The sequence below is a fragment of the Sneathiella sedimenti genome, assembly GCF_017313765.1.
In the GTDB taxonomy this organism is placed as follows: Bacteria; Pseudomonadota; Alphaproteobacteria; order Sneathiellales; family Sneathiellaceae; genus Sneathiella; species Sneathiella sedimenti.
Genome location: NZ_JAFLNC010000003.1, coordinates 115,343 through 173,013, shown reverse-complemented (window position 1 = coordinate 173,013; position 57,671 = coordinate 115,343). Strand labels below are relative to the sequence as shown.

Annotated in this window: 48 protein-coding genes (2 of these 48 running past the window's edge); 19 read left to right on the top strand and 29 right to left on the bottom strand. The window is 50.5% G+C overall.

The genetic code is table 11. The annotated features are described in order from the left end of the window. The 8 genes from J0X12_RS10115 to J0X12_RS10080 form a co-directional block, all read left to right on the top strand. Positions 1-296 carry the end of a hypothetical protein gene (locus J0X12_RS10115; protein ID WP_207045157.1) on the top strand. Its footprint begins 1,273 nt before the window's first position, so only the last 296 of its 1,569 coding nucleotides appear in the window; the start codon falls outside the window, past its left edge; its stop codon occupies positions 294-296. An 82-nt stretch (positions 297-378) separates the two neighbouring features. Further along, the gene (locus tag J0X12_RS10110; RefSeq protein WP_207045155.1) at positions 379-762 is read left to right on the top strand and encodes an allophanate hydrolase-related protein; all 384 of its coding nucleotides are present in this window, start codon (positions 379-381) and stop codon (positions 760-762) included. A 23-nt stretch (positions 763-785) separates the two neighbouring features. Next, the gene (locus J0X12_RS10105; RefSeq protein WP_207045143.1) at positions 786-1,457 is read left to right on the top strand and encodes a cysteine hydrolase family protein; all 672 of its coding nucleotides are present in this window, start codon (positions 786-788) and stop codon (positions 1,455-1,457) included. A gap of 60 nt (positions 1,458-1,517) precedes the next feature. Next, on the top strand, positions 1,518-2,393 hold the full coding sequence (locus tag J0X12_RS10100) for an oxamate carbamoyltransferase subunit AllH family protein (protein ID WP_207045141.1): 876 nt from the start codon (positions 1,518-1,520) through the stop codon (positions 2,391-2,393). 8 nt (positions 2,394-2,401) lie between these two features. Further along, positions 2,402-3,958 (top strand): acyl-CoA synthetase FdrA, encoded by a 1,557-nt coding sequence (fdrA, locus tag J0X12_RS10095; protein WP_207045140.1) that lies wholly within the window; start codon positions 2,402-2,404, stop codon positions 3,956-3,958. Continuing rightward, positions 3,955-5,361, top strand: a complete 1,407-nt coding sequence (locus J0X12_RS10090; RefSeq protein WP_207045138.1) for a YlbE family protein — start codon at positions 3,955-3,957, stop codon at positions 5,359-5,361. The genes fdrA and J0X12_RS10090 overlap by 4 nt, the downstream gene beginning before the upstream one ends. A 16-nt stretch (positions 5,362-5,377) precedes the next feature. After that, the gene (locus tag J0X12_RS10085; protein ID WP_207045136.1) at positions 5,378-6,328 is read left to right on the top strand and encodes a carbamate kinase; all 951 of its coding nucleotides are present in this window, start codon (positions 5,378-5,380) and stop codon (positions 6,326-6,328) included. 42 nt (positions 6,329-6,370) lie between these two features. Further along, positions 6,371-7,090, top strand: a complete 720-nt coding sequence (locus tag J0X12_RS10080) for a GntR family transcriptional regulator (RefSeq protein ID WP_337925151.1) — start codon at positions 6,371-6,373, stop codon at positions 7,088-7,090. A gap of 109 nt (positions 7,091-7,199) precedes the next feature. Here the strand turns inward: J0X12_RS10080 and J0X12_RS10075 are convergent, their stop codons facing one another. After that, positions 7,200-8,117 (bottom strand): calcium/sodium antiporter, encoded by a 918-nt coding sequence (locus tag J0X12_RS10075; protein WP_207045122.1) that lies wholly within the window; start codon positions 8,115-8,117, stop codon positions 7,200-7,202. 348 nt (positions 8,118-8,465) lie between these two features. On the opposite strand from J0X12_RS10075, the gene J0X12_RS10070 reads away from it, so the two are divergent. Next, the gene (locus J0X12_RS10070; RefSeq protein ID WP_207045111.1) at positions 8,466-9,491 is read left to right on the top strand and encodes an amidohydrolase family protein; all 1,026 of its coding nucleotides are present in this window, start codon (positions 8,466-8,468) and stop codon (positions 9,489-9,491) included. Positions 9,492-9,569: 78 nt separating this feature from the next. Here the strand turns inward: J0X12_RS10070 and J0X12_RS10065 are convergent, their stop codons facing one another. The 14 genes from J0X12_RS10065 to rnk all read right to left on the bottom strand — a co-directional run bounded on the left by J0X12_RS10065 (position 9,570) and on the right by rnk (position 28,542). Beyond that, positions 9,570-10,430, bottom strand: coding sequence for an alpha/beta fold hydrolase (locus J0X12_RS10065; protein ID WP_207045106.1), 861 nt, complete (start codon positions 10,428-10,430; stop codon positions 9,570-9,572). A gap of 256 nt (positions 10,431-10,686) precedes the next feature. Beyond that, complete coding sequence (locus tag J0X12_RS10060; RefSeq protein WP_207045102.1) at positions 10,687-12,459, bottom strand: adenylate/guanylate cyclase domain-containing protein; 1,773 nt, start codon at positions 12,457-12,459, stop codon at positions 10,687-10,689. 83 nt (positions 12,460-12,542) lie between these two features. After that, positions 12,543-13,772 carry an NAD(P)-binding protein gene (locus tag J0X12_RS10055; protein ID WP_207045099.1) on the bottom strand — a complete coding sequence of 410 codons (1,230 nt, stop codon included), beginning with the start codon at positions 13,770-13,772 and terminating at the stop codon, positions 12,543-12,545. 554 nt (positions 13,773-14,326) lie between these two features. Beyond that, positions 14,327-16,594: a GNAT family N-acetyltransferase gene (locus J0X12_RS10050; RefSeq protein WP_207045096.1), complete on the bottom strand. Its 2,268-nt coding sequence runs from the start codon at positions 16,592-16,594 to the stop codon at positions 14,327-14,329. Continuing rightward, the gene (locus J0X12_RS10045) at positions 16,594-17,559 is read right to left on the bottom strand and encodes a D-alanine--D-alanine ligase family protein (RefSeq protein ID WP_207045093.1); all 966 of its coding nucleotides are present in this window, start codon (positions 17,557-17,559) and stop codon (positions 16,594-16,596) included. Before J0X12_RS10045 ends, J0X12_RS10050 begins: the two co-directional genes overlap by 1 nt. Before the next feature lie 7 nt (positions 17,560-17,566). Further along, on the bottom strand, positions 17,567-18,571 hold the full coding sequence (locus J0X12_RS10040; RefSeq protein ID WP_207045090.1) for a D-alanine--D-alanine ligase family protein: 1,005 nt from the start codon (positions 18,569-18,571) through the stop codon (positions 17,567-17,569). Beyond that, positions 18,568-19,866, bottom strand: coding sequence for a KamA family radical SAM protein (locus tag J0X12_RS10035; protein WP_207045087.1), 1,299 nt, complete (start codon positions 19,864-19,866; stop codon positions 18,568-18,570). Before J0X12_RS10035 ends, J0X12_RS10040 begins: the two co-directional genes overlap by 4 nt. A 431-nt stretch (positions 19,867-20,297) precedes the next feature. Next, positions 20,298-20,741 (bottom strand): nuclear transport factor 2 family protein, encoded by a 444-nt coding sequence (locus tag J0X12_RS10030; RefSeq protein ID WP_207045084.1) that lies wholly within the window; start codon positions 20,739-20,741, stop codon positions 20,298-20,300. 244 nt (positions 20,742-20,985) lie between these two features. Beyond that, positions 20,986-21,414, bottom strand: coding sequence for a universal stress protein (locus tag J0X12_RS10025; protein ID WP_207045082.1), 429 nt, complete (start codon positions 21,412-21,414; stop codon positions 20,986-20,988). A gap of 16 nt (positions 21,415-21,430) precedes the next feature. After that, positions 21,431-24,250 (bottom strand): TRAP transporter permease, encoded by a 2,820-nt coding sequence (locus tag J0X12_RS10020; protein WP_207045080.1) that lies wholly within the window; start codon positions 24,248-24,250, stop codon positions 21,431-21,433. 108 nt (positions 24,251-24,358) lie between these two features. Further along, positions 24,359-25,333 carry a TAXI family TRAP transporter solute-binding subunit gene (locus J0X12_RS10015; protein ID WP_207045078.1) on the bottom strand — a complete coding sequence of 325 codons (975 nt, stop codon included), beginning with the start codon at positions 25,331-25,333 and terminating at the stop codon, positions 24,359-24,361. Between the two features lie 357 nt (positions 25,334-25,690). After that, positions 25,691-27,034, bottom strand: a complete 1,344-nt coding sequence (locus J0X12_RS10010; RefSeq protein ID WP_207045076.1) for an aspartate aminotransferase family protein — start codon at positions 27,032-27,034, stop codon at positions 25,691-25,693. Then, positions 27,031-27,918, bottom strand: a complete 888-nt coding sequence (locus J0X12_RS10005; protein WP_207045074.1) for a MurR/RpiR family transcriptional regulator — start codon at positions 27,916-27,918, stop codon at positions 27,031-27,033. The genes J0X12_RS10010 and J0X12_RS10005 overlap by 4 nt, the downstream gene beginning before the upstream one ends. A 189-nt stretch (positions 27,919-28,107) precedes the next feature. Continuing rightward, positions 28,108-28,542, bottom strand: coding sequence for a nucleoside diphosphate kinase regulator (gene rnk, locus J0X12_RS10000; RefSeq protein ID WP_207045072.1), 435 nt, complete (start codon positions 28,540-28,542; stop codon positions 28,108-28,110). 643 nt (positions 28,543-29,185) lie between these two features. On the opposite strand from rnk, the gene J0X12_RS09995 reads away from it, so the two are divergent. From J0X12_RS09995 to J0X12_RS09980, 4 genes are all read left to right on the top strand, one after another. After that, entirely contained in the window at positions 29,186-30,310 is a 1,125-nt protein-coding gene (locus tag J0X12_RS09995; RefSeq protein WP_207045070.1) for an aromatic ring-hydroxylating oxygenase subunit alpha, read from the top strand. 474 nt (positions 30,311-30,784) lie between these two features. Beyond that, positions 30,785-31,861: a C4-dicarboxylate TRAP transporter substrate-binding protein gene (locus J0X12_RS09990; RefSeq protein WP_207045068.1), complete on the top strand. Its 1,077-nt coding sequence runs from the start codon at positions 30,785-30,787 to the stop codon at positions 31,859-31,861. Positions 31,862-31,896: 35 nt separating this feature from the next. After that, positions 31,897-32,382 (top strand): TRAP transporter small permease, encoded by a 486-nt coding sequence (locus J0X12_RS09985; RefSeq protein WP_207045066.1) that lies wholly within the window; start codon positions 31,897-31,899, stop codon positions 32,380-32,382. Positions 32,383-32,388: 6 nt separating this feature from the next. Beyond that, positions 32,389-33,729 carry a TRAP transporter large permease gene (locus J0X12_RS09980; RefSeq protein WP_207045064.1) on the top strand — a complete coding sequence of 447 codons (1,341 nt, stop codon included), beginning with the start codon at positions 32,389-32,391 and terminating at the stop codon, positions 33,727-33,729. Between the two features lie 173 nt (positions 33,730-33,902). Here the strand turns inward: J0X12_RS09980 and J0X12_RS09975 are convergent, their stop codons facing one another. The 7 genes from J0X12_RS09975 to J0X12_RS09945 form a co-directional block, all read right to left on the bottom strand. Continuing rightward, a complete protein-coding gene (locus tag J0X12_RS09975) occupies positions 33,903-34,847 on the bottom strand; it encodes a TauD/TfdA dioxygenase family protein (RefSeq protein ID WP_207045062.1) in 945 nt (314 codons plus the stop codon). A gap of 256 nt (positions 34,848-35,103) precedes the next feature. Then, entirely contained in the window at positions 35,104-36,714 is a 1,611-nt protein-coding gene (locus J0X12_RS09970) for an AMP-binding protein (protein WP_207045060.1), read from the bottom strand. Beyond that, positions 36,714-37,430 carry an ABC transporter ATP-binding protein gene (locus J0X12_RS09965; RefSeq protein WP_207045057.1) on the bottom strand — a complete coding sequence of 239 codons (717 nt, stop codon included), beginning with the start codon at positions 37,428-37,430 and terminating at the stop codon, positions 36,714-36,716. The genes J0X12_RS09970 and J0X12_RS09965 overlap by 1 nt, the downstream gene beginning before the upstream one ends. Then, entirely contained in the window at positions 37,427-38,191 is a 765-nt protein-coding gene (locus tag J0X12_RS09960; RefSeq protein ID WP_207045055.1) for an ABC transporter ATP-binding protein, read from the bottom strand. Before J0X12_RS09960 ends, J0X12_RS09965 begins: the two co-directional genes overlap by 4 nt. Beyond that, the gene (locus tag J0X12_RS09955) at positions 38,191-39,081 is read right to left on the bottom strand and encodes an ABC transporter permease subunit (RefSeq protein ID WP_207045052.1); all 891 of its coding nucleotides are present in this window, start codon (positions 39,079-39,081) and stop codon (positions 38,191-38,193) included. The genes J0X12_RS09960 and J0X12_RS09955 overlap by 1 nt, the downstream gene beginning before the upstream one ends. A gap of 13 nt (positions 39,082-39,094) precedes the next feature. Then, positions 39,095-39,964, bottom strand: a complete 870-nt coding sequence (locus J0X12_RS09950; RefSeq protein ID WP_207045048.1) for a branched-chain amino acid ABC transporter permease — start codon at positions 39,962-39,964, stop codon at positions 39,095-39,097. 18 nt (positions 39,965-39,982) lie between these two features. Further along, the gene (locus J0X12_RS09945; RefSeq protein WP_207045045.1) at positions 39,983-41,077 is read right to left on the bottom strand and encodes an ABC transporter substrate-binding protein; all 1,095 of its coding nucleotides are present in this window, start codon (positions 41,075-41,077) and stop codon (positions 39,983-39,985) included. A gap of 772 nt (positions 41,078-41,849) precedes the next feature. Between J0X12_RS09945 and J0X12_RS09940 the strand changes: the two genes are divergently transcribed. Continuing rightward, the gene (locus J0X12_RS09940) at positions 41,850-45,098 is read left to right on the top strand and encodes a cache domain-containing protein (RefSeq protein ID WP_207045042.1); all 3,249 of its coding nucleotides are present in this window, start codon (positions 41,850-41,852) and stop codon (positions 45,096-45,098) included. A gap of 203 nt (positions 45,099-45,301) precedes the next feature. On the opposite strand, the gene J0X12_RS09935 is transcribed toward J0X12_RS09940, so the two are convergent. From J0X12_RS09935 to J0X12_RS09905, 7 genes are all read right to left on the bottom strand, one after another. Beyond that, positions 45,302-46,015, bottom strand: a complete 714-nt coding sequence (locus J0X12_RS09935; protein ID WP_207045040.1) for an ABC transporter ATP-binding protein — start codon at positions 46,013-46,015, stop codon at positions 45,302-45,304. Positions 46,016-46,017: 2 nt separating this feature from the next. Then, on the bottom strand, positions 46,018-46,734 hold the full coding sequence (locus J0X12_RS09930; protein ID WP_207045038.1) for an ABC transporter ATP-binding protein: 717 nt from the start codon (positions 46,732-46,734) through the stop codon (positions 46,018-46,020). Next, positions 46,731-47,717 (bottom strand): ABC transporter permease subunit, encoded by a 987-nt coding sequence (locus tag J0X12_RS09925; RefSeq protein WP_207045035.1) that lies wholly within the window; start codon positions 47,715-47,717, stop codon positions 46,731-46,733. The genes J0X12_RS09930 and J0X12_RS09925 overlap by 4 nt, the downstream gene beginning before the upstream one ends. Further along, positions 47,718-48,590: a branched-chain amino acid ABC transporter permease gene (locus J0X12_RS09920; RefSeq protein ID WP_207045032.1), complete on the bottom strand. Its 873-nt coding sequence runs from the start codon at positions 48,588-48,590 to the stop codon at positions 47,718-47,720. A gap of 73 nt (positions 48,591-48,663) precedes the next feature. Further along, on the bottom strand, positions 48,664-49,923 hold the full coding sequence (locus J0X12_RS09915) for an ABC transporter substrate-binding protein (protein ID WP_207045030.1): 1,260 nt from the start codon (positions 49,921-49,923) through the stop codon (positions 48,664-48,666). Positions 49,924-50,025: 102 nt separating this feature from the next. Then, on the bottom strand, positions 50,026-51,075 hold the full coding sequence (locus tag J0X12_RS09910) for a phenylacetaldoxime dehydratase family protein (RefSeq protein ID WP_207045028.1): 1,050 nt from the start codon (positions 51,073-51,075) through the stop codon (positions 50,026-50,028). Beyond that, complete coding sequence (locus tag J0X12_RS09905) at positions 51,062-52,093, bottom strand: carbon-nitrogen hydrolase family protein (RefSeq protein WP_207045026.1); 1,032 nt, start codon at positions 52,091-52,093, stop codon at positions 51,062-51,064. Before J0X12_RS09905 ends, J0X12_RS09910 begins: the two co-directional genes overlap by 14 nt. A gap of 179 nt (positions 52,094-52,272) precedes the next feature. On the opposite strand from J0X12_RS09905, the gene J0X12_RS09900 reads away from it, so the two are divergent. The 5 genes from J0X12_RS09900 to J0X12_RS09880 all read left to right on the top strand — a co-directional run. After that, the gene (locus tag J0X12_RS09900) at positions 52,273-53,232 is read left to right on the top strand and encodes an AraC-like ligand-binding domain-containing protein (RefSeq protein ID WP_207045023.1); all 960 of its coding nucleotides are present in this window, start codon (positions 52,273-52,275) and stop codon (positions 53,230-53,232) included. A 207-nt stretch (positions 53,233-53,439) separates the two neighbouring features. Next, positions 53,440-53,880, top strand: coding sequence for a sugar 3,4-ketoisomerase (locus tag J0X12_RS09895; protein WP_207045021.1), 441 nt, complete (start codon positions 53,440-53,442; stop codon positions 53,878-53,880). A 2-nt stretch (positions 53,881-53,882) separates the two neighbouring features. Next, positions 53,883-55,097, top strand: coding sequence for an FAD-dependent oxidoreductase (locus tag J0X12_RS09890; protein WP_273543411.1), 1,215 nt, complete (start codon positions 53,883-53,885; stop codon positions 55,095-55,097). Between the two features lie 40 nt (positions 55,098-55,137). After that, positions 55,138-56,013 carry a glycosyltransferase family 2 protein gene (locus J0X12_RS09885; protein WP_207045016.1) on the top strand — a complete coding sequence of 292 codons (876 nt, stop codon included), beginning with the start codon at positions 55,138-55,140 and terminating at the stop codon, positions 56,011-56,013. A 923-nt stretch (positions 56,014-56,936) separates the two neighbouring features. Beyond that, positions 56,937-57,671: the 5' portion of a FecR domain-containing protein gene (locus J0X12_RS09880; protein ID WP_207045013.1), read on the top strand. Its footprint extends 75 nt past the window's final position; the window shows 735 of its 810 coding nt (coding positions 1-735); the start codon lies at positions 56,937-56,939; its stop codon lies off the right edge, out of view.

The window sequence follows — 57,671 nt, the reverse complement described above, 5'->3', positions numbered from 1 at the left end:
CCAATGTGCTTTATCATGGTGTCGAAACCCTCGGCGGCGGCTCCATCCTCGCCGGCTTGATGCTCGGCGCGATTGGTGTGTTCATAATTGAGCGCAAGTTCAATTGGGCCGCTGTTTATGCCGGTATTGCGGCCGTTCTGTCCTTCTTAGGCTTTATCCACGGATCACAACTGGCCATAAATGCCAGCCCGTCCGTCAGTCTAGGTTATGCTCTGCTCGCTCTGATGCTGGCGTACGTGAGCTTGCGACAGGAGGAAGGTGTTGACTGGACGCCCGTCGATGATGACGCACCTTGATCAGTGGTGTCCTGATAAACTGGGGAGGGAAAGAGACATTCTCTCCCCCAACCTTTAGTCAAAATAAAAGAAAGGACGTCTTGTGAAGGAACTTTTTGTCAATGGCACATTGATGCGTGGGCTAGGCTTGCACTCCAACCTGGAGGGTGCTGAGTTTCTCGGTGAATTCCGAACCCAGCCTTGTTATCGGTTATTTTCCATCGGTGATGTCCACCCGGGCATGTTTGAAGTAGATCCTGAAAAAGAAAACGGCGTCTCGGTTACCGGTGAATATTATCGTATGAGTGATGAGATCTGGGCCAGAGTTGAGGCAGGCGAACCACCGCATCTCTATTGCGGTCCTGTGAAACTTGAAGATGGTCGTACTGTGGACGGCATTCTTTTTCCGCGCGAGCACGCAGAAGGAATCCACAAGGAAATTTCTAGTTTTGGTGACTGGCGAGCTTACATGGATTCCAAAAAATAACTCACCGCACAAGAGAGAAGATTATGACTCGAAAAATTCAGGCTGAGCCTTATGAACTGGTATTTGACCCAAAGCACACCGCGTTATTAATCATTGACATGCAACGCGATTTTGTCGAACCCGGCGGCTTCGGCGAAGCCTTGGGTAATGACGTAACGCTTGTGCGCACAGCCATTGAACCAACAAAAAAGCTGCTGGATATGGCGCGTCACCAAGGATTGTGTGTCATTCACACCAGAGAGGGTCACGCCCCCCATTTGGGCGATCTCCCGCCAACAAAGGCTGAACGTGGTCGCCCGGGACCTGATGGCGGCATTGGTTCCGTTGGCCCCATGGGCCGTATCCTGGTTCGCGGCGAAAAAGGTCACGATATTATACCGGAACTCTATCCACTTAATGATGAACCCGTAGTTGATAAGCCTGGCAAGGGCGCCTTCTGGGCTACGGACCTCCATTTAATTTTGCAGAACCGGGGCATCAAAACCCTGATTGTCTGCGGTGTAACAACAGAAGTGTGCGTCACGACTACTGTCCGCGAAGCCAATGATCGTGGATATGAATGTGTTGTTGTCTCGGATGCAACCGGCTCATATTTCCCGGAATTTCATAAAATGTCCCTTGAGATGATCAAGGCTCAGGGCGGAATCTTCGGCTGGGTTACGGACAGCAGCGAGGTTATTAGAGCGTTCAGGTAAAACCGTTAAAGCAAGAGATTGAAATCATCCTCTTGCTTTTCTCAAACAAGAGGATCGTTGATGATTATCAGAGCAGGCATAGGTTTTGAGGGTAATTGGCAGGGTGAAATTCATAGCACCTACGCTGAGGCCGTTAACGTTTGCGTACGTGACTCTGATGAGGAAACCCTGAAAACTTTAATAGCTGGAGAGGAGAACATTGGAGAACGCTGTCTTGCTCTAGAGAAACGGTCTGCGCGCCACCTCTTTGCCCGGCTAAAACCGGGTATGATGGTCCGCTGTGATCAACTCGGTCTCCATTTTCCAAAGACGGGGATCTCATCCCTTCGGTTAACAGAGAGCCAGAAGGATAGTTGGAGCAGCCCTCCTCCTCCCGAAAGTATTTTAATTAATGATCTATCCTGCAAGTTCGTGCGAGACGCCCTGCAGAAAGAGAAGACAAATTTAAATGCCCTCCCGCTCCGAATCGCCGCTCAAACCCGCTTCGACGCTTTTGTTGAAGATTTGCACAGTCACAATAAACCGGATGACAAACTACTGGCCGGCGTGATTGGTGCCGGCCCAGGCCTGACACCGAGTGGCGATGATATGCTGGTAGGTCTCTGTTGCGCCTTGCACGGCCTAAAGAGTTCCCTATTAGAGTCATTGGCAGTCGCTTTACGGCCCCACCTGGGAAACACCACTTTGGTCAGTCGCCTATTGCTGAAGGATGCTTTGAGGGGCTCATTTCACAACCCGCTAATTCAGCTACGCAACGTACTGATGCATGATGCCGAGCCCGCCAAGGTTTGCGCGATCTTTCACCAGGCGACAAGCATTGGCGCCAGTTCAGGCTGCGATGGAGCCTGGGGATTACTTAACGGCCTACTAGTTTTCCATCAACCCCATCCGTCATCGATGTTCAGACTCGAAGATACGAACAACTGTTACCACTAGGAGTATCCATGGAAACGAGGACGAAAATTTACCAAAACATCTATCAGGATTCCGTGGCACTTATGCGCATTTCGGCAACCATCTCCGACATGCCCGGCATCGAGCAGGCATCGGGGCTGATGGGAACAACCACCAATCTGGATTTGCTGTTGGAAAGCGGCTTATTGGATGCCCGCCCCAACACGAAACCCAGTGATTTGCTATTTGTCATAAAGGGCAAGCCAGAGGCATTGGATGACGCCTTCACTGCTGCCGAGATTGCACTCGCGCCCAAGGAGTCCTCAGAGTCGAGTGGCGGCGTTAAGCGTCTCGCGCCAACCTCCTTGCTTGGTGCACTGGAAGAAGCTCCGATGGCCAACCTGGCATTGATTTCCACCCCTGGGGAATTTGCCGCGGCGGAGGCCATGAAAGCCTTGCGGGCCGGACTGAATGTGTTGCTTTTTTCCGATAACATCTCAGTCGAACAGGAAATTATATTAAAGAAATACGCCGCCGAAAAAAGTCTCTTATTCATGGGGCCTGATTGCGGCACCGCCATTATTAGCGGTGTCCCACTGGCTTTCGCAAATGTGGTCCGCCAGGGGAATATAGGTATTATCGGGGCTTCGGGCACCGGCATCCAGCAGGTTTCAAGCCTGATTGATCAACTCGGCTCGGGTGTCAGCCACGCCATTGGGACAGGCGGGCATGATCTGTCCAAAGAGGTCGGTGGCCTGACTATGTTGGCAGGCATTCATGCGCTGGCAAATGATCCTCAAACCAAGGTCATAACCTTGATTTCAAAACCTCCGGCGAAAGAAGTTGCGGATAAAGTTCTTGCCGCTGCCAGTAAAACCGGAAAGCCTATTGTCGTAAACTTCCTGGGCGCTGACGCAAGCCAAATCAAGGGCCCGCACATCACAGCCGCCAGTACCCTGGAAGAAGCCGCCCACCGGGCTGTCGCTCTTGATAAAGGAGAAGCAGCAGATTTTACCAGCGCCGGACCTGACGATCTCGGGATAAATGAACGCAGCAAAATTATTGCCCGAACCATCAAGTCACCACAACGCTATTTGCGTGGACTATATACCGGCGGCACCTTTTGCTATGAGGCGCAATTGCTTTTACAGAACCATCTATCGGATATTTGTTCCAATGGCCCCGTCGGCAATGCCCAGAAAATGACGTCGCCCTTCCGAAGCGAAGGGCACACTGTGATTGACCTGGGAGATGATGTATTTACACGCGGCAAACCCCATCCGATGATTGACCCGACTCCCCGCAATGAACGCATCCTGCAGGAAGCGAATGACCCGGAGACTGCCGTCATTCTTTTGGATGTTGTCCTGGGGTATGGGTCGCACGATGATCCCGCCGGGGAATTGGCAAAAACCATCGGAGCCGCCAGAACCTCCCTAAAGGGATCCGGGCCAGCCTATATTGCCTCAATTTGCGGCACTGTTAACGATCCACAAAATCTTGCCGATCAGAAGGCAAAGCTGGAAGCCGAGGGTGTAACGCTTTGCGCAAGTAATGCGGAAGCGGTCATTCTTGCCCTGCAAGTTGTTAAGCGGAGTCAACAATGAAAAACATTATTAGTGATCCATTGAACGTGATCAACGTGGGACTAGCAAAATTTGCTGATCCATTTGTTGCCCATTCCGTTCCTGTTATTTCCTGCCAATGGCAACCGCCCGCGGGGGGTGTCGCTGAAACTGCCTGGCAGTTGGCTCAAATAACCAATAACCCGATTGTTGAAGCCGCCAACGAGATTGCCTTTTCACGCTACCTTGAAGCCAACCCAATCTTGACAGGGGTTGGGACGGCCGTTGACTCCATACCCGGTATGGGTTCCAAACAAATTCTTCATTCCGGCCCCCCCGTGGCTTGGCGTGATATGTGTGGCCCACAGCAAGGAGCTATCATAGGAGCGATCTTGTTTGAAGGCTGGTCCAGCACCGCCGAAGACGCACAAAAACTTGCCAAGAATGGTGATATTGAGCTGACACCCGCGCAGCATTTAAACGCCGTCGGGCCAATGGCCGGGATAATCAGCCCATCTATGCCGGTATGGATTGTTAAGAACGAGATGTTAGGGAATTTAACCTACTGCAACTTCAACGAAGGACTTGGCAAGGTACTTCGTTTTGGTGCCTATAGTGATGATGTACTGAACCGCTTGCGCTGGATGGCCGACGTTCTAGCTCCGGTGCTGCAGGAAGCCGTTGAGATCATGGGCGGCCTCGAACTCAAGCCCTTGATGGCTTCGGCCCTGCACATGGGGGATGAGGTCCACAACCGCAATGCGGCGGCGACATCGCTATTTTTTCGCAAACTCGCCCCCGCCGCGCTGCAAGGCAGTGCCGATAAGGCCCAAATTAGCGAAGCCCTCAGTTTTATTGCCGGCAACGATCACTTCTTCCTAAACCTCTCCATGGCGGCGTGTAAATCCATGCTTGATGCTGCAAGCGGTGTCGAGAATTCGAGCATGGTTACGGTTATGGCGCGAAATGGCGTTCAATTCGGCATCCGTATTTCGGCATTTCCCGACCGCTGGTTTGTGACAGAGGCCCCGCTGGTGGAAGGATTGTTCTTTCCCGGATATACGGGCGCTGATGCAGCTCCCGATCTAGGTGATAGTGCGATTACCGAAACTGCCGGTGTTGGCGGGTTTGCTATGGCTGCGTCCCCGGCTATCGTCCAGTTCGTGGGCGGAGATGTGGCCCAAGCGGTTGAGAACTCTCGAAAGATGCAGCGCATTACCCTTGGCCGCAATTCCGCGTTCACCTTGCCCATGCTGGATTTTGCAGGAACGGCCGCGGGCATTGATATTCGTAAAGTTGTTGATACCGGGATCCTGCCAATTATCAACACGGGGATTGCTCATAAAGATGCAGGCGTCGGACAAATCGGTGCCGGGCTGACAGCGGCGCCCCTTGAGTGTTTTACCCAGGCACTAAGAGCACTTTATTACAATCTGAATACGTAATAGTGAGGATCATCTGATGACCAATAATCTTGCTGTTGTTGCTATCGGTGGAAACGCTCTGATTCCAGATGCTAAAAATGTATCCCTGAATGATCAATTTGCGGTCGTTCAGAAGATAGCCATCAACATCGCCGATATGATCGAACAGGGCTGGAATGTGCTCTTAACACATGGGAACGGTCCTCAAGTGGGCTTCATCATGCGGCGTTCAGAACTGAGCGAGAAATATGTTTCAAAAGTGAGCATGGACTATGCGGGCGCGGATATTCAAGGGGCAGTCGGTTACATGTTTTGTAAGGCCCTGCGTAACGAATTCAAGCGACGGGGCATCAAGCGCGATCCTATCGCCATTGTTACCCAGACATTGGTTGATCGAAATGATCCAGCCTTTTCTAATCCCACCAAGCCCATCGGATCATGGTATAGTAAAAAGGAAGCCGAAGCGCTCGCTAAAAAAAATGGCTGGAGTATTATTGAGGACTCAGGTCGGGGATGGCGACGTGTGGTGCCCTCGCCAAAGCCCATCGATATTATTGAGGTCAATTCCATCCGCAAACTGATCGCTGACGATTTTTTGGTAATTACCCTTGGCGGTGGCGGCATACCGGTCATTGAAAATGTGAAGGGCGAAATTGAGGGAATTGAAGCCGTTATCGATAAAGATTTTTCGTCTGCGCTGCTGGCCCAAGACATTGGCGCGGATATGTTGATTTTACCGACCGGGGTTGACCGTGTCAGCCTGGGCTTCAATACACCTAACGAACGGCAAATAGAAACCATGACTGTGAGCGAGGCCAGGGCCCATTGTGCCTCCGGCGAATTCCCGGCTGGTAGCATGAAGCCCAAAGTTACAGCCCTTGCGGATTTTGTTGAACACAGGGAGGGAGCCAATGGTATTATCACCAGCTTACCTCTTATGGGACTAGCCTTGACAGGCAAAGCGGGCACACGAATAATTCGCGACTAAGCCTTTGTTTTCAATATAGAAATGTGAAATAAAATATTGTCAGTGAAATCAAACTCTAAAACCGAACAACGGGCAAAGCAGAGTGGCAAAACCAAGATAAGTTTGGGACAAAAAATATCAGATACTCTAAAGCGACGAATCCTGAATTGGGAGTACCCCCCCAACACACTCTTGGTTGAAGAAGAGTTGAGCGAGGAATTTGGTGTCAGCCGTAGCCCTGTGCGCGAAGCCCTGCAAATGCTGGAATCCGCTGGTTTGGCAGAGCGCCGAAAAAACCGCTCATTTGTGGTTAAGCAAGTTCGCTTTGAAGAAGTTCGGGACATTTACGAGTTTCGCGAAGCCATCGAGCTATACGTGATCGAGCGGCTGTGTGTTCTAGAGCAGAGGCAGGCCGGATTGAAAGCGTTGAAAGTTCAGTGGCTAGATATCCAGAAATCTCATGAAGCAGGTGTGGATCCGGAGCCTGCAAAGGCCGCGCTATTGGATCAGGACTTCCATGAAGGTCTCGCGGAATTGTTAGGTAACAAAGTTATTTTGAATGCCTTACGGTCTCTTAGCGAACGATTACTGTTCTTTAGGACTATCGATTTTCAGCGTGACGGACGAATTGGGGAAACCTGTCGTGAGCATCTGGAAATTATCGACGCCATCGAAAAAGGGAACATCGAAATGGCGAGAAGATGCCTGTTGGAAAATATCGATGGTGGATTACAGAACGTACAATATGGATTACAGGTCGCCCTGATGCGATCACATTCCTGAACAGGAGGGTTGACCGGTTCCGGTTAAGTTGAGACGGAGACCTTGTTCGGTTTGCAGAACAGCCCCCTAGAGACAATAAATGTAACCCAGAACCTGCCAAAGCTAGGCTTCACTGCGCCATCCACACATATAATAGATAACTGACAAGAAAGAATACAGCGGTCCCTCGTCCAATGACCGGACGCGTGAGCAAGAGGAGGGTGAGTAAAATCGATGCGCCAATCATGACCGGCAGGTCAAAGGTCAGGAAGCGCGATGCCACTGGAACCGGTGTTATCACAGCGGTAACACCGAGAATGCCCAAAATGTTGAAAATGTTGGAACCGACAACATTACCGATGGCGATCTCCGACTGCCGACGAAAAGCGGCAATGAGGGAAGTCGCAAGCTCAGGTAACGATGTACCCACGGCGACGATAGTCAGGCCGATGAAGGCTTCAGAAATACCAAATCCTCGCGCGACTGAGACCGCGCCGTCCACCAACAAACGAGCGCCAAACATCAAGGCGATAAGTCCCGCGATTACCCAGAAAATGGAAATGGACACTGATCTGGGAGCCTGAAGGTCAACAGCTTCAATGAGTGCTCCGGCAGATTGTCGATAGGCCCAAATCAGATAAAATACGAGCCCGGCTATCAACATCATGCCCATGACCCGCCCCATTTCGCCCCTGGCAAAGATCGGCACAAGAACAAGCGCTGCCATCACCATGACGACCGTGTCTCGCCGCAGAGTCGCCCCGGTCACGCGGATCGGCCAGACCAGCGCCGAAAGGCCGATGATCAGGAGAACATTCGCAATGTTCGACCCAACGATGTTGCCGATCGCAATATCCGGCACACCGTGCAAGGCGGCATCGACCGATACCAGTAGTTCTGGTGTAGAAGTGCCAAAGCCGACCACAGTAAGCCCGATAAGGAGCGGAGGAATAGCCATACGCTGAGCAATTCCCACACTACCGCGCACCAACAGCTCGCCCCCGAAGAAAAGACCGATCAAGCCGCCTAGAATGTAAATGTAATCCAATTTAAATGCTCTCGGGGCAGTTGATCCACCGTCTAGAAGAAGTGTGCCTATCAAGTCGTATCTGCAAGATGTATCCTAAAGTATATTTGCAAACCCTAGGGTCAGCAAATCGTAGCGTTCAGAATAATTTCCCTGGCCTGACCCGATAGCTGTATCGTAGTTTATACGGCAAGACCGTAAATCCAGGAAGTTCCGGATGCTGTACTCAACCATTTCTTGCAAAACCTCTCTGCATTCGCCTCAGGTCGTTTATAATAACCCCACAGGATAGCCGGACCGGAAAGCCAATTCTCCCCAGGCTCCGCTTGCGAAGATCCATGGATTACTCATTGTGCTAGGAAAAGAAAAATGACAATCAAACCAACAAATTTCGACTGGCTTAACCTCACGGTTGAAGAAACATTAGAGCCCGAGTTACCGATCTGCGACCCGCATCATCATTTGTGGGATTCACGGAGCGATAGAGCGTCCCAGCGGTACCTTCTCGATGAAATTCTCACCGACGTGACGAGTGGTCACAACGTCGTCTCGACCGTGTTCATAGAATGTGGGTCGATGTACCGATCAAGCGGCCCCGACAACTTGAAACCGGTTGGCGAAACCGAATTCGTTAATGGTATTGCGGCAATGAGTGCATCCGGGCTTTATGGTAAGCCGCGTGTTGCCGCGGGCATTGTTGGTCTGGCTGACCTGATGTTCGGCGATGCTGTTGGTCCTGTACTGGATGCCCACATCGCCGCGGGGGGCGGTCGATTTCGCGGCATTCGCCATCGGGCTTGCTGGGACCCAAGCAAGGATGTACCGAATTCCCAACCAACAACAATCCAAGACTTGTACCTGAATGACCAATTTCGCGAAGGGTTCGCAACTCTTGCGCCGCGAAATTTAAGCTTTGAAGGCTGGTGTTATCATCCGCAAATACCCCAGCTAGCGGATCTTGCACGCGCCTTTCCAGAGACAACCATCATCCTCAATCATTTTGGCGGCCCCCTTGGTATCGGACCCTATAAAGGGAAACAGGACGACTATTTTCCGGCCTGGAAAAACGCGATAACCGACCTGGCGAAATGCCCGAACGTGGTTGCAAAGCTTGGCGGTCTCGCCATGGAGATTAATGGCTTCGACTGGCATATGAAGCAACGCCCGCCTTCAAGCCTTGAATTGATGGAGGCAACACGGCGTTTCTATGAACATGTAATTGAACAGTTTGGTCCCAAGCGGTGCATGTTTGAATCCAATTTCCCGGTCGACAAGGTGAGCTGTAGCTATAATGTACTATGGAACTCGTTTAAACGACTGACGGCCAATTACAGCGACGCTGAAAAAGCTGACTTATTTCACGATACCGCAAACCGCGTATACCGTTTGGGATAAGCTCTAAAAATCCGTCCCGCCGACAGGCTATCAATCTGTCGGCGGTAAACTCTCGGCCATGAGGCCCAAATCAACTCATCACAAGAATTCTTTCAGGTCTGCCATGAACTTCTCGAACTGGTCATGATGCAACCAGTGACCGGCATTTTCGTAATTTTTCACGGTTGCACTTTTGAAATGCTTGATCCGTCCATCTTTTATCGGGTTTGACGCCCAGCTGTCATTGCCGTAACACAGCATTGTCGGACAGGTGATTTCTCCCCATAATTTCTGGGTTTCTTCCTGGCTAATATCAAATGGCGCCCAGACACGCATATAATGATCGAACTTCCAGCTGAACGTCCCATCCTCGTTCTGGTTGACCGCGTGCGTTGTCAGATGCAGGGCTTGTTCTTCCGATAAATGCTTATTTTCAGCCTTCATACGCGCAAGGGCGTCCTCAAATGTTTCATACCGGCGATGCGTCCGGGCACTTGCCGCCCGCTTTTGATCGATCCAGTCGCGCCAGCGTTTTGCGACCGGAGTTTCTTGAGCCTCCCTTATCATCTTGGGCGATGATCCAAGGCCTTCTATCGCGACAAGCTTTCGAACGTTTTCCGGATAAAGCCCTGTATAGCGAAGAGCGATATTACCTCCCATGGAATGAGAAACAATCGTTACCGGGCTCAACTCCTTTTGATGGATTAGCTGCGCAATATCATAGACATAGCTCTGGATACTGTAATTACCGTCGGTCGACCATCCGCTGTCTCCATGGCCACGCAAATCCGGCGCGATGACATGCCAGTCATGACGCAATTCCTCTGCCACCCAGTCCCAGTTCCGGCAATGGTCACGCCCTCCATGTACTAGCAACAAAGCCGGCGCCTCCGGGTTTCCCCAATCCACATAGTGAAGCTTAATGCGTTGCGAAATATAGCTATTTGAAATCGGGCCCATAGGTGACTTCCTGTATGATTATTCGTGTTATTTTGGGAGTACTATAAAATGAATAGCCGGCTGCGGTCTACTCGAGGAATTCATTCCGCGAATAAATAAAGACTTTTCCGCACGGACTATTAGAAGAGCGTCTGCCGACAAATATATGTGTATCAGGGATTCCCTGCTGCCTATGGGCATTGTTTCCTGCAACAGGGTTACGTAGGTATATGTCCACGTTTCTTACATTCGTGCACGATGAGGTGTTCGTCTTCCTTTACTCCCGGGGCAACCCGATTTCGACCAGCTTCTCCAACTCTGGCTCGATTGACTTGATCATGCGCGGCCATGATGGAAACGGAAAGGCCGTTTGCCACATCTTCAGCGACAAAGCTGGCCGACGACCAATGGCCCGCTCCAGCAGGTATTTTGCCTGATCCAGATCATTCAGGCGCGCATACAGCGTTGCCCCAACCATGAGCGGAAAGTAATCCGCCTGCATCGATGCACAGGCGGCATCTATCGGTTCTTTCACATCTGGTCGCAGATTTTCAAGGTCCCGCATCCATCGGGCCGTCCCGATCATGAAATGGAATGCCCAGGCCAACGGGTCCTTTGGATTAAGTGCCAAGGCCGTTTGTGCCGATTTTTCCATCGCGTGTGTATCGGGGTCAACCTGATATAGATAGAACATCGTGCGCGCGTGATACATTACCGGGTTGTTATCATTCAGCGCATAGGCGCGATCCAGAGACTCTTTGGCCGGCGTTTCCTGACGCATCAGGGTCAACAACGACCCGAGTGCGACATGCCCGTCCTCCAATCGATCGTCCAGCTCAATGGCCTTGCTCGCATTGACCAACCCTTGCTGCACATCATTGGGAATATCGCTACTTCGGCCGGTCGTAACCATGACAGAATGCCAACGCCCCAAAAGTGCATATGGCAAGGCAAATTCCGGGTCAGCGTCGATTGCTGCTTTAAACAGCTTTGCCGCCGCGGGATAACTCTCGTTATTGTAATTATAAAACTCTGCCAACCCCTTTTGGCATAATTCCCACGCCGTCAGGTTTTCTGTAGGTTTGCGCCTTGCCAGCGACCGCTCATTCGCGCCAAGTTCCGGTGCAAGCTCAGACACAATCGCGCGGGTTAATTCATCCTGCAAGTCAAACAGGTCTGACACCATGCGATCCCAGCGGCCAGACCAGATATGCCCTCCGGTTTTCGCCTCAACCAGGTGTGCACTCACCCGCAGACGATCTCCCCCCCGGCGAACCGATCCTTCGACAACGTAGCGCACCCCAAGCTCACTGGCTATTTCGCGCACGTCCTTGTGAGTGTTCCTGTAAGAAAAGGCCGAATTTCGCGCGATGACGAAAAGAGATCGAAAACGCGACAACTGGACAATAACATCCTCGGCAATACCGTCCGCGAGGAACCGCTGTTCGTCATCATCCGAGTTATTTTCAAACGCCAGTACCGCGATGGACGGACGCTCTGATCTTCTGGGAGGTTTCGTTGGTCTGGCATCAACGCCCTTAATCAGCACGTTCCATGCATTAACTGGCGCCGGAATGTTCTTCACATATTGCGGCCCCAATGGCACCAGGAGCGTGTCGCTGGCATCAGCGACTTCTGTAAATACAGTCTCGGAGACGCAGACACCGCCCGGCGGCGCAATGCTTTCAAGGCGGGCAGCGATGTTGACCACGTCTCCCAGCACGTCATCGCCATCAACAATTACCTCACCGTAATTGATTCCGATACGGAACATTAATCGTGTTTCAAGGGGGACCGCACCTTCGCGTTCAAACATTGCGTGTTGGAGGAAAACGACCGTATGCAATGCAGCGCGCGGCGACGGGAACTCGACGAGAAACCCATCTCCCATGGTTTTGATGACCCGGCCCTGGGCGCTGGAAATCGCCGGAATGATAAGCTCGTGCCGCAATTCCCGAAATCTCGTGATCACGGCCTCTTCGTTATTCGAGACCAACCGCGAATATCCCACGAGGTCCGCTGCCACGATAGTTGTCAGACGTCTTTCCATTAGCTTATTCAAGACTATCCGTTTCTGAAGATCACTCTGCCCCTCACAAAACTTCTCCCTCTAAGTTGTTCACGGGTCATGGTTCAATCGTCTAGGACACCCGCGCGATATACTGAAATTACATCGACATTATAGGTGATACTCATCCCCCGCTGCATATGGTACCAGACATCGCTCCAACCTAAAGACCAGGCGGTAACAATGTCTTTCCCATCGGGGTTACGAAACTCTCTGGCTATCTGCCGCGCAACATCTGGCGTAACCCAGACAAGCCCGTAATAGGCGGGAATTTCGTCCAGCGGTCCATATCCCTGAACCGAATAGCCATATTGCATCAGGCCGACCAGGGATTCCCAGTCGTTGGACCTCAGGAAATCCAGGAAACTCCGGGCCGACTTGGAGTGCAAGAACGGATCGGGCGGCTTAAGTGGCATCGGCTTTTGCCGACCCATAATACGCTCATGTTCAACGCAATAGGCATCAAGATCATCCGCAATTCTCTCCTGAAGCGCCTCAGCATTTTTTTTCCTATCCGGCCCTATCGGCGGCGACATGCCCGTTTCATCCGCCGCCTTCAAGAGAATATACTCGGGATAACTCACAACCGGCGGCACAGGAAACTTGCCCGAAAACTGTCCTTTGGTAATGATACCGCGAAAATTTCCGGTGGGTCCGCCGAAACCTACCTGCTTATTCCCCACGTCGGTTGTGAATTGCGCAAATTTCTTGACCATCTCGTCATACGCTGGCGACAGGTAACATGTTCCGAGTTCACAGATTGTATTCTTGACTTCGTGCTGTGGGCGGGGAAACCCCTCTGGTACTGTATGCGTTTTACCGCCATAGCGATCCGTCTTTTCAAGGAGCCTGACGGCTTCATAGCCAAGGTCGCGCAGCATATTGGCCACCAATAACCCACTAACTCCCGCTCCCAGGATCACAATAGGAGCTGACTTGTCCTGCGGCAGTTCGATCCGGCTCTTCTTACTTGGGTCATCGGGGGCGAACAGCAGGTTGATGTATAGCCAGCAATGCAAGACAGACTCAAAACAGGTAGACGCATGTACAAAGGCGGTGTGGTTCATGCCCTGGATATCAAGATATTTCCATGGCATGTTCATCTCGAGATCCTCTGGGCCGAAGTGATCGAAATAGGGGGTCGTGACTTCGCTCAGGATTTCATAATCCGACCCATAGGGCCACCATTCAAGTTCAGCGAGATAACGTTCCAGATACTGCCGGAATTTTAACGGAGACGGCGGATGTTCCACTGCTTTAACGATCTGGTAAACCGTAACGAGGTTTTCATCCATTTCATTGGCAACCTCCATCCCGTAAGTTTTGCCAGTTTCGTTGCGATAGCCGTATATCCAGCCTCTCATTTCCTTGAGACGGCTGGGAGCGAAAAGAACGCCATGATCCGGTTTGGTCCTGCGTTTTACCTTTAAAAGTGTTGTATGAAACGTGAAGTTCACCAACCTCTTGAACAAACTAGCTTCGTATGCGGTATAATTCGCTATCCCAAACAGGCCACGCGGATCACATGCGACAATCAGAAATTCGGCGCCCAGTTTCTGTGTTGACCCACCCCCTATACTATAACTGATTTGGACGTTTGCTATTTCGCTGCCTTCATTTTGCGTCATAGACAATCCCCATATTCAGAATTGTATTAAATATTATACTTTACTAATTTATCATGCATTTTCCTGAGTTGGAAGAAGGTTTCATCAATTAGACAACCGCGTATACGGCCGCGGGCACCAACAACCCATTCTTTTGGGTGTTCAATCTTTAGGCTGATAACCGTGGCGCAACGGATATAGGTGACGACAATTGTGTTCTATGGAAAACAGTGCCCGTCCATTTAGGATTGAGGCGGACAGCTTTTCCGGTAAATGACCTTGTTGTCTCCGGGCCGATAAAAATCCTTGATTTCAACCAACTTCTCGAACCCGACCCGCTCATAAAATGCACGTGCCTTGTCATAGGCACCCGTTGACGAGGTTTCCGCAATCATGAACGCACCACCTGCTTTGCGAATAGCCGCCTCGGTCCGTTCCAGAATTTGGTGCCCGAGACCGCTGCGCTGTCGGTCGGGATCGACGGCGAGCCAATAAAGATCATACGCCCGCTCGCTGCCCGGAGTCTTGCCATAGCAGGTATAGCCCGCGAGTTTTCCATTTTGCGTGGCGAGAATAAACTCATAGCCAGAGACCCGGCCCTTGGCGATCCGTTCCTCTGCCAGTTCCGCCGCGATATCGATCTCCTCACCTGAAAAAGCGTTGGTGGCCATAACGATCCGGCGTATTTCGGCAACATCGGCGGGAACAACGGACGAGCGCCATTTCATCGGCTCATTCTTGCCCATGCCGCCTTTACGTTTCAGTTCCCAGGTCAAGTCTGGCGTCTTGGCAACACTTGCCACCCCTTCAAAAAAGCGCCGGGCGTTGACACCGAGATTGCGCACGCGATAACCGCCCTCTTGCACAAACACCGTCGGCAGGCCTATTCCGGCGATCAATGCCCCCATCTTGAAGAAGTCGGCAGCGCGATACGGCCAGGTACCTGTCGGATCCCCCTTGGCCGCATCCAGGCCTAGCGCGACCACCAAATAGGCCGGTGCATGATCCTTGATGCGGACAAAGGCTTTCTTGAGGGCCTCGCGATGGATATCGGCCGTAATTGTCTCCGGCAACGGAATATTAAGATTACAGCCTGCTCCTGCCCCTCGCCCGGTTTCATTGCGAAATCCGGTAAAATAGGGATAGGCGAAGGATGGATCGCCATGGATCGAGACAGTCAGAACATCGCCACGTTCATAGAAAATGTCTTGTGTGCCGTTCCCATGATGGTAATCAACGTCAAGCACAGCCACCCTCCCATAACGGGAGAGATATTGCGCCGATATCGCAGCGTTATTGAAATAACAGAAACCGCCGAAGGCGCGGCTCTCTGCGTGATGGCCAGGTGGACGCACAAGAGCATAAGCGGCGCGCGCTCCATCGAGAACCGCTTCTGTCGCCGTCAGGGTGCAATCAACAGCCCGCCGTGCTGCCGGAAAGGCATTGCGGTTGAGCGGTGTGAAGGTATCAATACACCAATATCCGGCAAGAACGGAACGATCCTTGGGCATTCTCTGTGCGTTCCGGATCGGGAAGACATAGGGATAAATCGATTTTCCTTCAGGCGCATCTGCGCAGGCGCGCTCGATGTAATCGACGAGCCGGGTATCGTGGACTGCTTTGATATGGCGATCGCCATAATGCTTTGGCGACTTCACGGAAAAAAGCCCTGTCGGTTCCAGCTCCTTCAGGATTGATTCGATACGGACCGGCGCCTCAACATACCCTCGCTCGCGAATATGATGGATATCATGCCGGTCATTGACAATGAGCGGAATTTTCGCGGCGATTGCTTGTTGTTTAACGTCGGGCAGTGTGCTGCCGTAACGCGGCAGCCTGATCGCATACTGGTTGTCCTTGACCGACTCTACAACCCGTTGCACATATTCTGGTGGACAGAGGTCGGCGTATTTCCGTTCCAAGATTGCGCGAACTATCCGGCGTAGCGTCACGGCAGGCGGCACCATGAATTCGCCAAGACCATCAAACATCAGATAGGGGCTATCGGTCGTTCCCGGTGTAACCGGTGTCTCGTAATCCGTCCCCATAATTGGATAGGCATTGAACCCTTCATAAAAGCGGAGCCGGTCTTCATTTTGCTTGCGAATGGCGGGGTTAGGACTCAACTCCGGATCATCGGGCAGACATTCAAAATAAAGGCCACGCAGTCCCTTTTCCCGTGCGCGTTGCTGGATTTGTTCATAGAGGGCAGCTCCGACACCGCTACCCGACCCGCTTTTTGCCGTCGCAATCAGTTCAAGATAGCCAAAATTGAGCTGTGGATCGACAAGCAGCAACGAGAAGCCGCGAATACGTCCACGCCCATCCTCTGCGACGGAGACCTTGGCGACGAACTGATGGGTGATTGGATCGGAAATCTGGTCCGGCAGCTTGGCGATGTCCTTGTCCGTCATATCGGAAAATTGATCCCGAATAATTGCCTGGATTTCACCAATGGCCTTCTGGTTGGCGGGGGCCGAGGCATCGGTAAGGGTTCGAATACGAAACATCAGTTCACTTCCTTCGCAAGGGCCGCATCGACAATCATTTGGATACCTTCTTCATAGCTCATACCGGCCTCCGTGAGAGCCGCCGCGAAACCTGCATCCCGCGCGAGGCAGGGATTGGCGTTATACTCGAGGATAAAAATCCGGCCCTTGGCATCAACGCGAAAATCGACCCGCGCGTAACCACTGAGGTCCGCGGCAAACCAACAGTCAACGCACAAGCGCCTGAGTTCTGCCGCAAGGTCCGGCTCTTGCTCCTCCAAGCCAAACCTGCGCCGGGTGTGATGATTGACATCACTTTCCTCGTCCCACTTGGCATTATAGTCAACAATTGGATAAACACCCTCGGGCAATCCATCAAAATGCATTTCCGCGATCGGCAGAACCTGTAGTCCCGTCTTTGATTCCAGAAGCGAAATATTGAACTCCCGCCCCGGAATATAGGCTTCGGCGAAAAAGCGACCGCCGAATTGCGCCTCTCTTCTGATGATCTCGTCTTCCGCCTCATGCCCCTCGACAATGGACTGTTGATCCATACCGTAAGATGCATGCTCATTGACTGATTTGATAATGACCGTCTGACCTGCAGGTACCGCGCCAGCCCATTCCCTAGGAGTCGGCAGATTTGACGCCCGAAGTAGCGACTTAGAAAGCCGTTTCGAATTGCTCTGAAAAAAGGCCGTCTCCCCCGCTCCCGTGTAGGGAAGGTGAAAATGCGCCAGCAGGGCGCAGGCGAGATGGCCAAGGCTGCCGTTTCCGCGAATACTCTCAACGAGATTGAAAATCACGAGTGGCTGTTCCTTGGCCAGTTCTTCAATAATTGTAAAATCGATATCGAGCGCGATGACATTGCTTCTATAGCCAAGGCGTTCAAGCGCCGCTGCAACACATTTTGCGCTCTCAATGGTGTCAAGCTCGTCCGCCCGGAGGTCCGTGCCACCATGCAGGACCGGGATATAGTCTGCCATTGACGTCTCAGGCCGCCCGTATGTCAGCAGCCGAAGTTTGAAGATTATAGCGCGCGATTGCCGACGTTGTGATTTCGCCAATCAGCCAGTCGTAACTGAAGCCCGCCTTCGTTGTCAAGATCGGTAAATCCGAATGGGTCGGATGTAATCCGGCGATCGGGTTCACTTCGAGAAACTGCGGCGAACCCTGGCTGTCGGATTTAAGATCGACCCGCGCCCCATCACGGCAGCCAAGCGCATGATAGGCGGCCAATGCCCGCGTGCCCGCAAGCTGTGCCTCTGCGTCATCCACCAGCGCAAGCGTTACAAATGGCTCCCAATTTTCCTTGATTTCGTAACTATAGATACCGCTGTCCGCATCGGGTTTGACAGCAATTTCCATCACCCCGATTACCTTTGCATTCGCGCCATTACCGACGATACCGACAGTGAACTCGCGTCCAGCGAGATAGCTCTCGGCAATCACGGGCTGATGGAATTTCTCGATCAACCGCGCGGCCTCGCGTTTCAGCTCAACCTTGTTTGAAACTTTGGAACGTCCGCCGCAGCCCTTGCCCGTCCCTTCCGCAATCGGTTTCAGGAACGCCGGAAAAGCAATATCCGGCAAGTCTCTCGTTGCCCTCTCGAGAATAACGAAATCCGCTGTCGGAATGCCGCTGTCCCGAACGATGCGCTTGGCGACAGGCTTATCCAGCGTTACCGCCATGGTCAATGGATCGGAAAAGGCATATGGTTGATCGAACATCTCGCAAAGCGCCGGAACCTGCGCCTCGCGAGACCGCCCATGCAGGCCTTCTGCGATGGAAAAGACAAGATCGAACCGCTCCCCGCCGACCAGTTGGCGGGCGAGTTCCTGTCCACGCCCGATCCGTTGGACATCCCATCCGAGACGTCCAAGGGCGCCTTCGAGAGCATCAATAGTTGCCCGGGAATCGAACTCAGCGGTCTCCTCTTCCGAGAAGCCAATGGCGAGATAATCGTCCCGCAGATCATAGACGAGGCCGAGCTTCATTGCGCGGCCTCCTGATGGCAGGGTTCAGACCCGATTACACCGCCAGGATCATGGTAACGATAGGTCCCGCCCTCGAAGTTACGGAGGATAAGGTCTTCACCATCGCGGCCAACGACATAGTCAGGAAGTAGCGGAATCTTGCCGCCGCCGCCAGGCGCATCAATCACATATGTGGGAATGGCATAGCCCGTCGTGTGACCACGCAATCCCTCTATGATTTCAAGGCCCTTTGCCACCGGGGTCCGGAAATGCGAAGACCCGGTAATCGGGTCGCATTGATAAAGATAATAAGGTTTCACCCGGCGTTTGAGCAAACCGTGCATCAATGGCTTTATGATCGAGATATCGTCATTGATACCTTTCAGCAAAACCGTCTGACTGCCAAGCGGAATACCCGCGTCGGCAAGCCGCGCGGTCGACTCGGTCACTTCCGGTGTCAATTCATCCGGATGAGTGAAATGAATGCTCATCCACAACGGATGATGCTTTTTCAACATATCTGTCAGTGACTTGGTAATCCGCATGGGCATCACCACCGGGATCTTTGAGCCGATGCGAATAAACTCCACATGCTCGATCGCCCGAAGCCGCGTCAGCAGATAATCGAGACGGTCATCCGACAAGGTCAGTGGGTCGCCGCCCGAAATCAGTACGTCACGGATTTCAGGATGCGCTGCGATATAATCGAACGCCTTCTCCCACTGGGATTTAGAGAATTCATATTCACCGCCAGCTTCACCGACCATGCGCGATCTCGTGCAATAGCGGCAGTAAGTCGAACAGAAACCCGTTGCGAGGAACAACACCCGGTCCGGATAACGATGCACAAGACCCGGCACCGCCGCGTCGTGATCCTCACCAAGTGGATCGTCGGCCTCACCCGGCATCTTGATGAATTCATCACCAACCGGGATATGCGTACGCCGCAGACCCTCGGACGGATTGTCCAGGCTCATCAAGCTTGCATAATAAGGGGTGATGCCCATTGGCAACGAACCAGTATGGCGCGATACCGCGTCACGTTCGTCGTCCGTAAGATTGAAAATCCGTTCAAGACCCGCGAGGGACCTGATCCGGTTTCTGAGCTGCCAGCGCCAGTCCAGCCATTCCGCGTCGCTCGCGGCAGGGAAGAACCGGTCCTTGAAGACGCGGGATCGCTCCGATATCGGAAATGCAGTCGTTTCCGCAAACGCGGTGCTGTCTGCAACAATATGGGGAAGGGATTTAAAGTCTGCGCTTTGAAGTAAGCGTCGACTGGGCGGCTTAGCGGCCTCCTTTGCCGCTTGACCAGACATAAGTGAGTTCATCTTAAGATGGTTCTCTGTGTCAGAAGGGGCCGTCGCGCGACAATCGTCGATTCTGTCGCCACACTTCCAAGCAAGCGAATATTTAGAATGATTTGACCAATCGTCAAGCGTTTTTTTCGCTGATGCTAATAAATGGAAATTTCACCGAGATAAAAATACCTAACTGATTGTATTTTAAAGCGCTTATAATTTTGAATTGCTGTAGGGTTTATCCTGAAATTGACCTGAAACAGGGGGTCGACTCACAACATTCCCCTCTCCGAAGTTATTCGTCCCTATGATTTGCCGGTCAACGGTTGGGCGATGATACGCTACTGCCGCTGTCCCATCCAAACCCAGGCCCGGAATTGCTGAGTAAATGCCTTCTCGTTGGATATTATTTTACACTGCTGCAATTTCCCTCTGCGAATGGAATACGGTTAGTCCGACACTTGCGGTGCGTATCCGCGTTCTTCGTACGGAAAGCCCCAGAGCTCTCGGTTCTTCGTATCCTGTAAGTAGTGATTATTATGATAGCTACGGATCTCTGTTATCTTATCATCTTTAAATAAATACCATTCCGTCCCCCGTAACAGCTGACGCTTTTGGTCGCTCGGCGGGGTCCAGGGCATACTCCACTCGATCACCGCTTCCGGTTCCTGAACGATGATATGATCCATTACCCAAGAGGCCTTTGTTTTTGGGCCGACCTTCATCCAATAGTTCGCCAAAGCCTCAGCGCCATATACCGGACTGTGGTCAACAAAATAATGGACGATTTCCGGATCAAAGGTGGACATCATCAAATCGAAATCTGCCGTAGAACAGCCCTCATAATACTGTTTGATGATATTCCTATACCGGTGATGTTCTTGTCGCTTCATATCGCTCCTCACAGATTTTTAGCGATGATACTAGCTCAGAAATCCTGATTTGCCACCAGTCATGATCGGTCGACTGGCAAAGCAGGTTTTCACCGCCATCGCCGCCGCGACAGCTTCAGCCAGCGCGTTACCTGATTGAGAAGAACATATCAATCAATCCGTGCCCTTGGAATTCATCACGCGCGGTTGTTCGCACTACAAACCGGAATTGTAGTTGGTTTATTTCACACCCAATCGACGAACGTTAATCCCGCACCACCATCACTGAACAGGTGGCATGGCGGGTCACCCGCGCCGCGTTGGGACCAAGCAGGTAGTCCTGCACTTTGGGCCGATGCGTTCCCATTATAATCAAATCAGATTTGATTTCCCGGCTTACCCGAAGAATCTCCTCATATATCGACCCGAGGCCGATAATATGCTGGACATGAATATCTTCAGAAACATGCTCCTTCACAAATTTGTGGAGTGTTTCATTAGCCTTTTCAACCATCTTTTTTTCATGATCCTTGGGAAAGAATGAACCGACAATACTCATGCCAAAGTCCGGGACCACTGTTATAATATGCAAATTGGAGTTAAAAGCCCTGGCATATTCCGTCGCCACCACAACAGGCTTTTTCCATGACTGCATATCCTCGATATCCACAGCAAGCAAGATATCCTTGAACATTCTATTCTCCCCTCATTTACGCGGTGCTGGTCGATGAAAAACCAAGCCGTTGTCGGCGACGTTGCAGCCAATAGATGCCACCAAGAAGCAAGATGGCGGGTATGTACAACAGCTCCTTCGCAGGCTGGCTCACTGGAACCAGGATCGTCAGAATCTGTTGATCAAAATCGAGGCCGGCAGCTTGTGCAGGACTGTCAAACACTGCGTTATCAATGATGACCTTATTATCTTCGATCAGTATCTGAAGGCCATAATCTTCAAGTCTTTCCTCGCCAGTCGCTTCATCTCCAATTGGCATAACCGCCGTAAAAACCAGCTCGTCGCCAACATCGTCCAAACCCTGGACAATAAACCGCAACTCCGATCCCGCCGGTGCATTCTGAACAGCCTCGACTATTCCAACCGGGTCCGCTTTATCGAAGGGCGGGGAAATAATATCCATCCAGAAACCGGGTCGGAACAAGGTAAATGCGATCAAGATGAGCAATATCGATTCCCAAAATTTCGACTTGGTCATAAAATACCCCTGTGTTCCAGCCGTAAAAAGCAATATGGCCACAGTGGCAACGATAAAGACAATAAATCCCTGCACCGGTGTTACATCAATCAACAGCAAATCTGTGTTGAAGATGAACAAGAACGGCAAAATAGCTGTTCGTAGGGAATAGAAGAAGGCAACAAAACCGGTTCGGATCGGGTCACCACCTGAAACTGCCGCGGCCGCGAATGACGCAAGGCCTACCGGAGGCGTAACATCGGCCATAATCCCGAAATAGAAAACAAACAAATGGACAGCAATAAGAGGGACAATAAGCCCGTTTTGCTGTCCCAGGCTTACGATCACCGGTGCCAAAAGCGACGAGACAACGATATAGTTGGCCGTTGTAGGCAAGCCCATCCCCAGAATGAGGCTTAACACCGCCGTAAAAACCAGGATCAGCATAATCTGTCCCTGGGACAGAAATTCAACGAGCTCCGCCAGAACCAGGCCGACACCGGTCTGTGAAACCGTACCGACAATAATTCCTGCCGACGCGGTTGCGATGCCGATGCCGATCATATTACGGGCACCTGCGATCATGCCTTCGATAAATTCGTCAAAGCCACGCTTGAATGTCCCTGATCCTGCTTCTTTCCGGAATAACGCAAACAGGCGTCGCTGAGTAAGAAGGATAAAAATCATCAACGCAACGGCCCAGAAAGCGGAGAGTTCAGGCGACAAGCGTTCAATCATCAGACACCAGATCAGAACACCAACCGGCAACACGAAATGTAATCCCGCCATAACGGTCGGGCCAGGTGCCGGAAGCGTTGTAATCGGCGCATTCGAATCATCAACGACGAGGTCGGGATACCTGGCGCAAATTGACGTCAGATAAACATAGACAAGAAGCACCGCCGCACCGGCAATCCAGGGCGTAAGGGTCGGACCGACGAGTTGCCGCAAGAGGTCTACGGCAAAGAAGATTGCGAAACTGGCAATTACTATGTTGCAGAGGATCAGTGCCCCCTTGGAGAATATCTTTGCTTTCGTCCCCTCTTCCGCTTTCTCAACAGCTACTTTGAAGATGCCAACCTGAAGTAAAATCAGGATCAGGATTGCAATAAGTCGGTTTAGGGAGGTATCCAGCAGGTGGAACAATTCAGACAGATAATAGATACCGCCTCCCAGAATGAGGATGGTCGCAAGGGTAATACCAAACGATAACAACGCCAGCTTCATCGGCTTGACGTCTCCAACCCTATCCAGGCCCTGCATATTCAGCTTCATGGCTTCCAGATGCACGATGTAGACGAGAGCAATATAGGAGATGATAGCAGGCACAAATGCGTGCTTTACGACCTCAAAATAACTGATATCAACATATTCAACCATCAGGAAGGCCGCAGCGCCCATCACAGGCGGCATAATCTGGCCATTAACGGAAGACGCCACCTCGACGGCACCCGCCTTTTCCGCATTAAACCCGACGCGTTTCATCATGGGAATGGTGAAGGTGCCGGTTGTGACCACATTGGCGATTGACGAACCGGATATTAATCCTGTCATGCCGGAGGCCACGACAGCCGCCTTTGCAGGCCCACCCCGCATATGCCCCATAAGGGAAAAGGCAACTTTAATGAAGTAATTGCCCGCGCCGGCCTTATCGAGCAACGCACCAAACAACACGAAAAGAAACACGAGGCCTGTCGATACACCAAGGGCGATACCGAAGACGCCTTCCGAAGAAAGCCATTGGTGATCCGCAACCGCCCCAAAACTTGCACCTTTCCAGGCAAGAATTCCGGGCGCATAGGGGCCCAGGAAGGTATATCCAAGAAATACCATGGCGACGATCATCAAAGGCGGACCAAGCGCGCGCCTGGTTGCCTCCAAAAGGACAACGACACCAACACAGGCAACGACGATATCCACCAAATTCGGATTTCCGGGCCGGTCAGAAAGACGGGAGCCCATCAAGCTGTCCGCGATGGCACTATCGAAAAAGACGAGATACATCGTCGTAAAAATACCGAGAATGCCAAGCAGCCAGTCAAAAGCGGGCACGTGATCCCGTGGAGATCTTTTGAAGGCTGGATAGGCGAGAAAAGCCAGTATCAACGAAAAGGCCAGATGAATAGGGCGGGCTTCCTTGCCTGAAAAGACACCCCAGCCAAAAATATACGGAATTGGCGAGGCAATCCATACTTGCCACAACGACCAAATCAGGGCCAGAGCCGCAATTAGCAGAGCGATATTCCGGTTCGACGGATTACGGCCACCTACGTCGGTCGATGCAACCAGATCTTCTAGCTCTTCGACACTGAGCGGTTTTTTTTCGTCGTTGCTGCTCATAGAAAGTCTCCCCCTCTTCTATTACACAATCCCAATCCGGTTCGCTTCTTCACCTCATAATATAAGAAAAAGCAGGCGGGATATGCTTTCCCGCCTGCCCGAGTTGGCTTACATCCAGCCTTGTTCCTTGTAGTATCGAACAGCTCCTTCATGCAAAGGTGCAGAAAGGTTATTCGTAATCATCAGCTTGGTATCCAGATTAGCGAATGCGGGATGCATTTTCCGGAACCGGTCAATGTCATCGAAAACCGCCTTCACGATCTGGTAAACCACTTCCGGATCGGTCTTAGTAGAAGACACAAACGTTGCACCAACACCGAATGTTTCTACATCTTCATCCGTTCCGGTATACATTCCGCCCGGAATTGTCGCCATTGCATAAAATGCGTTATCAGCAACCAGCTTCTTGATCACGTCATTATTGACATTCACCAGAACCGCTTCGCATGAGGTGGTTGCCTCTTTGATTGAGCCATTCGGGTGGCCCGCGGTGAAGACAATGGCGTCAACCTTGTTGTCACACAAAGCCGCCGCTTGCTCAGATGATTTGAGCTCTGATGCCAGCGCAAAATCATCCATCGTCCAGCCCATTTTCTCCATGACGACTTCCATCGTGCCGCGCTGTCCGGACCCGGGATCACCGACGTTCACACGTTTCCCTTTCAGGTCTTCAAAGGTCTTGATCCCTGAATCTTTGCGGGCCACGACCGTAAATGGCTCGGGGTGAACGGAAAATACAGCGCGCAGCTCTTCGAACTTACCATCCGGAAACTGCGTGGGGGCCGTACCATTATAAGCATGATATTGCCAGTCAGACTGGGCAACACCCATATCCAGGTCGCCCGCGCGAATACCATTGATGTTTTTTACGGAGCCGCCTGTCGTATGGGTACATTTAATATCGTGGTCGCTGGTCCCGCGGTTGACCAATTTACAAATTGCGCCACCTACCTGATAGTAAACGCCGGTCTGTCCGCCTGTTCCGATAGTAATAAATGTTTCCGCGCTCGCCGGCGCAGCCGTCAAACTAACCCCGCCGATGGCGGTGACCGCTACCGCAGCCAAGGCAAAAAACTTTCTCATTATATATCTCCTTCACCTATAAAACATGTTGCTAGCAATTTCTTGATCTCCCCTAGCAACGCAATATGCCAAATTCGAAGATTAATCTCCAAAGTCGGCCTTTCCTCTCAATTCCTGGTATAAAGTACCAAAAGGAAAATTCTGTGTTGGAGCAATTTCGCCCTCATTTTTATATAACATCCGCCTTGCATTACAGAATATTGCACCAGCGCGCCAATACGTTCCGTAATTTACCGGTCTGGCAGAATAGAACTGCATCGCGGTGTGCAGCTTATTTAAAAGCTCGCGCCAGACGGTTTCCAAAGCCTACCTCCACAACCCCTTCCATGGCAAGAGCGCTTACATACAGCAGCACTTTCAAGCGCGCGAAGAGGGCAAACTGCCAACGATTTCATCAATCACTGTACCCAGTTTATCGACGATTTCCTCGATATGCCCATCGTTGATAATAAAGGGGGGCGCCAGCAGAATGTGATCACCACGCTGCCCGTCAATTGTTCCCCCCATTGGATAACACATAAGCCCGGCGGCCATAGCCGCGCTCTTTATTTTCGCATGTATTTTGAGGGAGGGATCCAGCGGTTCCTTTGTCATGCGATCTGCAACAAGCTCAATTCCCTGGAAAAGACCGCGCCCCCGTATATCTCCGACAAATGGATTATTTCCAAGCCGAGAAGTTAAAGCTTCGGCCAACTGCGCTCCACGATGGCGCACACTGGACAGCAAATCATTGTCTTCAATATAGTGCTGTACGGCGAGCGCCGCCGCACACGCGACTGGATGCCCCATATAGGTATGTCCATGCTGGAAAAAGCCTGATCCATTGACGATCGTCGTGAATATTCCTTCAGAAACAAGCATTGCACCAATTGGCTGATACCCAGCTCCCAGCCCTTTTGCCGTCACCAGGATATCTGGCGCCACGTCTTCTTGTTCAACAGCATAAAGGCTACCGGTCCGGCCCATGCCGCACATCACTTCATCAGCAATAAACAGGACACCATATTGATCGCAAATCTCCCGTATGCGTTTGAAATAGCCCTTGACCGCTGGCACGGCGCCCATTGTTGCTCCCACGACTGGCTCGCAAATAAAGGCGCAGACATTTTCTGGCCCAGTGTCTAGCAATGCCGTTTCAAGTTCTCCCGCGACACGCTGACCAAAATCCCATTCCGTTTCACCGTTCTTCTTTTCGCGATACTCATAACAGGGTGAAATGAGGGGAACCGACATCAGCAACGGTGCATAAGGTTCTCGCCGCCATTGATTCCCGCCCGCTGCCAGCGCTCCGATTGTATTTCCGTGGTAACTCTGCCGCCGCGAAATAAAACGGGTCCGGCTTGTCTCGCCTTTCTCCAGAAAGTATTGCCGGGCCAGCTTCAAAGCCGCTTCCACAGCTTCCGACCCTCCCGACACAAAGTAAACGCGATCAAGATTAGCGGGAGCCCGCTTGACCAGGAAATCGGCCAAATCCTCCATAGGCTGATTAGTGAAAAATCCACTGTGGGAGAATGAGATCCCGTCAATCTGCTGTTTCATGGCTTTGGCGACTGAGGAGTTGCTATGCCCCAAACAGGAAACCGCGGCGCCGCCGCTGGCGTCTAGATACTGTTTACCCGAGGTATCATAGATGTACGGCCCCTCTCCTCGCGCGGCGACGGGTAGCTCAGCTCGCGGATTTCGATGAAATACATGTGTCATCCGACATCTCCATTTATCCAATAGGTGTTATTGTCGCGAAGGAGGGCTTCAGACGCCTGCAGCTTATCAACAGCATCCTCGCCGAGCTTACTAACAATCGCAGCAACCAGGGCCTGAACGACGGCCATGGCACCAACCAAGGACCGATAGAATGAGGGACTTCTGTTCGCCACTAGAAATAGATGATTCGCGCCAACCGCCAATGGGGAGACGACACTGTCGGTAATAGAGGTCAACTGGGCTCCAACGGAATGCGCGGCCCTGGCTGCTCTTACAGTTTCTTTCGTGTAGGGATCGAAGGCAATGACGAGAACTGCATCCCGTTCAGAGATACGGGAGATTTCCTCGCCATACAAACCTGCCTGCCCCTGGATCAAGCGTGCATTTGGAAAGAAAACACGGGTTGCATAATGGAAGTAAAAGGCTATCGGAAAACACTTTCTTAAACCGATAATATTGACTGTTTCCGCCTTGATGAAGGTTTCGGCAGCCGCCATGATGGCGGCATCGTCAATGGTCTCAAAGGTAAGCTCTATATTGCGCCTGTCGGCGTCACATATTTCCCGCAAGAGACCAGATCCAGATGTCAGCATCTTGCGCATTTGCAATTGCCGTGCACGTGCAGCGTAAGAGCCGCCGGGCGCCTCAATCCTATCGCGGAATCTGTCCCGAAAATCGTTAAAATTATTAAACCCCAGCCGCTTTGCGAGGCGTAACATCGTTGGCGGCAAGACATCTGCCTGCGCCGCCACTTCACGCATGGAATAAAAGGCAATGCGGTCTGGACGGTCTAGGGCAAACCGCGCTGCCAATCTCAGTTGCGGACTTAATTGGTCATATTCTCTCTCGATGACCTTAAGTATATCCTGCTGAATATCCGTCATAGGCACCATTGGCTTTTGTATACGCCATCTCAACGAGACGACAATTACCGTCCATTGGAAAGGTAGACTATATATGGACTCCGAAAGATGCAACGATTGAATCAAAAGCCCGCTAAATAATACATTCGGATCATTTTTAAGATTTCGGCCATGCATACTCCTTTAGCGATTACCCCGGAGTGTCCGAGTTCAGTTTTCGGAAACTGACGCGCCGGAAGTCACCCGGACTACCGTCAGCATCCGCCGTTCGCCATCACGCGTGTCCCAATAGAAGCTGGCACCCTCTTTCAGGCCCAGCAATGCAACGCCGATCGGTGTCATTATCGAGATTTTCTGGCTCGCAATGTCTGCATCGCCTGGGAAGACAAGCGTCACGGTTCGTTCCTGTCCCGTCGTTCCGTCGCGGTAGGTAACAACATTACCGATCGCCACAACATTAGCCGGCATCTTTTGCGCATTTACGATACGGGCTCTGCCAATTTCATCCAGAAGACGACTGGCCAAAGCAGGGTCCCGCTCGAATGATCTTTCCGCCAACGCTTCCAAGCGATTTAATGACGCGTCACTGATGACAATTTTTGGGCGGCGGGTTGAGATCGGGAGCGAAGTTGAAGTTGTAGCCATGATAACCTCCATTTACTTTAAGTGTATGAAAAAACGTGGAAATTGATTGAGTACATGCCGAGCCCGCAACGGAAACTGATGTTCTTAAGGAAGCCAAAAGCCTGGCAGTATGAAAATTTCAAACATCAGGAAAAATGGAAGGGCGATTAGCCCCGCAAGTCACAGGTGCCATTCCACGTTAATCTGTATTTAAAATCTACTGACACGAGAGATTTTGGAGCGCAGTCATGCCTCTACTCTGGACGTTTCCACGCTAACTATTCAATTTGAGTGTATTGGGATGCCCCGAGAAGTTATGCAGGCGCAAACGCGCCTATACCGCCCGGGGAAAAGGGCGGTTCAGAATAAAAAACCGAATATGATCTACATGCGTTCTCATAAGCAGGTAGATAAGCCCGACCTAACAGATAGTCAATGGATATTAGCCCAGTCCCAAAATGATAGGGCTCGAAATGGATGAAAGGTGTGACATCCTAAATCCCAACTCACCGCTTATTTTTCAAGAGAAATGTCGCGAAATTACGTATGGCTTTGATCGCGGGATGGATGCCCGGGCGATAGTCGGTCTGTCAACTAGCTCGACAAGTACCGCGCAAGAAGGATAATATTGAATTTGAAATCAAATAATAAGAAGAGTTAGATCATGACCAAAATACTAAACGATACCGAAGTGATTGATAGAATTTTCGCTCATTTGGATGCCAAAACCACCGATGTAGGCGAACGTGTTTGGCGGGAGCCCGTCGAGAGTTATCGGTCTGTGGAACGCTTTAATGCGGAAATCGAGATGCTGCGTCGATTGCCGGTGCCTTTCTGCCCGTCCACAGCGTTGCCGGAGAAAGGATCGTTTGTTGCGCGTACAGCTGCCCTGACGCCAATTGTCGTGGTCCGCGGGGACGACAATGTAGTGCGAGCATTTCGCAACAGTTGCCGCCATCGCGGCATGGCGGTCTCGAATGGGACTGGTTGTGCCCGCGCTTTTGTCTGTCCCTATCATTCATGGACCTATGGCCTGGAAGGCAATCTGAAGCATATTCCCGGGAAAGAAGGATTCCCCGGCGTCGACATGGCGGAGCACGGACTGGTGCCCGTTAAGGCGGAGGAGCGCGGCGGCATTGTTTTTGTCACCCAAGATGCGCCCATTTCCGACGGAGCACTAGATGCTTTGCCGGATATTCTCGACCCACGGCAGGACATGTTCGATCATGGTGAATATGAAGACGAAACAAACTGGAAGCTCATGGCCGAAACATCGATGGAAGGCTATCATATCAAGAGCCTCCATAACCGTACATTTTACCCCTATGGCCTTGACAACGTAAATGTCGTTGAGATTTTCGGAACCAACTCCCGCATTATATTCCCGTTCCGCCGGATCAATAAACTGCGAGACATTCCACGCGAAAAACGGCGTATCAACGGCATGACGACGGATGTTTTCCAGTTATTCCCAAACACTCATCTTTCTGTTCTATCCAATCATACGCAGCTCATCGTGCTGGAACCGGTTTCTCCGACGGAAACACGGACTATTGTATATCGTTTGCGCAATCTCGATGCTGACGGGAATCCTGTCGATTTGGAACTCGCAAAACGGGATGCAGGCTTCGTCAAGAATTCGGGAATTGAGGAGGATCGTGAAGCCGCGCGCTCCATACAGACCGGTTTGAATGCCAATGCCAACAGTCATTTCACTTTTGGGCATTATGAAAAGGCGATCGTCCATTTTCATGAAACACTGCACGATCATCTTGCAAAAGTGACGTAATAGTACGGCCGTCTGATTTGATGAAAGAATCGGCGGCAGTTTACTAAAATTAGCAATGAATTGACCGCTTTCAAACCAGGTCAATGTCTAAAAAACGGGCCATTCGTTTCGAAACGAAAAAGGAATGATGGAATGCTCAATAGCTTTTGGTAAATCAGCCAAGAATACTGCCGACAGGCGCCCGGCTTGTCGGCGGTTCGAATCCTGCCTCTGGGCACCAATGCTTCATATTTGCTTTTGTCCGCCAGGCCCAGTTTCGGTATGCGGGAATTCTATTATTCTCGCCCAAAGAGTGTAAATCTCATACTTCTTCGCGCAACAGTCTAAAAAGCAATCGCAATCTCACTGTTTATTTTCCCGCCTATTGACTATTATTTAATTCTATATCACCATCCCGCCAGCTTTCGGACAGCCAATTAACAAGGAACAAACGTCCCGAAACATTCATAGACATTCCATAGTCAGGGGAAAATAATGAAACTAAAGTCTAAGTTGGCCAAAAGCCTTGCGCTGCTGGCAACATTGTTCACGATTTCTGCATTTAGCGCAAACGCCTATGCAGAATATCACCTCCGTTACAGTGAACTCGGCCCGCCACGTGGCGCCCGTGCTGAATCCCTGAAATGGTGGGCTTCAGAAATTGAAAAGCGCACCAACGGCGAAGTCAAAATCGAATTTTTCTGGAGCCAGGCGCTGTCCAAGGGCAAAGAAACCCTGAGAGCGGTTTCTACCGGCCTTGCAGATGCGGGAACTATCATGGGCCCATACAATCCTGCCGAAATGCCGGTATGGAACTACGGAAACCTCCCGTTTGTTGCAGGCGATATTTGGGTTACGCTCAGAACCTGGCAGGATCTGCAGACAACAATGCCGGAGCTTTCCGATGAGATGAAGAAAAACGGCATTCATCTGCTGGCAAACTTCACGACGGGCCCGAGCGAAATTGTCTCCAACTTTGAGATTAAGTCATCTGCTGATCTTGACGGTAAAAAAATCCGGGCAACCGCAGGCTTTATTCCGCTTATGAAAAACCTGGGCGCTATTCCTGTCAATCTGGGACATAGTGAAATCTACCAGGCAATGGACCGCGGAACAGTTGATGGCGGTGCTACCTACATGTTTGCGACGCGTTCATACAAGTTTTACGAAGTTGCAGACTATGTTCTAGAAGTAAACATGGGCCAGATTCTTGGTTACGGCGCAGGCATTAATCTCAAACAGTGGAATGAGATGCCTGACAACATCAAGAAAGTCATGACTGAAGTCAGCGAGGAGTTCGTAGAACATTACTCCAAAGCCCTGATCGAGGATAACGCCTCTGCTCGGGCCGAATTGCTCAAGGGCATTGACGGTAAAGTAATGAAAATCAACACTCTTGATGAAGCAGAGCGGGCTAAATGGAAAGCGGCTGCGGACGAACTGGTTGTTGAATGGAAAGAAAGAACAGAAGCAAAAGGTATTGATTCCCAAAAGGTCATTGATCAATACAACGAAACTTTCGCTAAATACCAGAAGGAGCTCGAAGAAAAGGGCTACCCCTGGAACCGTTAAGCTGTCTTTCACAACTACTTAATCTGGAAAACTAGATGAAAAACAGCTTTCACTATTTCGAGAAATCTCTCGTTCTAGTTGCCGGCGTAGCCGTAATGCTCATGCTTGCAATCACCACATTGTCTGTAATTGGCCGATACGTCATTGGTGCGCCAATACCGGACGATGTGGTGATGAATGAGTTCCTCATGGTGTTCGTGGTGTTTTTGCCATTTGCCTTTGTTCAGGCACAGCGCGAACATATCATGGTCACCTTATTTACCGACAAATTGTCTGATCGCACAAACCTCGCGCTCGATGCCTTTGGCTTCCTGCTAGGTTTCGTATTCTTTGCGATCATGACTTATTCCGCATTCCACTACTTTCTGGATGCGTGGATCACCGGAAACTATATGGAAGGTCCGCTTGCGCTACCGGAATGGCCGGTCCGTTTCATATTTTTCGTCGGCATTCTCATGTTTACGCTTCGGTTTGCCATAGACGTGGTCAAAGCCGGGCTAGAGCTCACGAACAGAAAGTAAATTTTTATGGATCCCATTACTCTCGGATTCTGCGGAATCGGCGTACTTTTACTGTTGATTATAATCCGCGTTCCAATCGCCGTATCGCTCGCGGTTGTCGGGTTTGTCGGCCTTATTCTCGCAATTGGGTGGCCCGCCGGACGGGAAGCTGATCTCGCAAGAGGCTGGCAGGCCGCTATCAACTATATCGCTTTCGAGCCCTATTCGTTTGTCGCCTCATTTTCATTGGTCGCAATACCACTCTTCTTGATGATGGGTTACGTCGCATTTCATTTTGGTTTTACAAGAGATGGATATGATGCGGCCCGCGCCTGGCTATCACGGCTTCCAGGCGGCCTTGCAATTGCCTCTGTAATGGGTTGTGCCATGTTCGCCGCCGTCAGCGGATCAAGCTTGGCAACAGCTGCGGCCATGGGCAAGCTCGCCGTACCTGAGATGCTTCGCTATAAATATGATAAAGGGTTGGCCACGGGCGTTATCGCAGCAAGTGGAACGCTCGGGTCGCTAATCCCGCCCAGCATCCTCATGATTATCTACGGCCTGTTTACTGAACTCTCCGTTGGCAAGCTACTTCTCGCGGGTTTGGTTCCCGGCATTCTGTCTGCCTTGATCTATATTCTCATGATCATTATTCGGGCCATGATTAACCCGAAGCTGGCCCCGGCCCCAGAGAATGTCAGCTGGGAAACGCGGTATAAATCGCTGCAGGGAACATGGTCGATAATCCTCCTCTTTGTGTTGGTGATGGGCGGAATCTATGCCGGCATCGTGACGCCGACTGAAGCTGCAGCCGTTGGCGCTGCGGGTGCGTGGGGTCTGGCTGCTCTCTCCAAGCGGTTAAAGGCCAGGGAAGCCAAGCTTTCAATTCTTGAAACGGTCACCCAGTCTGCCAGCATTTTCGCTGTTGTCATTGGCGCCAAAATATTTGTTGGCTTTATCGCCATCACCGGTGTCGCTGGCTTCCTGTCTGACCTGGCTTTGTCGCTCGATTATCCGCCAATCGTTATCCTTCTCGCCCTATCGCTGGTGTATGTGGTTCTCGGAACCTTTATGGATCCACTCGGGATCATGCTCCTGACCTTGCCGGTTGTTGTGCCCGTCATCGAGAACCTGGGTTATGACCTGATCTGGTTCGGCGTCATCATGATCAAGCTGCTTGAAATCGGCCTGATTACCCCGCCTGTGGGGTTGAACGTCTATATCCTGAAAGGGGTAATTGGCGATACGGTGAAGCTCGAAGTCATCTTCAAGGGCGTGCTCTGGTTCCTCGTTATGGATATCCTGACCTTGTTACTTCTGATCCTCGTACCTGAAATCAGCCTGTTCTTACCGAATGCGCTGAATTAAAATCGTACTGTCATCTATCCGGGCTGGTTAATTACCTTTGAAATTGACCAGCCCGGAATTGATCCCGCAACTCCACCGAACATAGCTCCCTGACGTAAAAGGGAAACGGGAATTGGCTCCACAACGGCACAAACCGGGATTGGGGCTCCAACCTGCCCTGAAAATGGTTTTTCTCAACTCTCCACCACACATCGGCGCATGATCCTGACCTGGTCGAGAAAATTATACGTCCCAACCTTATGTAATACGCTCCGGTTGTCCCAAACCAACAGATCCCCGGGTTGCCATTTGTGGTCGTATCTGGCCGATGCATTAAACCGGATGCTATTAATCTCTTTCATCAGTTTAATCCCAGATGGCCAGAACCTGCCCCTAACCCGCCAAGCGTGATCACCGATATAAAGCGCAGGGCGGCCTGTTTCGGGATGGGGACGCACAATTGGATGAAATACTGCGCCATCCCGAAATCGCCGTCCTATTACACTTTTCCACCAGGTCACGTGCATAAGTAGTGATTGAACACTCAAATCCGCTCGCGACCATTGCCAGGGCAGCCGCTTCTGCCGTGCAGCTCGGGCCAGCTCATAATTATGTTCGGCTTGCAGTTTCCTGAGACGATCTTTCGCAGGCTGATCCAGATCTTCGTAGAGTTGGTACATGTTGGCGAAATGTGTAACCCCTTCCCCCTCCGGTACCCGAATGCCATAAAGCACTGTCGCCTTGCTCGGATTAACTGACCAGGACCCATCGCTATGCCAATGAGTGGACCCTGGGTCTGGATGACGGCCGATAGGGCGCCCTTCCATATCTACATTGCTGAGATAATGGGCCCGATTATTTTGGCTTGGATAGAATTGATTTTGCCACAGAGGGCGGCAAGGACCGAAAACCTCCGCAACCCGGGCCTGCTGATCCTCATTTAAATCCTGTTGACGAAACAACAGAACCTGATGATCGAGCAATGCCTGGTTGAGGGCGGATTTGACAATGTCTGATATATCACTGGATAGATCCAAGCCCGAAACCTGCGCCCCAAATGTCTCAGACAATGGTATGAAATGAAGAGCTACTGACGGCTCAACAGGATTGTCGGGCGGCTTTACTAGATCGGACTTCATCTAGTTATAATACGCTAACAATCGCTACTGAGGAAGCTAAACTGCTTCCAGCAATAGTGGGATGAAATATAGCCGACCGGATATACCGTTTGTGGTAATCCAAATGGTTTCAACGCGCCAACCGCCTATTAGTCCGTCGCAGGTTTCCAGCAATCATTAATGGCCACCTGATCAGTATGTATAGACCAACGACAAAGCGTTACTTAAAGACTATTCTAATGACCCGCTGTGACTACATTCGCCGCAGCATTCTGGGTTAGCTTGAACCCGCGTCCTTGATATACCGCATTGCCTCATCACGAAGCTTCGCTTTTTGAATTTTCAGGCCGTTGGCACTTTCAGTCGTCGGAAAGGCGTCGATAACGATCACATGCAGCGGCACTTTGTAATGCGCAAGACTTGATTTGGCCTCGGAAATAAGGACGTCTTCCTTCGGCATCTTGCCGGGGTCAATCGGAATTACGAAAGCCACCGGGCGGGTTTTGCCTTTATACTCCACCCCGACGACCTGACATTTTCCGACAGCCTCATCCTGCTCCAGAACTTCTTCAATTTCCTTAGGGTCAGTCAAGAAACCTGAAAGACGGAGGAAATCGCCGTTCCGCGCCAAATAGACGAATGTCCCATCACCGCGGAGATATCCGATGTCGTTACTATGGAAATATCCGTCCGCGTCAATGGCTTTAGAGGTCGCCTCCTCATTGCGGTAATATCCTATAAAATTCGTTGGCGCCCGAAACTCAAGAATACCAACCTCATTTTCCGCGCAAAGCTCACCGGTTTCCGTATTGCGAACCCGGAGTTCCGCCTGCGATCCGCCTGCGGGCAAACCACCTCCCTGCAATCGCTGTTCAATCGGTAAGTTCAAGGGCTGGGTGGAGAAAATCGCAAAAATTTCACTCGCACCATACAGTCCCAACAACGGGACCCTGTTTTCGGCGATATGGCGCATCTTTTCTTCAATACCGGGCGTAAAGGAGGCGTAACCACAAATGCGGGCGTGTTTAAGTGCCTCCCGGTCTCTTTGCCAAATCTGCTGATACATCTCATCACTCCCAAAGAGGTGAGTAATGGCATTTTCTTTTACATCCTTGACCAGCAACTCAATATCAAACTCCGTATGGAGATAGACGGGGGCCCTGCCAGCAATGGCCGCAAGCGTCGGATTCAGCCCGAAAACACCACAAAATGGCATGACCGACAAGAACCGGGCGCCGTCCTGATCAAACTCCAACGCTTTCGCACAATTATACGCGTGAAGAATGACCGCTCTTTGAACATGCATTACTAATTTCGGCGCATTTGTTGTGCCCGACGTAGTAAATAGCAAGATGGGGGAATTCGCAGTCCCCACTGTATCCGCTTCAGGATGCGCTTCTTCAGGGGAAAACAACCCAATCTTTATATTATTGATTGGTGGAAGTGCTGCTGCGTCCGCATCAACACAAACCAGTTCCTTTAAGTCAGCCAACTCGGAAAAGTCGAGCTCTGAGATCAGACGATAAAAATCGGCACGACTATCTCGACCCTCAAATATCAGCATTTTTGCGCCACTGGACTTGAGGATATGCTGCAACTCAGCTGTACGATATCTTGTATTCACCGCCGCCACTACCGCGCCTATTCGAGCACAGGCGAACAGCAACATCATCCATTCCAACTTGTTGGGAAGCCAAACAGCGACCTTGTCCCCGCTTGTAACACCTCTTGCCACCAACCATGCGGCGGTTTGGGAGACTTTTTCACCAAACTCAGTTGGAGAGATACCATCGCCCTTTGCCGTTACAAACATCGGGCGTGTATCAGCGTCTTTTTCTGACGCGATCCTATCTGCTAGAGCCGCGTCAAAAGTATAGTCCAAAGCCATTAGTAGAGTTCCATCAGTCGCTCGTTATCCTCGAGCTCAGCGGGCTCTCCCTCCCAGATCATCGAGCCTGATTTCATAACAACCGCGCGATCAGAAATTTTCAACGCTTCACGCACATTTTGCTCAACCAACAGAATGGAAAGCTTTTCTCGTTGCTGTAGAGCACGAATTGGCGCCAGCAAATCCTGGAACAATTTAGGGGCCAAACCAATTGATGGCTCGTCCATCAGAAGGATCCGGGGGCGGTTTAACAAGGCGCGGCCAATCGAGACCATCTGCTGCTGACCGCCGGACAAGTTCCCCGCGGGACGGTTCATAAACTCCGATATCGCGGGCAGGATCTCAAGAACCCACCCAATGCGGTCCGCCTGCTCCTTTTTAGGAACGCCGGATGCATGCATCCCCAATGAAAAAATATCCCGAACTGGCAGACTTGGAAAAATACCGCGCCCTTCGGGCACCAGGGCGACGCCCCGATCAGATATTTGTCGTGCGTTCTGGCCGGTTACGTCCTCTCCATCTACGGCGACAATTCCGGATTCAGACTCAAGAAGACCGAATAGACATTTCAATAAGGTCGACTTACCTGCCCCGTTATGGCCAATCAGGGTAAGAACTTCATTTGCGCGGAGCTCTACTGTGATATCGGAAATGGCCGGATGTCCGCCATAACCTGCCGTAATATTTTTTGCGGCCAGAACGACAGAACTGCTCATGTGCGCTCTCCAAAATAAATTGCCCTGAGGTCCGGATCGTTCAAAACGGTTTGCGGTTCATCATCCGCCAGCAATTTTCCTCGATCGAGGAACGCAATCCGATCGGAAATGCCGATGACGATGTCAAGGTTATGCTCGATAATACAGACGGTCACCCCTTGCTTTACCTCTTCGCGTAATATTTCCAGAAATTTCTCGTATGAGTTCGGATCAAGCCCGGATGCAGGTTCATCCAGTAACCAAAGCCGGGCATCTGTTGCCATAACCCGTGCCATGGAAAGAAATTTTCTTTCCGCATAGGCAAGATCTTTTGCCCTGATATGTCGTTTGTCTATCAGGCCGGTGCGACTCAACGCATATTCAACCTTTTCCCGCCGCGCCTTTCTCTGACTTTTCGCCATGGGAAGTGGCACTGAATTGGCCTCGATCGACGTAAGGATATTGTCCTCAACAGACATTTCATTAAAAAGCCGCAAGTCCTGGAACGTTCTTAAGATACCCGCACGGGCCGCCTGAAACGGCTTAATGCGATTGATTGGTTGCCCCAACCATTTGATCGTGCCGCTATCCTTTGAAAGTTCCCCTGTAATCAGATTGAACAGGGTTGTTTTTCCAGCTCCATTCGGGCCGACAAGCGTTGTGATGATGCCGGCACGCAAGTCCATGGAAACGTTATCCACCGCCTTCACACCACCGAAGGCCCTGTCAACATTCCGGATTTCCATGAGGACTTCTTGTGTATCCACCTGAGAAGAAACCATTATTTTTTCCCCCCTCCGGATTGCTTCTTAAGACCAACAATTCCGCCAGGTCGGTAGATCATCAATAAAGCCATCCCCAGGCCATATATAATTTGCTGAATTGACCCGATTTCTGTCTGCGGCAGAAAATCGAGATAGCTGATAAGACTGGGCAGTAAAAGCAGCAGCGCCGCGCCGATAATTGGTCCGGCTTGCGTGCCTGTTCCGCCTATAATCACCATCGCCATAATCAGGACCGAAGTATCAAGCGTGAAACTTTCGACGTTAATGAAGCTTAGGTAACTCGCGTACATCACGCCAGCAACCGCCGTGAGCGCGGATGAGATGACAACCGAAATTGTCTTTATCAGTGGTACATTCTTCCCGAATGCCGCCGCAGCGCTTTCACTGTCCCGAATAGCCCGAAGACTACGCCCGAAACTGGAATGCACAAGTCGGTTAATAATGAAAAGGACGATGATCAACCCAACTACAGTCACGAAGACGAACTGATTAGGTTTAAAAACCTCAAATCCCGCGATATCCAAGGGCGGAATACCGATTAGTCCACCAATACCCCCGGTAACGCTTTTCCATTCAGAAAAGATCGTCACAGCCAGCACCTGCAGCCCAAGGGATGCAGCAACGAAATATTCCCCTCTTACCCGAAGAGCTGGCAACGCAAGGATCAACGATAACACAGCCCCCGCAATCATTGCTGCCGGCAGTGTAAAAAAGATTGAAGCGCTAAAATGCGTCGCCACGAACGTGCCCGCATATGCTCCAACCCCAAAAAACACGGCGTGCGCCAGAGAGTAAATCCCGGCATATCCCATGATAAAATTCAGGGTCGATGCCAGGATCGAATATATAGAGATCAGAATAACAAGATTCAGCAGATAAGCTTCCACAGTCTCCTCCTTCTTAGTGAGCTGCGGAACGGCCGAGAAGACCGGACGGACGAACTATGATGAAGAGGAAAAGGATCGCAAACGTCACTGCTTCGGTCCATTGCGAATCCACATACAGCAAGGCCAGGCTTTCCGCCAGACCAAGCGCAAGCCCCGCAAGCAAGGTACCCGCCACACTGCCGATACCTCCGACAATTGTTGCTGCCAACGAGATCAGCATGACATGGTGCCCCATCGCCGGATTCAAACCTGACGTTGCCCCGGAAATGATTGCCGCGGGAACCACAAGAATTGATCCAATCGTAAACGCGCAGGCCGAAATGTAGCGCGGATTTAGTCCAAATGCCTTCACGAGCTCAGGATTATCGGCAAGCGCCCTGAGAGACAAGCCCAGGTTACTGTACCGAAGGAAGCACCAGAGAATACCGAAAAAGACGACGGCGCAAAGCATCGAAATCCATGCCAGCGGCGACACATAGAGGCCATCCATCAGTTCAACCGAAAAGGAAAGCGGGGTTTGAACGGTAACAAAGCCGCGGCCGAAAATCATACCGACGATATTTTGGATAACGATCCCGATACCAAAAGACGCCACAAACACGGTAAAGAAAGACCCTTCGTCCCTTTGAATGGGAACATATACGAACCGGTTGAGCAACAGCCCGAAAGCTATTGCCCCTGCCGTCGCAGCAGCAATTCCCAAAACCACCCCATAACCAGACACGTTCACAAAATAGAACAGGTATGCGGCAATAATGAATGTTGCTCCATGCGCGAAGTGAAATATTCGCGTGGACCCGAAAATTAACGAGAACCCGACGGCAGTCAGTGCGTATAGAGCACCGGTCTGTAGACCGGTGATCGTCAGCTGTAAAGCAAGCATGTTGCTACCTATACCTACTTATTTTCCGAAATCGATTGTATCGAGAACTTCAGTCTTGCCGTTCTTGATGGTTTTTACCTGGATCGGGAACAGCAGGGTTCCATTTTCCTGGAAGGAAACATTCCCGCCAACAAGATCGAACGTGCCGATTTCCTTGCGCTTGGCGAGGAGATTGGCGCCTGTGACCTCTTTCCCTTCTGCTTCCAACGCCTGTGCCAGAAGCGCAAACAGGTAAGTGGCATTGTAGTAGTTCACGTTATACGCCGTCGGGGCACGATTGTATTTGGCTGTGTAGTCCGCAACAAAGCGCTTGGTGACGGGATCTTCAGAATTATAGTTCACGCCCTGTCCGGTCGCGATAATGCCTTCGGATTCAGGAAGCGCAAGCGCATCAGGCACCAGATATCCGGAATAAGTGATGAGCTGCTGGTCCACACCGTTGTCGCGCAACTGCTTTACGATCTGGATCTGCTGAGCGCCGTAGCTTGCGATGTAAACAGCATCTGGTTTGGCTGCACGGACCTTTGCCGCGATACCGGAAAACTGCTGCGCTGTCGTCGGGACCGACATGGTCTCGATCAGTTCACCGCCCGCACTTTCCAAAGTAGATTCCAGCTCATCGAGGATAGAATTGCCAAATGGATCATCGATATAGATCAGGACGACACGCTTGATACCTTGTTCCTTAATCAGGTACGGCATCACGGCGCGCACTTCCAAATTCACAAGGGGAATAACGTTCCAGAAATATTCACCCAGCGCCGCGAGGTCCGGACCAACACCGCCGCCGTTTACGGCAACAACTTCATTCCGATTTCCGAGTGTTGAAATTGCCTTGGATACGCCAGTGAAGGCGGACAGGACATAGGGAACATTTGTGACGTTGACGAGTTTCGTCATGCCAACGACCGCAGGCTGTGGAAGTCCTTGACTATCTTCATAGGCAATAGACAGAGGGCCACTGAGCATTTTATCCGCGTTGATATGTTCAACCGCAAGGTCAGAGCCGGACATAAAAACGTCGCCATACGTGGCATTGGGGCCACTCAAAGGAAACAACGCTCCGATTGTATGATCCTCTGCCGCTGCCGTGCCAAAGGACAATATACTCATGCATGAAATTGCAGCGAATATTAGCTTTATTTGTTTCATGGGGGAAATCCTGATGATTTATTTTTGTTTTTTGGTCGCCCAGAAAATGGTTCTTTTTTCGCCAATTGTCAACATGCTAGAGTCTCTCACCCTATGATTGTACAGCGTCAAGTATAGCTATTTTATTGGAGGGAGCCCAGATAGATGGGAACTAAGGAAACCGCGAGTTCCTGCTTCGCGCGTCCTCTTACCTTGTGACCTTTATTGGCGATTAAGCCTTGATTTCAAATTTTACAATTCTCTGAAGTATTGATTTATTTCGGAGATTTCATGTCTTAATTCACCCCAAACTTTTCCTGATTGGCACGCTGTTTCATTGGTTTGAGAAACTTTAGGAAAGCACAGCGACTAAATCTCATCGGAATCTGAACGGGAACATTTGAGCGGAACCTTGGCGTCGCCCTATTCTGACGGCGAACAGTTGGCCACCCTAAAACCCTATCAGGCACTGTCGCATCTCATTAATCTATTTACCCATCACATACCGATAAGCGAAACGTAACCGTCATCGCCCCGGCGCCAGCCTTTCACATTCTATCACTCGAGTTCTTCACTCAGCTATATGTGAATACTTCGCGATGTCAGTCATAAATCCGCCCGAACACCGACTTTCAAATATATATTTTTACATAATCGAAATATGGAAATTAAAAAAATTTAATTATTACCAATATTCACAAACTTTAAATAATTCCGTCACCTATATTATTAACTTTAAATATTGGAAAAAATAATGCCAAGAAATTTACAATTTTTATGGAGGTTTCTCCCTTCAATTACCACCTTCAGACATGACAAATACAGTGATACTCAAAATAATTTTTCTACTTACGCGCAAATCATGCGTAAAAATTACCTTACCCCTTCGCAATTCGGAAAACTGTCCAATATGGGGGTCATAGAGACAATTTCCCGTCAAATGGGAGGCGAGAACACCCTCACATTCAAACAGCTAAAATCGGTCGACTATTTTGCATTCCAGCTTATCTACACCCCATTATTAAAGGCATTTATCCAGTCCAATCCTACAGGCCATTTAATAAGTGTCGGCGGCGGGCCTCGAGGGGCCATGCAATTTAACGCTGAGGTAGATTTTCTAAAAGCGAACAAGGGAGACTTCGAGGCATTAAGGTCACTCGGTGCCTTTTATAACATTCAAACCACGATTATTGAGAAGCAAGGAGCGGAATCAATTACTGGCGGTGTTGCCTGGACTGAGACCTTCGGCGCGGCCATGATGAATACAGGCGCGGAAACCGAAATCTCGTCACGAGTTATTAGGTACATAGAAGAAAATCAGGAATCTATTGAAAAGGAACTTAAGGAAAACCCCGTCGGCTACGCAACATTCAAACGCGCCAAAAGGTCAGGTCGTATTTTCCAAAATCCCCTCAATCGCGCTCTTGTAACCCGCAGAATTATGGGAAGAGAACTCCATGAACATTTTAACAATCAAGTCGAGGAGGCAAATGAGCTGAATATCGGATATTCGGTTAATGTCTTATGTAATTCCACCGTTAGGGGGATCGATGTTTCCAATCCCTTGAAACCCGTTGTCATCTTTGAGCGCGGAGACCAGTTAGGCGGACTGTCTGCAGATAATGTCCGCATAAATATTGGCACAATCACTCATTGCGCAACTGACGACGAGGACGTTCAAAAACTTACCTATTGGGGGCCAATGTTTGGTTCACGAAAAACGAAACATCCCGAAGAGGATAAGTCCAACACTTCGGTTGTTCCCGTGGACCCGGCACCTGAAGATAAAACTGAACCGCCGTTTGGAAGACAAAACCAGGGTGTGACAGCCTTCCTGAAGCGTCTTGGGCTAACGGACGAACATGATAAACTGAATAAAGAAGCAACGCTGTTTGTTGGGGGGTCAGGGCTGTCGCTTTATGATCAGCTTCTCGCGCTCCAGGATAGCATGGGCCTCTTTGAATCTGTCGATGAAAGTGAATGGGAGGAATACCCGCTTGGCTATAAAATCAGTGAGGCAGCAATAGAAAAATATGTCAGAAACCGGCGGAATGACATCCCTCCCTTAGTCATTATCAGCAGAACACCGGGAAAATGGATTCCTCCGCGTCATTCACATGGCCCATGGTGGAGACAGTCGATTGGAGATGAAAGCACCCCAAGTCAACCTTTGGCTGGCAGTGCAAAAATTCAACACGCGCTCTTTCTCCATGGCGACGGCGGGCAAGTATTTGATACCTGGAAAATAATCATGGATGGGGCGATTGCCGCGTATTGTGGCCAACACCCGGACGCCCTCAAAACGGACATGGATACTTATTCCCTTTTGAAGGAGCAGTACCAGCGCAATATCGTGCGCGCAAAGAAAATCAATAACTATAGCGACGACATATCGGCAACGAGAACGTTGGAAGGAGCCTCCAGACAGGCCTACCTGGGAGGCATCCTTGGATTTGGTATGGAATTAGGCCCGGGGCCGGTTTTTGAAGATGAGAACTCACTCGCAAACATGGCACCGCTGACGGCAAAAGGCCGGCTTGGATATTTGATGCACCGGGCTCAATTCAGGGCTATCAGCAACCCCGTCACTTATAAACCAACGGCGGAACATGCGTTGGCTCAGCGGAAAATGCTCGCCAATGCTGGTGATATGATGAACCACGTTACTTCCTCACCTATAGAGGTTCAATCCTTGATGCAAATGCTCATTGACGCGAAGCTCGCTGTCTATCTCCCCGTGGACTATGCCAACATAAAGTATAACAATAATAAACTAGTTATCCAGCCATCTGCCGTAGATAAGATTGAGAAAAATCCCTATCTCGACCGAGTGGGTGGAGCCGATGCGTTAAAATCTCGGCAATTCGATGCGTTTATCGTATCTGCGATCTTTTATGGGAAGCCGGACGTTATTCCTATTGCCGACGCTCAATTGAGCGGGATGGAAACGGTGAAAACTGGGGCTAAAACACTGACATTCGGAAAACTACAATCCTTGTTTCTGGATACAAGCGACCCCCGCGAAACCCCGTCTATTGAAAGCAATGCGATGATCGCAGAAATTGATAGGCAAGTTATCGCGACAACCAAAAAATTGAAAAACCAGCTTGCCGTCATCGAAAGTCATAAGGATGGTGTTTTCAACATTTACATCCCAAATAGCGGTTATTCGGTTTTTCCGAACAGACGACTGGCGATGAAGATCAAAGGGCAAACCGAACTCACGTCAATCGAACTCAACGCACTTTTGGGTAAGGGCGTAAGTTTAAAAGATGCCATCAGATATACAGGCGATACGACGTTCGACCCTGCTTCCAAAGCGCTTACGATGAAATCGGACATATTTGCTACCGATGTAAATAATCGAGAGTCTATTACAAATCTTGTAAAATCGCAGAGCTACTACCGTTTTGCGCTTGAGCATTTACGAGCAGCGAGAATTGAGAATCCGCAGGCGGAACTAGAGAGGTTTTATGCCATCCAGAACCTAAACTCCCGCAGCCTTGTCGATGCCATCAAGATCGGCGGTGTCATCACAGTCGATGATCCCATGCGGGAGTATAATCTGGAGGTTCAGAAATTCAGGCCATATTATACAGTCGGGCGGTTGGCCGCCGCGTACATTTCCGCGATCACCGACATGACTGAAGGGAATGCTGAGCAATACCGCGCACTGTATGAAGCTGGCCGCGCAATTTTTCAAGGCACGTCCATAGATTTTGATAATTTTGAAGATGTTATCGGCAGCAAGGCACTGCCAAATAATGCCAGCCTTGTAATTATCAGTCATATGAAGAAAACCCTTGGGGAGAACTACGAATTTGCCCCACGGTCTGGTAAAGATTACTTCAGCGCATTTGTAGATTACCCAGAATACATTCATAAATTGGCCTATGAATGGGCGGTAAAATCCGCGAAAGAAAAGCTGCAAGATGATGACGCGGGTCCCGAATCTTCATTTGCCCTGCCCGACCCTGAAACGTTGCTCGACGAAAGCCATTAATATTTTGATCCGTACAGGATAAATCCTCACTCAGGGCCTCGTTTCTTATTTCGTGCCTGAGTTTCGGAAAAAAAGCCCGGAAGAGATCTCCAAACTCTTCCGGGCAAGACAGGTACCGCAACGAATTACAATGGGAAAATTCGCCACCATACCAAAGCAAGAAAGTCGGGAGAAACCGCTTGCTGGAAATCTGTGAGCAGTGATTACACTGTCAAATAGGCTTTATGTAATATCTCTGGATTTTCATTCAGCTCCATTGGATAGCCTGAAAAAACAATTCTCCCTCTGTTCAGAACATAGGAATAATCTGAAATTCCGAGTGCCAGATGCGTAAACTGTTCAATAAGTAATATACCGATCCCCTTCTCCCTCAACATCACCAGTACATTCATCAATCGCTCGATAACGATCGGGGCCAACCCCAAGGACATCTCGTCAACCAACAAAAATTTGGGCTGGCACACAATCGCTTGAGCCAGAGCAACCATTTGCTGCTGCCCCCCGGAAAGCATACCGGCAGCTTGTTTCTCCAGGCGTCTGAGTTCGGGGAAAATCACATAGGCTTCCTCAACTGCTGTCGCCAGTTCATTACTGTTATGCATGGACCCGGCGGCGTGAAGGTTGTCATGCACAGTCAGTTTTGTGAGCACCTGATGCCCCTCCGGAACTGCAGCGACTCCCATCGCTCTGATGTTTTCCGGACGTTTACCAACCAGGCTTGTTTCACCAAGACAGACGGACCCTTTTGCAATTCCCATTTGCCCGACAATTGCGAGCACTAATTCGCTCTTGCCTGCGCCATTGGGCCCGAGGACCGAAACGATTTTCCCTGGCTCAACCGTCATCGAGATTTTTTCAAGAACCGTCCGTTCGGGCGTAAGTACGGTTAAGTCTGAAATATTCAATATGTCTGCCATTTTCACACCTTAATCTCCGTCCCCAGATAGGCAGCCTTGACATTTTCATCCTGTAAGACGGTTTCAGTCGGACCGAACGCAATCAGCTCACCAAAATCCAACACCATCGTTTTAGAGCAGACCGATTTGATCAGTTCAACGTCATGGTCAATCAGCAGAACCTGTGCGCCAAAAATGGTTTTGATATTTCCGATCACCTGCCGAAGTTTGTCGACCTCCATTTCGGATAACCCGCCCCCTGGTTCATCCAGGAGAACAATCCTGGGCGAGGCAACAAGGCATCGCGCGAGTTCCGTCATCCGCCGTTGACACGGATTGAGTTTATGCGCAGGCACATCAGCCATGTCTGCCAGCCCGACATAATCCAGCACCCTGTTGAGCGCGGCATGTTTTTTCATACCGGGGCTGGCCGAGGTGTCGAGGGAAACCCAAATATTATCTGCGACCGTCAGATTGTCCGCCGTTTGTACTTTCTGAAAGGAACGCGCGAGGCCCCAGCGTGCCCTCTTATGGGGTGCGAGGGAAAGCAGATCCACCCCTTCGACATCGACGGTCCCGCTATCGGGAAGAACAAACCCGGACAAAACATTTACCAACGTGGTTTTTCCGGCCCCGTTCGGGCCAATAACGCCGACGATGTCGTCCTTGATATCGACCGTAATGTTATCGAGCGCCACAACACCCCCAAAATGTACGCTCAAATCGGATATTCTGATCATTTGTTCTGCCTTCCCAAAGACTGGAACAAAGAGGAGAGCTGACCGGCAATTCCGTTGGGAGCGGTCATGATTGCATGAAGCAACGCAGCACCAAATATAACGAGGGAAAGATCAGCGTCGATTCCGATGTTGTTAAAGATTGCAGGGACGACCCTGTATAGAAAACCCGCTATCACAGCGCCCATCCAGTGCCCAACGCCGCCCACAATAGAGAGCGCGAACAACAGAATCGATTCTCCCGCGGGGAACGATTTGGCATCAAGTATCTTCAAGGCCCCGGCGAGAAGCCCTCCCGATACGCCCGCCAAGAAGCCGGACAGGGTGAAGCACCACAGCTTGTACAATGTCACGTTTACCCCGGCCGCCATGGCGTTGGCCTCTGACTTTCTGATCATTGCCCAGGCCCGCCCTGGTCGGCCACGGTTATGTGCGGCCGCCAACATCACCCCGAGAACGACAACAATAATCGAATATCTCAGATAGGCTGTATCACTCTCCGCTATCAGGGGTCGGCGCATCTCGCCGGGAGATTGCAATGCCACCCCGAGAAAACCGGCACCACCGTTTGGAAACTGGATCGCAGAGAAAATTATCTGAAATCCGCCGGCAACCATTAGCGTGATAAGGGCAAGATATAACCCCTTCATCCGCATCGCCGGCAAGGCGAGGATCATCCCAATAAATGCCGTTATCACGGCACTGACCAATAAATTCAGCTCGAAGGGAAGTTGGACGGCATAGTTCAAGCGAAGCATGATCCATCCTCCTACGCCGATTAGTGCGACCTGGGAGAGGTTGACGAGACCAAGTTGGGAATACAGCAAGGAGATACCGTAGGCCGCGAGTGTAAAAATGACCGCGGACGTAAGCACTTTTACCCAGATCGAGTCAATAACGACGGGAAGGACAATAACGCAGATCGCCACAAACCCGAGCGCGGCATACGTCCTGCTCTCCTGTCGGAAGTGAGATATGACGTCCACTTAATCCTCCGTTTGAAAGACGAGACGCTGCTTGCGCTGCATCCAAAGAATGACAAGAACGGCAACAACGAAGGCTACCAGCGACCTGAAGGGCGCGGCCGTTTTTACAAGCGTGAGCATCGCCTCGGCAACGCCGATAGACAGTCCGCCAATGAAGGTAAGAAAAAGGGATTCAAGACGACCACAAATGGCTGCGGCGATTGCCGGAATAACCATGAAAGTGATGATTGTCGGGTCCAGGCGCACCAGATCTCCAAACAACATTCCGGTAAATCCTGCCAACGCACCGGAAAGCGCCCAAGCGATGGTTTCAACTTTTAGGATTGGTATTCCAATCAGGGCAGAATGAGCGCGATTATTGGCAAGCGCCCGCATCTGCAACCCTGTCCTGGTTTTCTCTAAATAAAGTATCGTCCCAAGGGCGATCAACAAGCTAGACCCGAACGCAATAATGCGGGTTACCGTGATCCGGACCTCCATCAGGCGAAAGCCGATCTTGTCTGTCGGCAGAACCAGCTTACGCGCAGCATCGTCCCAAATAAAACTGACCAACCCGAGGATTATCAACGCAAAACCGAGCGTCGCGACCGCCTTCACAACAGGCTCTCTCCACGCCAAACTTGGGGCGAGGTAACGACCGAAAAACACTGATAAAATCACGCCGGTAAGTATAGACATGAGCCACGACACCGGTCCCGCAAATCCCCAATCAATGAATTGCCAGCAAATCATCGCGCTCGCCGCAGCGATCGCGCCATACGCAAAATTCAGGAACCCCGTGGCGCGACGCAGGACAACAAGACCTATGCCGCCAAGCGCATAAAGCGAGCCGACCGCCAGCCCCGAGATCATAAATATTGCGTATATTTTCATGTCAGATGGCTCTCGAAAGGATGTTGAGTACCGTCCCCAGGCTTAAGCAGGAACGGTACTTTCATTGATTGGATTACTGGATAAGCTTCAACTGGCGTTCTTGCTGGCGAATTGAATCCAGGTAGCTTGATTCAATGTCGTAGCAGTCTCTGACAACCTTGAATTCATTATCCGCATACACAACCATGCGACCCGCGTGGTTAGGCATATGCCGGTCAAAATCGCCTACATAATAGGGCCCACACAGCAAATCGGACGTTAATCCGGATATCCCTTTAATTGCCTTTGTTACATTCGTGCGATTAATCTCGGCAGGATCCATTTTTAGCAGCGTATCAACGAAAAATTTTGCAGACAAATATCCTGACTGGGAGAATGTATCTCGTCTATCCCCGTCCTCGCCGTACTTATCCATAACGGCTATCCAGTTTTGATTGTCTGGCCCATCTGAATTGAATGGCCCCAATTCGATATTTACGTAAAGCTTGTTGTTCCAGTAATCACCGAGAGCCTCAGGCACAGTCGGATCGTAAAGCGGCGTTGGGGAAATCCATTTAAAGGTATCTCCACCGTCCTGTTCTTCAGCCACTTTCAATATCCCGAGGGCCGGCCCAGCTGGCAGCATCAGCATGATCGTATCAACGCCTTCCGCTAACGCCTGCAGGTAAACGGAATTTAGATCAACGGCGGACGGATCCATCAATAAGGCCGTCGATTTCTTGCCTACAGACTCCATGTACTTTCCGGCCCAGTCACAGGCCCACCCCCCATTATTGGGAATGTTGAACCCGATACAGGCGGCATGTTCCGTCCCAAGCTCTTCCACTGCGAACTTCAATGCGCCAATGCCAGACGGGAGCGGCCCCTGGTTGGTCGAGACAATGTTGGAATTCTCGTAGCAGTCCGAAATAGCGCAGGCAGAGGCCATTGCCATGACATCTTCGTCCTTGTAGAGCTTCGCATTAACCGCCATGGAAACAACCGAGCCATTGCCGACCAGCGCCACAACTCCATCATCTTTTACAAGCTTGGTGGCCACTTGAGCGGCCAATTCCGGATTCCATTGATCATTTTCAACGATATACTTGATCGGGCGACCATTGATCCCGCCGTTATCATTTACGCAAAGAAAATACGCAGCGGCGGCATCAGTACCTCCGGAAAAATCGCCAGGAGGCGCATTGCCATTAATACCTCCGACAACAATTGGGTCGCCGGTTGCTTTCTGGCCGGTATTTGCACCGCATTCCGGTTCGGCGGCCATTACCCCTTGCGAATAGCTTATAAGTCCCATGGCCAGTATCAGTGCCAGCCCCATATTCCGCATAAACATTGTTCTTCCTTCCTGTTTTGCTAAGACCTTGCCTGATGCCATTTCTGTGCTGGCATTCCCTGCAATGTTTGATTGTTGGATATTCTGTCTGGTACAGACTCCTCAGTTGCGCACCCCGCTTAAAAGTCCTGTCCCCGGCGCGCAGTTTATATATTCGGCAATCTGGCTGACTGCCGGCAACACGGAAACTTCATGCCAATAGCGTGACCGCATTTCCGGTCCGTACCGTGGCGCAAACTCCATAAACGCGTTGAAAATCGCAAGATGGGTTGGATGGAATTCCGCCCACTGTTCAAGATCCTTCAAAGACCGGAAATAGGCCAAGCCATAGGTGTGATCTTTCCGTGTTCCCCCTTCTTCAAGAAGCGACATGTACCGGCAATCTATGCAATTGACTTCTTCAAGCCCGTTATCCCGGAGAAATTTCATTCCGGCCTTAAGCACAGGCTCGATATCTGAAAAATACTCCTCTCGCTCGACCCCGGTTGCCTTGGTGAGGTCCTGGCCCGACCTGATAACTGCCAGGTTCTGATTTGGACGAACGACAATGCGATTTGGCCCCTTCTCCAGTACCTCTATATCTCCGACAGGCTCCAGTTCGTCGGTCGCAGACTCCTCAATCCTGTCTCGCATACTTCCCCAATAGGCATGCCTCAGGATTGGGTCACTGACACTTTGGCGGGCATGGGCGATACCAACAATGTGATCGGGGCCGGAATGCAAGGTTTCAAAGCGCTTCATCGGAATGTTAAAAAATTCTCGAAAGACACCGTAAGCCAACCCTTCCGTGCTGTGCCGTGCCCAAAAAGCCTTGAAATCAGTCGTGTCAAAAAATTTGGCCATTGCGTCCGGCTTTAACCAGTAGCAAGTCGCAACAAATTGACTGTGGCCTGTCCCATCGATAGGGCATTCAGACAAATCCACATGGTCAGCCTCGCCTACTTTCCGCAAGAGAAGCTCAAGGCCAGCTACAATCTCATACAGCCTATCTCGGTGTGGGCGACTGAACTGACAGCCGATCACCGCCATGGAGATTTCGTTGGTCGCCGCGCCAAATTCTGAACTGAATGCCGGGACCGGCGGCTCCCATCCCGGCGGCATCCGAAGCGGATATGTTCGCTCACTTCCTCTTGATAGATTATTCTGCCGCATGCTCGATCTCCGCCGCCGCTGCGCCTGCATCCGATGTATCTTCGCGGACCGCCAGCTTCTCTCCCTCATCAAAATTCATGACAACGGGATTAGGACGCGAATTGAACATCAGGCGCAGCACATCTGGCCGTGAATAATGGCCGACCGGATCTGCCGCCGATTTCGCATAGGCGATCATTCCAAGGTCAATTTCCGCAATCAGCAACCCTTCTTCATTCTCGGCGAGCGGCGCGGCAAGCGGTGACCCATCGGGACCGTAAATTCGGGCATGGCCACCGCCCGCTTTCAGAAACTCTTTCTTGTCCGGTGTATCACAGAGAAGCTCGACCATCGCCGGGGATACCGTGGCACAGGACGCAAGCACGAAACATTGCCCTTCCGCCGCATACATTTGGCTCGCCGAGGAGTTCAGTTCGGGGCCCAGCGCATATGCGACGCCGTTGTAAAGGCTGAAGCTCGGCCAGGACGCGATATGAATTTGTTCATTTTGCGAGTACATGGCGTACTTGGTAAGGGGCTGCAGATGTTCCCAACAGCAAAGGGCTCCCACACGGCCTAGGTCTGTTTCGCTTACAATGAGGTGACTACCGTCGCTTTCGCCGAATACAGTTCTTTCTACATGTGTCGGTTTCAGCTTTCGGCGACGGGAGATGACTTTGCCATCCTGCCCGTAATGCCATTGGCCCATATAAAGACTGCCACCATCCTTTTCTGAGACGCCCATGACAACTTGGATATTATTCCGGCGCGCGGCTTCAGCCAGCGCATCATCATGGCTACTGCCCGCCTGTATGGAGTTTTCATGATATTGCCCGACAAACTGCATCCCCCAGGCCGGTGCCCCCAGCCAAATCCACCATGGATAGCCGGGCAGCCAGGTTTCCGGAAAGGCTATGAGTTTAACACCTTCCGCTCCAGCTTGATCGATGAGCGATATTGCCTTGGCAACAGACTTGTCCAGATCTAGATATTCAGGAGCAGCCTGAACGGCAGCGACTTTAAAGGGTTGATGTGACATGGCTGGAATCTTCTCCCTGTTTGTGAATTTGCTTACCTGTTATTCGGAAGTAAAATACGATTCAGGCATGCGCGCTTATCCGTATGGGCGGGAAACATTGTTTTTTTGGGCGGAATTTGGTATTTTCTGTTTTTCTTATGTTATTCGTGCTTTGCAGAAGAACTTAAGGACACAGAGACGTGCAGCTGAATTTCGATACCAGAAGTGTCACTTATCGAGAGCGTTTCGCCTATTGGCGCGAAGCTGTTTGCGCAACCTACGTCCAACTAGGATGCGAAGCGGTTGAACAGCGGGATTTTCACGGCTCGATCACATTGGAACGGCTTCCGCAGCTCGCTGTTTCCTTTGTCTCTGGAACCTCCCATGATGTCATTCGCCGCAAACAGGACATATCGCGCGCAACAGAGGAATTTTTCCTGCTCAGCCTGCAGTTGAGAAAAAAAGCGTATCTCAGTCAACGAAATCGACATGCCGAGCTAAGTCCCGGCGACTTTGCGCTCTACAGCAGCACTGATCTTTACAAGCTTACCCTGACAGACAATTTCGAGCAGTTGGTGCTCCAGATGCCGAAGAAACAGCTACTGGCGAGAATACCCAATGCGGATCTGCTGACCGGACGCCGAGTATCGGGAAATAGCGAGATTGGGAAGCTGGTCGGCCAGAGCATTCTCGGGTTCGCCAGAGCGGGAAACAATAACAGGATTATTCAATCCTTTATCCAGGATACTCTGTTTGACCTGGTGGCAACCGGGTTGTCATCAATTGATGAGGGCGGTTGCGAGTTAAGCCTGCCGGAACAACATATGTCGTTGCGCGCCAGAACCTATATTCAGTCGAACCTGATGGATCCTGCACTGGATAGAAACGCGGTGGCCCGGGCTACCGGTATTTCGGTCAGGCGATTGAATGAGATATTCATGAAAGAAGGCTACTCTATCAGCGGATTTATCCGTAAAGCCAGGCTAGAAAGAGTGGCGTCCAACCTCAAGGACCCCAGGTTCCAACGACAGTCCATCAGCGAACTTGCGATGAAATGGGGATTTAACAATTTTCAGCATTTTTCAAAGATTTTCAGGGAAGCCTATGGCATGCCGCCAAGCGAGTTTCGTTCAACCACATTGTCCTCTCCTAAACAGTGAATTCCCGATGTAAGCGTACGCTTTGTCTAATAAATTGTTGCTTACCTGACTTTTTTAGCGTATCTGGCCCTTACCCTGTTTCCCTCACAAGCCATCTATGCCAAACTTTCCCGGCACAAGAATTCATTATTCGGCCGAAGTTCTTTCCTATGGTTCACTCTCAAAAAAATTGCTAATAGCGGGAATACCCAGCTTGAAGAACTTTATATGAAACTGTTACGCAAACTTTTGAATGACAAGGTCTCTGTTTACCAGGCCACCCCCTGTATTGATGAGCGAGGAAGTCTTGTCCCGATTGACCTGTCGGAAATACACTTCCCTACCAAAAGAATATTCCTCGTCAAAGCATCCTCAAATGTCGAACGCGGTGGTCACGGTCATTATACGGGTCGACAGTTCTTGATGCCCATCGCGGGCAAGATAACGGTTGAGTTGCAATATGAGGGATTTATGGAAATCGAGCAGCTCTCAAGCCCTGAAAATTGCCTTTTGGTTGAAGCCGGGGTCTGGTCCCGCCAAATATATGCAGATGAAACCTCTGCATTGCTCGTATGTTGTGATACGAGTTATGATGAGTCCGATTACTTCTATACTAAAACCCAAATAGTCTCGGCGAAGACTAAAGCCGGCCCGAAAGGTAGTTTATAACAATGCGTATCGCCGTTTTGGGAGCCGGAATCATGGGCAGCAGCCTGGCCCTTTTACTTGCAAGAAGAGGAGCCGAGGTAACTATATTTGAAAGCGCGTCATCTCCGATGATGGGCGCAAGCAGATGGAACGAAGGAAAAATACATCTGGGATATGTTTACTCAGGTGACCCCACATTAGCCTCCGCGCGCCATGTTCTATCTGGCGGCGTGTCGTTTGCCCCGCTGGTGTCCGATATTCTGGCAACTGATATCCGCCCATTCGCAACAACTGAAGATGATCTGTTTATTTTGCATCGGGATTCTGTCGTTGACGAAACCGAATTCAGAGACTTTTTAAAGAAACTGGATGAAATTGCTGGATCACATCCCGGCGCCAAAGACTACTTTAGGGATCTATCCGGCTTTTCTTCGAGCCAACTCAGTCCTTCAGAATTCAAATCCGTTGCAGCCGCGGAAAATACGGTGGCGGCCTTTCGGGTCCCGGAGCGGTCCGTTCGCACTGAAACAATCGCGGATCTCTATACGGCAGCCCTTACAAACAGCAAGAACATTTTCGTGGCGACGGGGCATACAGTCACAGATGCCACCCCTGAGGATACTGACAATGGACTCTGGCGCGTAACCTGTGAAACATCAGATGGCCAAAAAGCCTACGAAGGATTTGATTGCGTGATCAATTGCCTCTGGCACGGGCGGATGGCAATAGATGCCAAAGCAGGCATTCTGCCAAGCGGCACCTGGTCGAACAGATACCGGGTATCGCTGTTTGTTAAAACGAAAAAAATTGTGGAGACACAAAGTGCATTTGTCGCCGTGGGTGCGTTTGGCGATGTTAAAAATTATGACGGTAAGTCATTCTACTTGTCTTGGTATCCGGCAGGCCTTCTGGTTGATAGTGTCGAAATTTTGCCAAACACGCCTGATCCGCTAACTCCGGAACAAAAAAATTCAATCACACAGAAGGTTCGCGCCGGCCTCTCGACAGTATTGGTTGGCGCTGACGAGATATTTGACGCGGCAGAGGATATTAGGGTCGAGGGGGGATTTGTATTTGCGCAAGGCAGAGGCTCGATCGCTCAAAAATCCTCCACTCTGCATTCTCGGGACAAATTCGGTATCACACGGAAAGGCCGGTATTACTCAATAGACACCGGCAAATATTCCTCCGCCCCGGAATTGGCGTTTAAACTCGCACAAGAGCTAATGGGAAATTAGTTCTGATGTTTCCATAACTAGACCAACATTGGACCGGACAATGAGTGAAGATTTGGCGACAAGCGAGGTGGATATGCCACTCGTAACCGCCCTGCTACCAAGTTACAATGCTGAAGCGTTTATCCGAGATACCCTGGATAGCTTAGTCGCGCAAAGCTGGCCACATCTTGAAATCTTGATCGGTGACGATTGTTCAACGGATAGAACGCCCGAAATCATCAAAGAATATGCTGAACGCCACAAAAACATTCGCATTCTAAAGCGTGAGAAGAATCTCGGCTGGCTTGGCAATTGTAACGACCTGATGGAAAATGCACACGGCGAGATGATGTTCTTCGCTTTTCATGACGATGTCGTTGCGCCGGAATATGTTTCTTCGTTAGTGAAAGCTCTGCAAAATAAGCCAGACGCAATACTTGCCTTTTCAGATCTCGAACTGGTGGACCCCGATGGAACAACAGAATTATTGGAAAGTGCCGAGATATCAGGGGTCGAAAGTGCCACTTTGAGGGGGTTAATGATGGCGCGGCGCCGACCTAGTTTTCATTGGTGGATACCGAACAGAGGGCTTTTTCGCCGGAAAGCCTACGAACGGATAGGCGGAATTCCAAAAAATGAATTTGGCGAGTTTAGTGCGGACTGGACCTGGTTATTGCATATGTCGTTACTTGGTCCCTTCATTCGCGTGCCACAAACACTTTGCTTCAAACGATATCAAAAAAGCAGCCTGAGCATTAACTGGCACAGAACGCCTGCCAAATATCGGGGCTTGGCACGGGCGGGAATTCGGGAAATCCGCCGCAGTGACCTTAATTTTAGTGGAAAGCTCTTGCTATGCGGATATTTACGATATCGCATCATAGGATCAACAATAAAATCGTTGGTAGCCGGCCCGGAAAAAAGCCTAGAAAGCTAACTTTAGTCGGGATTGAGAAGATTTTATCGTACAATTACAATTTAATGAAAAATTAGTCCTTTTGGGGTTAAAAATCCGACTTTTTCCCGGTCACCGATCGAATGATGAGGCCCTCTTCTTAACCAGAGAAGCAGATTGTGATGTTGATATTACTCCCGATTTTAATACTGGTCGTTTGCAGTATAAAAAGCGATTTTACCGGCAATAAGACATCTCTCCCCTTAACCACCTGCATCAGACAAAATAAACCGACATTCCCATAAGCCTGAGACCAAATAATCTGCACTAGATTGACGTAAAAGTGAATGTCGTTTGTTTATTGATTCAAGTTTATTTATTATAATATTTAATACAATTGAAATATTATTTAATAAATATGGAAATACGAAGTTCAAAATAAAAGTAATACTATATTGTTTCAATAAGGCATTGTTTTAAAAATGAACAAATATCAGATAAATAAAATATATATCAGAACATATTGTTATTAATATACGCAGTTTATTTAACGCGAGCGACCACCATGTATATTAGAATTATGCATCAACAATAACTTCAAAACTTGTAAATTATCTTAAACATTAATCGTTTGTTAACGATTTACTTTCATATTCATGACTATCAATTATATTTATGATAGGTTGTCAGTGTGCATCATGATTAGGTCAGTCAACAATGAATTTGGAATAAGATATGTATTTTCCATTACATTAATTACTTTATTAAGCGCACTTATTTTATTCCTTTCGCTGCCGCAACACTCAGCGGCAAAATCTACGGGATACTGGAGCGTACTCCTTGTTGAGGGACCCAGCCAATGGCGCCCTGCCAGCAGCGACGAAAACTGGCAATCTCTGGTTAAAGAGCAGCAACTACCTGCAAAGGTGGAAATTCGGACACTTGACAATGCTCATGCAGTTATAGTGCACGGCTTTGACAAAATAGAGCTTGAACCCAATTCAACGATTAACGTGGCGCCTGAAGATGATGCAGATTCCACGACTTCGATCGTGCAAACAGCAGGTAAGGTTGGCTACTCCGTGCAGAAACGCAAAGCAAGCACATTTTCTGTAACGGCACCATATCTTGTCGCTGTGGTGAAGGGGACAGGATTCACTGTTGATATTAATGAAGACTCAACACAGGTTGACGTTAATGAAGGCACGGTATCCGTTTCCAATACGAGTGACGGGGCAACCGCGTCTGTAACAGCAGGCATGTCTGCAAATGTATCCAGCAGCGCACCTGGCGTTACCACAAGTACAGTCGAAGGGTCAAATTCATCCTTTGGCGTTAGCGCTGAAGGCGGCACAAGCGGTGCTGGCGGGGTAGAAGGCACCAACGCAAGTGTTGGAATAGGAATTGGCGTTGGCGGCACAAGTGCCGGTATAGGCATTGGCGTTGGCGGTGCAAGTGCAGGCGTCGGTGTCGGCGTCGGATCTGAGGGCGTTGGCGCAAGTGCCGGAGTTGGCGCAGGTAGTGTTGGTGCAAGTGCTGGAGTTGGTGTCGGAGACAGCGGCGTTGGTGCAAGTGCCGGAGCCGGCGTCGGAGACAGCGGCGTTGGCGCAAGCGCCGGAGCAAGTGCTGACGCCGGCGGTGTAGGTGCGAGTGCCGGAGCAGGTGTTGGCGGCGTAGGTGTAGGTGTCGGTGCCGATGCT

Coding starts and splice junctions, on each gene's coding strand:
- J0X12_RS10105 (WP_207045143.1), top strand. CDS start 786: ATGACTCGAAAAATTCAGGCTGAGCCTTATGAACTGGTATTTGACCCA.
- J0X12_RS10100 (WP_207045141.1), top strand. CDS start 1,518: ATGATTATCAGAGCAGGCATAGGTTTTGAGGGTAATTGGCAGGGTGAA.
- fdrA (WP_207045140.1), top strand. CDS start 2,402: ATGGAAACGAGGACGAAAATTTACCAAAACATCTATCAGGATTCCGTG.
- J0X12_RS10090 (WP_207045138.1), top strand. CDS start 3,955: ATGAAAAACATTATTAGTGATCCATTGAACGTGATCAACGTGGGACTA.
- J0X12_RS10085 (WP_207045136.1), top strand. CDS start 5,378: ATGACCAATAATCTTGCTGTTGTTGCTATCGGTGGAAACGCTCTGATT.
- J0X12_RS10070 (WP_207045111.1), top strand. CDS start 8,466: ATGACAATCAAACCAACAAATTTCGACTGGCTTAACCTCACGGTTGAA.
- J0X12_RS10065 (WP_207045106.1), bottom strand. CDS start 10,430: ATGGGCCCGATTTCAAATAGCTATATTTCGCAACGCATTAAGCTTCAC.
- J0X12_RS10060 (WP_207045102.1), bottom strand. CDS start 12,459: ATGGAAAGACGTCTGACAACTATCGTGGCAGCGGACCTCGTGGGATAT.
- J0X12_RS10055 (WP_207045099.1), bottom strand. CDS start 13,772: ATGGATGAAAACCTCGTTACGGTTTACCAGATCGTTAAAGCAGTGGAA.
- J0X12_RS10050 (WP_207045096.1), bottom strand. CDS start 16,594: ATGTTTCGTATTCGAACCCTTACCGATGCCTCGGCCCCCGCCAACCAG.
- J0X12_RS10045 (WP_207045093.1), bottom strand. CDS start 17,559: ATGGCAGACTATATCCCGGTCCTGCATGGTGGCACGGACCTCCGGGCG.
- J0X12_RS10040 (WP_207045090.1), bottom strand. CDS start 18,571: ATGAAGCTCGGCCTCGTCTATGATCTGCGGGACGATTATCTCGCCATT.
- J0X12_RS10035 (WP_207045087.1), bottom strand. CDS start 19,866: ATGTCTGGTCAAGCGGCAAAGGAGGCCGCTAAGCCGCCCAGTCGACGC.
- J0X12_RS10030 (WP_207045084.1), bottom strand. CDS start 20,741: ATGAAGCGACAAGAACATCACCGGTATAGGAATATCATCAAACAGTAT.
- J0X12_RS10025 (WP_207045082.1), bottom strand. CDS start 21,414: ATGTTCAAGGATATCTTGCTTGCTGTGGATATCGAGGATATGCAGTCA.
- J0X12_RS10020 (WP_207045080.1), bottom strand. CDS start 24,250: ATGAGCAGCAACGACGAAAAAAAACCGCTCAGTGTCGAAGAGCTAGAA.
- J0X12_RS10015 (WP_207045078.1), bottom strand. CDS start 25,333: ATGAGAAAGTTTTTTGCCTTGGCTGCGGTAGCGGTCACCGCCATCGGC.
- J0X12_RS10010 (WP_207045076.1), bottom strand. CDS start 27,034: ATGACACATGTATTTCATCGAAATCCGCGAGCTGAGCTACCCGTCGCC.
- J0X12_RS10005 (WP_207045074.1), bottom strand. CDS start 27,918: ATGACGGATATTCAGCAGGATATACTTAAGGTCATCGAGAGAGAATAT.
- rnk (WP_207045072.1), bottom strand. CDS start 28,542: ATGGCTACAACTTCAACTTCGCTCCCGATCTCAACCCGCCGCCCAAAA.
- J0X12_RS09995 (WP_207045070.1), top strand. CDS start 29,186: ATGACCAAAATACTAAACGATACCGAAGTGATTGATAGAATTTTCGCT.
- J0X12_RS09990 (WP_207045068.1), top strand. CDS start 30,785: ATGAAACTAAAGTCTAAGTTGGCCAAAAGCCTTGCGCTGCTGGCAACA.
- J0X12_RS09985 (WP_207045066.1), top strand. CDS start 31,897: ATGAAAAACAGCTTTCACTATTTCGAGAAATCTCTCGTTCTAGTTGCC.
- J0X12_RS09980 (WP_207045064.1), top strand. CDS start 32,389: ATGGATCCCATTACTCTCGGATTCTGCGGAATCGGCGTACTTTTACTG.
- J0X12_RS09975 (WP_207045062.1), bottom strand. CDS start 34,847: ATGAAGTCCGATCTAGTAAAGCCGCCCGACAATCCTGTTGAGCCGTCA.
- J0X12_RS09970 (WP_207045060.1), bottom strand. CDS start 36,714: ATGGCTTTGGACTATACTTTTGACGCGGCTCTAGCAGATAGGATCGCG.
- J0X12_RS09965 (WP_207045057.1), bottom strand. CDS start 37,430: ATGAGCAGTTCTGTCGTTCTGGCCGCAAAAAATATTACGGCAGGTTAT.
- J0X12_RS09960 (WP_207045055.1), bottom strand. CDS start 38,191: ATGGTTTCTTCTCAGGTGGATACACAAGAAGTCCTCATGGAAATCCGG.
- J0X12_RS09950 (WP_207045048.1), bottom strand. CDS start 39,964: ATGCTTGCTTTACAGCTGACGATCACCGGTCTACAGACCGGTGCTCTA.
- J0X12_RS09945 (WP_207045045.1), bottom strand. CDS start 41,077: ATGAGTATATTGTCCTTTGGCACGGCAGCGGCAGAGGATCATACAATC.
- J0X12_RS09940 (WP_207045042.1), top strand. CDS start 41,850: ATGCCAAGAAATTTACAATTTTTATGGAGGTTTCTCCCTTCAATTACC.
- J0X12_RS09935 (WP_207045040.1), bottom strand. CDS start 46,015: ATGGCAGACATATTGAATATTTCAGACTTAACCGTACTTACGCCCGAA.
- J0X12_RS09930 (WP_207045038.1), bottom strand. CDS start 46,734: ATGATCAGAATATCCGATTTGAGCGTACATTTTGGGGGTGTTGTGGCG.
- J0X12_RS09920 (WP_207045032.1), bottom strand. CDS start 48,590: ATGAAAATATACGCAATATTTATGATCTCGGGGCTGGCGGTCGGCTCG.
- J0X12_RS09915 (WP_207045030.1), bottom strand. CDS start 49,923: ATGTTTATGCGGAATATGGGGCTGGCACTGATACTGGCCATGGGACTT.
- J0X12_RS09910 (WP_207045028.1), bottom strand. CDS start 51,075: ATGCGGCAGAATAATCTATCAAGAGGAAGTGAGCGAACATATCCGCTT.
- J0X12_RS09905 (WP_207045026.1), bottom strand. CDS start 52,093: ATGTCACATCAACCCTTTAAAGTCGCTGCCGTTCAGGCTGCTCCTGAA.
- J0X12_RS09895 (WP_207045021.1), top strand. CDS start 53,440: ATGAAACTGTTACGCAAACTTTTGAATGACAAGGTCTCTGTTTACCAG.
- J0X12_RS09890 (WP_273543411.1), top strand. CDS start 53,883: ATGCGTATCGCCGTTTTGGGAGCCGGAATCATGGGCAGCAGCCTGGCC.
- J0X12_RS09885 (WP_207045016.1), top strand. CDS start 55,138: ATGAGTGAAGATTTGGCGACAAGCGAGGTGGATATGCCACTCGTAACC.